The following is a 55,097-nucleotide window of genomic DNA, read 5'->3' as shown; positions in this document are numbered from 1 at the left end:
ACAGCAAGGTGGGCCCCAAGACCCGCATTGAAGTGGTCACCGAAGGCATCCTCACCCGCCGCTTGCAGGACGACCCGGCGCTGGAGGGCGTGGGGCTGCTGATTTTTGATGAGTTCCACGAACGCAGTCTCGACGCCGACCTGGCCCTGGCCTTGAGTCTCAATGGCCGCGAGCTGTTTCGCGACGACCAGCCGCTGAAAATCCTGCTGATGTCCGCGACGCTGGAAGGCGAGCGCCTGGCCGGGTTGTTGGACGACGCGCCGATCCTGCGCAGTGAGGGGCGCATGTTCCCGGTGACGGTGCGCTGGGGCCGGCCGTTCCAGCCCGGCGAGTTCATCGAGCCGCGCCTGGTGCAGACCGTGCTGGAAGCGCTGCACGATGAAACCGGCAGCGTACTGGTGTTCTTGCCCGGGCAAGCGGAGATCCGCCGGGTTCATCAGCAACTGGCCGATGCCTTGGGTGAAGGCGGCAATGTGCTGCTCTGTCCGTTGCATGGCGAGCTGGACCTCGCCGCCCAACGCGCGGCCATAGACCCGGCGCCGCCCGGCCAGCGCAAAGTGGTGCTGGCCACCAACATCGCCGAAACCAGCCTGACCATCAATGGCGTGCGGGTGGTGATCGATGCCGGATTGGCGCGAGTGCCGCGTTTCGATCCGGGCAGCGGTATGACTCGCCTCGACACCCAGCGGATTTCCCGGGCCAGCGCCACTCAGCGGGCCGGGCGGGCCGGGCGTCTGGAACCGGGGGTGTGCTATCGGTTGTGGTCCGAAGACCAGCACGAACAACTGGCCGCTTATGGCAGCGCAGAGATTCTTTCGGCGGACCTGGCCGGGCTGGCTTTGCAATTGGGGCGTTGGGGCGTGACGCCGCAGCAATTGGTCTGGCTCGACATCCCGCCCACCGCCGCTTATGCCCAGGCGCAGGAGCTGCTGCAACGCCTGGGCGCGCTGGACGGCGAGCAACTGACCCGTCATGGCCAAGCCATGGCCGAACTGCCGGCTCACCCGCGCATCGCGCATTTGCTGCTGCGCGGGCAGTCGCTGGGGCTGGCGGACATGGCGTGCAACGTCGCGGCGCTGTTGGGTGAGCGAGACATTCTGCGCGGCGCCGGGGCGGACCTGCACACGCGCCTGGCGTTGCTGTCCGGTGAAGAGCGGGCGGCCCGTGGCGCCCAGGGCGGGGTGCAGCGGGCGCGGCAACTGGCCCGGCAATATCGCGGTTACCTGCGGGGCAAGGCCGAAGACGCCGTCGCCGACCCCGAACATCCGCGCTGGCTGGGCGCTTTACTGGCGTTGGCCTACCCGGATCGCGTCGCTCAACAGCGGCGGCCCGGCGGGGCGGAGTATCGCCTGGCCAACGGCCGTGCAGCGTTGTTTGCCGAAGCGGACAGCCTGATGAAACAGCCGTGGCTGGTGATCGCCGACCTGGGCAGCCGTCAGGGGCAGCGGGAAGAACGGATCTACCTGGCGACGGACTTCGAGCCGGCGCTGTTTGATTCGGTGCTGGCCGAACAGGTGCGCACGGTGGATCAACTGGATTGGGACGAGCGTGAAGGCGTGCTGCGGGCCGAGCGCCAGCGCAAGGTCGGCGAACTGGTGCTCAGCCGTGAGCCACTGACCGGCCTGGATGAGTCGGCGCGCAGCCAGGCGCTGGTGAATCTGGTACGGCGCAAGGGTCTGGAGTTGTTGCCCTGGACGCCGGAGCTGCGGCAATGGCAGGCGCGGGTGGCACTGTTGCGCCGGCTCGATCTGGAGGCCAAGAGCGAGAGTGATTGGCCAGATGTCAGCGACGGGGCGCTACTGAACACGCTTGAGCAATGGTTGATGCCGTACCTGGGGCGCGTGTCACGCCTCAGCCATTTCGCCAACCTGGACCTGTCGAGTATCGTCCACAACCTGCTGCCCTGGCCCTTGCCGCAACGGCTGGATGAATGGGCGCCCCATCATCTGAGCGTGCCCTCGGGCTCGTCGATTCGCCTGGACTACAGCGAACACCCGCCGATTCTCGCGGTACGCTTGCAGGAACTGTTCGGCCTGGCCGACACCCCACGCATTGCCGGCGGCCGACAGGTCGTCAAACTGCACCTGTTGTCACCGGCGCGGCGACCGGTGCAGGTGACCCAGGATCTGGCGAATTTCTGGCGCAGCACCTATGCCGAAGTGAAGAAAGACCTCAAGGGACGTTATCCCAAGCATTACTGGCCGGACGATCCGCTGGTGGCCGAAGCCACGGCCCGGATCAAACCCCGCAAGTGATAAACCGCCGGTTTGGCCCGCCAGCACGGGGGCGCAAATGGTAGATTCACTGACCCATCAACTGCTTTATACGCAGTCCCGGTTACTTGGCTTCAGATTCGGAACAGTTCATGGCAAAGAAACCAGCAGCGCCCACCTCCCAGGCACCGATGACCTTGACCACCAGGGGTTCGAGCCTGACGTTGATCGATGTGGCAAAGATTGCAGGCGTCTCGCCAATGACCGTTTCCAGGGCTTTGCATCGCCCGGAACTGGTGAGCGAGAACACGCGGGAGAAGGTCCGCGAAGCGGTGCGCCAATCGGGCTATGTGCCGAACATGCTGGCGGGTAGCCTGGCGAGCAACAAAAGTCGTCTGGTGGCGATTTTCCTTCCAACCATCGCTAACTCCATTTTTGCAGACACCGTGCAATCGCTGATGGACCGCCTGACCCAAGCGGGCTATCAAACCCTGCTCGGTCTGACCGGCTACAGCGCGGAGCAGGAAGAGAAACTGCTTGAAGCCGTACTCGGTCGTCGTCCGGACGGCATCGTATTGACCGGTACGCTTCATACCGAATCAAGCCGCTTGCGCCTCGCCCAGGCGGGAATTCCCGTGGTCGAGGCCTGGGATCTGAGTGAAGACCCTTTGGACATGCTGGTTGGCTTCTCCCATGAAAAAGTCGGGCAAGAGACCGCGCGACATTTGCTTGAAAAGGGTTACCAGCGCTTTTCCGTGGTGACCATCAGCGACCCGCGTGGCCTGCGTCGCTGCAACAGTCTTATCGCTGAGCTGCAGCGCCGGGGCATTGAGGAGGTGCCGATGGAAGTCCTGGCGCCCCCCGCCACGCTGGAGGTGGGGCGCGAGGGGCTGCGGCGGCTGCTGGATCTGCCGGTGCGCCCCGACATCGTGGTGTGCAGCTCCGATACCGTGGCTCAAGGTGTGTTGGCGCAAGCCGCCAGCCTTGGCTTGAAGGTGCCCGCTGAGCTGGCCGTCATGGGCTTCGGGGATCTCAGCAGCGCGGCGCAGGTTTACCCGGCGCTGTCGACCGTCAGCGTCGACGGCGGCAGGATTGGCCTGCAAGTGGCTGAAGCACTGCTTGAACGATTCGACAATCCCGGCGCCCATCTCAAACCCGTGCGGATTGACACCGGCTTCACGTTCATCGACCGCGCCAGTACCTGAGCCTGGCAGTGGATTTTCCGGGGATTTACGGGATTGAATGATTGCGCAATCAGTGTAGTATCGAGACAAGAGACCTTCTGAAGCATCGACGAAGGTCTTTTTTATGTCTCGTGATGATTGCGCAATCATCGTCGCCTTCAGAGCCTGTCCAAGGAGAGCCCCATGCTCGTACAACAATCGCTCAAGTCCTCCGATGACGACCGAATCGCCTGGGTTCGTGTCGCTTCGGTCATCCTGCCGCTGGCCAATCCCATCAGTGATGCCAAGGTCCTTACCGGACGGCAAAAGCCGATGACTGAAATCGCCATCCTGTTTGCCGAAATCGAGACCGTCGATGGGCATCAGGGCCTGGGTTTCAGTTACTCCAAGCGTGCCGGCGGGCCGGGACAATTCGCTCATGCCAAGGAAATCGCCCCGGCGCTGATCGGGGAAAACCCCAGTGACATTGCCAAACTCTGGACCAAGCTGTGTTGGGCTGGCGCGTCGGTGGGCCGCAGCGGTATGTCGACCCAGGCCATCGGGGCGTTCGACGTGGCGTTGTGGGATCTGAAGGCCAAGCGCGCCAACCTGTCGCTGGCGCGCTTGCTCGGTGCTCAACGTGACTCGGTGCGTTGCTACAACACTTCCGGTGGCTTCCTTCACACCCCGCTTGATCAGTTGATGAAGAACACTGACCTCTCGCGAGAAAAGGGAATTGGCGGCATCAAGTTGAAGGTCGGGCAACCGGATTGCGCCATCGACATTGAACGGGTCAGTGCGGTGCGCAAGCACTTGGGTGACAACTTCCCGTTGATGGTGGATGCCAACCAGCAATGGGATCGCCCGACGGCCCAGCGCATGTGTCGGCAGTTTGAAGCGTACAACCTGATCTGGATTGAAGAGCCGCTGGACTGCTATGACGCTGAAGGCCATGCCGCGTTGGCGCAGCAGTTCGATACACCGATTGCCACGGGTGAAATGCTCACCAGCGTTGCTGAACACGCCGAGTTCATCAAACAGCGCGGCGCTGATTTCCTGATGCCCGACGCGCCACGAGTAGGCGGCATCACCCCTTACCTGAAGGTCGCATCAATGGCCGAGCAGGCGGGCCTGATGCTGGCTCCCCATTTCGCCATGGAACTGCACGTTCACCTGGCAGCCGCTTATCCGACCGAGCCCTGGGTCGAGCATTTCGAATGGCTTGAGCCGCTGTTCAACGAGCGCCTGGAAACCCGCGACGGTCGGATGCTGGTGCCCACTCGCCCCGGTTTGGGACTGACGCTGAGCGAACAAGTCAAACCCTGGACGGTTCAGGAAGCCGAGACAGGTACTCGACCCTGATCAAGCGTGGGTTACGCGGACCAGCGCCACACTCGTCTGACGGCGAATGTGGCTTGGCATCACGGCGTGGCCGGCAACAGGAATCGGGCAATCACCGGCAAATGATCGGAGATACGCAAGGTATCGTCTTGCCGCACCCGAGCCTCGACCCGCTTGATCCGAGGGCTGTAGAACAGGTAGTCGACAGTGCGGTCAGGGCCGTTGAGGCCGGGGTCGTTCGGGTAGTGGGTCAGCCAGTGGCTGCGATCGATGCCGCTAGCTTCGTTGTTGGTGGGGATCATCGGGTATTTGTCCCACAGCAGGTGCAGAGGGCTGTCGGCGGAGTAGGGCGTGCGCTGCGCGGCTGGCAGGCGCCGGTATTGGCCCAGGGGTAGCAGATTGAAGTCGCCACCGATCAGCCAGGGTTTGCCTCGCGATTCAAGTTTGTCCAGTACCTTGCTCACGGCCTTGACCTGGTTCGGCAGGGTTTCATCCGGCTGCGTGGCCCGTTCCAGGTGGGTGTTGAGCACGACCAGGTGGCCACCACTGCTCAGCGGCAGGTGACTGACCAACAAAGCGTTTTTCGGCTGGAACTGACGGCTGATGAAATTGGCCCCGGCCACCGGCAACTGCACCCGTTCCGCTTGATCAATGCGGTAACGGCTCAACGTCGCCAACTGCCGGCCGACGCTGCCGAAGATATGCGGGTCGGGGATGAAATCGGCTTTCCAGTCAAAGGCGCTGGTGCTGCACGGATACAGGTCGGTCAATCGTTCCTGCAACAACTTGAGCTGGTTCTGGTAGTCGCTGGCCTTGGCGCCGTCGTCCAGTTCCTGGAGCAACACGACGTCCGGTTGCTCGTCGCGAATGACCCTTGCCACTTCGTCGAGGCTGAAGGCCATGTCTTCGAGGGTCGGGCTTTCATCGTCACCTTGGGCCAGGTCGTGCCAGAACACGTAGCGCTTGCCGGCCAGGAACTGGACGTTCCAGGTCATCACCTTCAAGGCCTGGCCAGGCACGAGCGTTGCGGTGTTGGCGGGGCAACTGACCGGCAGTGCTTCCCGGGATTGTGGGCGCCAGGTCAGGCTATAGATCGACAGGGCGGCCAGGCCGAGAATCAACAACAGGCCCAGCAAGGTGTAGCGCAATAGACGGGTCATGGCTCGACTTAAATGGGCAATACGCAAAAGTGATCCTGAGCATAACCGAGAGCAGTTGCCGAGCCCAAGCCCGTAACCTGCGCAGCAGTCGTCAACGGCTGTCAGGTTTTTCCGCGACCAGCATGAACATCCGGAACAGCACCACGGTGGTGAACAGCTGCAGGAAACTGTGAACGCTGTCGATCAGCAAGGTGATCAACGGGTTCTGGGGCGGCGGGTACACCGACAGGCTGGCGCCCTTGAGCAGCCAGAGCGGGACCATCACGCAAAGAATGCACAACAGGATGCGCCAGAAACTGCCGCGGCTCAGGCGCAGGCTTTCCTTCATTGCTGCCAGCGGAGTCAGGCCGCGCAGCACCAGCAGGTATTCGCCAAAGGCCAGGACCACCATCAGCCAAAGGCCCGGCAGGAAGTACAACGAAATGCCCACCAGAATCAGCAACGTATTGAGTGCGGTCAGCAGGGCAAAGCGTGGCCACAGGGTCAGGGCCGTCGCGAGAAGGTCACGGGGACGGGGCGATTCACCGCGACTGCGAGCGTCGAGAAACAGAATCAGCGCGGCGGTGTAGAGCGGGTATATCAGCAGCCCGACGATCAGGCTGTAGCCGGAAAAACCTTCGGGGCCCACGACGCTGTCCACGCCTTGTTGCAGCACGGCCTCGAGGATCACCAGCGGCAGGCACAGCTGGGCGATCCGGCCAAGATGGCGTTTGAAGAAATACAAAGAGTCGCGCAGCACGTCAAACGGATTCATGAGTCGGTATCGCAGGTCAAAAAGCGGTCCGACACTTTAACCGATCAGGCGCCTGCACAAGCAAACGTAAACATCAGGTAAAGACCATTGAAACCTCTGTGCCCAGCCCCATTACTGGCTGGCACCGGTCCTGTAGGGCCGGCATGGTTTTTCTACCCGGCAATCTGATGAGGTCGCCATGAACAGCGAAGAACAAACCCTGATCGATGGACTGTTTTCACGGCTGCAACAGGCCGAAAAGGATGCAGCCCCGCGCGATGTCCAGGCCGAGGCGCGGATCAAGGAACATATGACCCGCCAGCCCGCGGCGGGCTATTTCATGACCCAGGCGATTCTGGTGCAAGAGACGGCGCTCAAAAGCCTCGACGAGCAGAACAGGCAACTGACCCAGCAGATCGAGCAGTTGCAAGCGGACCTGCAACAGGCCCGGCAACAGCCTCCAGCGCCCAGCGGTGGTGGTTTTCTCTCGAGTATTTTCGGTGGCAGCTCGCGCGACCCACGGCCAACGTCCGCTCCAGGCGCTTCGCCCGCCAGCGGTGGCGGCTGGCGCGAACCGGCGCGACCTGGCTTCAATGCGCCACCCCAGCAGAACTACGCCGCGCCGCCCGCTAACTACGGCGCCGCGCAACAGCAGGCTCCAGGGGCCGGCAGCTTCATGAGCGGCGCGCTGAAAACCGCGGCTGGTGTGGCCGGGGGCGTGATGCTCGCCCAGGGCATCAGCAGTCTGTTCCACGGTGCCCAGCAGCCTCAGGAAGTCGTCGAGGTCATCGAGCCAGAGCCGGCCCAACCGGTCAACGACACGGCAAGCAGTGACAGCGGCTGGGGCAATGACTCAAACGTCGCTGGTAACGATGCCTATGGCAACGACCAGGGCGGTTTCGCCGACGCCGACTACAGCGACGATTCATCCTTCTTCGGCGATGACGACTCCTTCGTCTGACCTGCCATTCGTCCGGGGCGCCCAGGTGCCTCGGACCGATTATTCGCGGAACATTCCTCTGGGCTGGCATACTGGGCAACTTTTCGGGCCCGCTCTGCCGGCTTGTGCATTCAAGAGGAAACGCGGTGAAAAAAATCGCAGTGTTCGCCGATGTCCAGAACCTCTACTACACCGTGCGCCAGGCTTATGGTTGCCATTTCAACTACGCGGCCTTGTGGGCCGATGTCAGCAAGCAGGGGCAGATCGTCGAGGCCTACGCGTATGCGATCGATCGCGGCGACAGCAAGCAGCAGCAATTCCAGCAGATCCTGCGCAACCTGGGGTTTGTCGTGAAGCTCAAGCCTTACATCCAGCGCAGCGACGGCTCGGCCAAGGGTGACTGGGACGTGGGCATCACCCTGGACATCATGGACGCCGCTGATCACGTTGACGAAGTGGTGTTGGCCTCCGGTGATGGCGATTTCGACATGCTGCTCGAACGCATCATCAGCAAACACGGGGTCCAGGCGGTGGCTTATGGCGTACCGGGGCTGACGGCCAACTCGCTGATTCGCGCCGCCAGCCGCTACGTGCCGATCGAAGGCGCGTTGCTGCTCAAGAATTGATTTTTACGGAGTTCAGACAGGTTTGGAACGCATCGCAGTCATCGACTTTGAAACCACCGGCATCACGCCGAGCAGCAGTTGCCGGGCCACCGAAATCGCCGTGGTGATTCTCGAACAGGGCCGGATTGTGGATCGCTATCAGAGCCTGATGAACGCCGGTGTGCGCGTGCCTGCGTTCATCGAGCAACTGACCGGCATCAGCAACGCCATGCTGCGCAGCGCCCCGCCGGCGGAAAAGGTGATGAACGAGGTCAACGAGTTCGTCGGCATCACGCCGCTGCTGGCCCACAACGCCGCATTCGACCAGAAGTTCTGGGATTTCGAGCTAGGCCGGATCAAACGCACCCGCTTGCAGAATTTTGCCTGTTCACTGCTGCTGGCCCGGCGCCTGATGCCGACGGCGCCGAACCACAAGCTCGGCACGCTCAACACCTTCGCCGGCCTGCCCCACACCGGCCAGGCTCACCGGGCCATGGCCGACGCCGAAATGGCCGCCAACCTCACCGCGCACCTGGCGACGCAACTGCGGCAACAGCACGGGCTGCGGGAGTTGTCCCACGATTTGCTGTGCAGTTTGCAGAAAGTGCCGGCGGCGAAGATCAACGAGCACCTCAAGCGGCATCGCGGGTTCTGAAAACACCCCCCAACAAGCCACTGTGGGAGCGAGCCTGCTCGCGATAGCGTCGGTTCAGTCGGCAACTAAGTTGACTGATACACCGCCATCGCGAGCAGGCTCGCTCCCACCGTTCTGATGTGTGTTGGCGCGATTACTTCCCGTTACCTTCCAACTGCCCCAACGGCACCCGCTTTTCAATCGCGCTGGACAGCACGATCGAGGTCTTGCTGAAACCGAACTTGGCGATGCGGTTGATCAGCTCTTCCAGTTCCGGCATCGAGCCGACCGCCGCCTGCATGATCACGCACGGGTCGCCCGTCACCCGGTGGCATTCGGTCAGTTGCGGGATCCTGCACAGTTCATCGTAAGTCTTCTGGTTGCCGTGCTGGTTCATGCGCAGTTCGATGACGCACTGCACCGGCAAGCCGATTTTCGCCATGTCGACTTTCGCCTGGTAGCCAGTGATCACGCCGCTGGTTTCCAGCTTGCTGACCCGCTCGGCCACGGCCGGGGCCGACAGGTTCACTTTGCGGGCCAGTTCGGCATAGGACGCACGACCGTTTTCCAACAGGGCGCTGAGCAGCATGCGGTCGTATTTATCCACGGTTCGGGCTCCCAAGGGGCTGACTTTCGAAAGTACGGTTTATAACGCTGATCTCCGTGTTTTTAAAAGTGTACGGTTCGGATAAACAGGTTTTGTAACTTATTTTCCGCCTGTCGCCTTTCTAGAATAGCGTCTTTCATTGTCCTGACTTCGAGCTGACCATGTCTGGCCCACGCCGTTTCCCCTTGCCATTGATCGCTGCATTTTTTGCCTTGTACGTCATCTGGGGGTCGACCTACCTGGTGATTCGCATCGGTGTGGAGCATTGGCCGCCGCTGCTGCTGGCCGGGATTCGCTTCGTGATCGCCGGCTCGCTGATGTACGGTTTCCTGCGCTGGCGCGGGGCGCCGGCACCGACTTGGGCGCAGTGGAAGGCGGGGGCTGTCATCGGCGTGTTGTTGCTCAGTTTCGGCAATGGCGCGGTCAGTGTCGCCGAACACACGGGTGTGGCGTCCGGGGTGGCGGCGCTGGCCGTGGCGACGGTGCCGTTGTTTACCTTGCTCTGCGGATATTTCTGGGGCGCCCGTAATACCCGTCTGGAGTGGGCGGGGATTGTGCTGGGGTTGATCGGCATTGCCATGCTCAACCTCGGTTCCAACCTGCAATCGAGTCCACTGGGCGCGACCTTGCTGCTGTTCGCGGCGGCGTCCTGGGCCTTCGGTTCGGTGCTGAGCAAACACTTGCCAGTGCCGGCGGGGGCGATGGCCAGTGCCGTGGAAATGCTGGTGGGCGGTGTGGTGCTATTGATCGGCAGCGTGGCCAGCGGCGAACACCTGGACAGCATGCCGCCGCTGGAAGGCTGGATCGCACTGGCTTACCTGACCTGCTTCGGTTCGATCATTGCCTTCAACGCCTACATGTACCTGCTCAAGCACGTACGTCCGGCGGCGGCCACCAGCTATGCCTACGTCAACCCGGCGGTGGCGGTGTTGCTGGGCATTGTGTTCGCCGGTGAAACCATCGGGATCGAAGAGGCCCTGGCGATGTTGGTGATCATCAGTGCCGTGGTGTTGATCGGATTGCCCCAGTGGCGCAAACCCAAGCCTGCGCCGGCCGAATCCTGATTTAGGGTAAACTGCCGCGCATTGCACACCTTGCGCTGATTTTCCTACGGTACTTCCATGACTTTCGCCACCCTTGGCCTGATCGAACCCTTGCTGCGCGCCCTCGAGACGCTCGGCTACCAGACCCCAACCCCGGTGCAGGCCCAAGCCATGCCGGCGGTGTTGGCCGGTCGCGACCTGATGGCCGCGGCCCAGACCGGCACCGGCAAGACCGCCGGTTTCGCCGTGCCGCTGTTGCAGTTGCTGACCACCGAGGGGCCGAAGGTCAGCGCCAACTCGGTACGGGCGCTGATTCTGGTGCCGACCCGTGAACTGGCCGAGCAGGTCCACGAAAGCGTGCGCCAATACGCGCAGAACCTGCCATTGAGCACCTATGCGGTGTACGGCGGTGTCAGCATCAACCCGCAGATGATGAAGCTGCGCAAAGGGGTTGATCTGCTGGTCGCCACGCCGGGACGCTTGCTCGACCTGTTCCGCCAGAACGCGCTGAAGTTCAATCAGCTGCAGACCCTGGTGCTGGACGAAGCCGACCGCATGCTCGACCTGGGCTTCTCCGAGGAACTGGCGAATATCTACAAAGCGCTGCCGAAGAAGCGCCAGACGCTGCTGTTCTCGGCAACCTTCTCCGACGCGATCCGCTTGCTGGCCGGGCAAATGCTCAACGACCCGTTGAGCATCGAAGTGAGCCCGCGCAACGTGGCCGCCAACACCGTCAAGCAATGGGTGGTGACGGTGGACAAGAAGCGCAAGCCAGAGTTGTTTGTGCACCTGATGCGCAAGAACAAGTGGAAACAGGTGCTGGTATTTGCCAAGACCCGCAACGGTGTCGATGCGCTGGTGGAAAAACTCCAGGGCATGAGTGTCAATGCCGACGGCATCCACGGCGATAAACCCCAGGCCACCCGCCAGCGCGCGCTGGACCGTTTCAAGGCCAGTGAGATCCAGATCCTGGTGGCCACCGACGTCGCCGCTCGTGGGCTGGATATCGAAGACTTGCCGCTGGTGGTGAATTTCGATTTGCCGATTGTCGCCGAGGATTACATCCACCGTATCGGTCGTACTGGCCGGGCGGGTTCCACCGGGGAAGCGATTTCCCTGGTCTGCGCCGATGAAGTGAATCTGCTGTCAGCCATCGAAACCCTGACCCGTCAGACGTTGCCACGGCAGATGGAACAGGACTTCGAGCCTGAACATCGGGTGCCGGAGACCGATGCCAGCGGCCAGGTTATCAAGAAGCCGAAAAAACCGAAGAAACCGAAAGCCTCGGGCGGTGGCGGCAAGCGCAACCTGGGCAAGTGGGTCGACAGCGGCGACGCCTCGCCCGTGGAGCCCTCGGTCAAGCCAGTGCGTAAAGTGCCGGTGTTCAATACCGGGCCGCGCAAGCGTAAGCCTTGATGACCCGCAGCGTTTGACAGGCCGCCATCGCGAGCAGGCTCGCTCCCACATTGACGGTGTACACAAATCAAATGTGGGAGCGAGCCTGCTCGCGATGGCCGCGCCTGGGTTTTCAAACCTTGCGCTGTAACCACTCCAACATTCCCAGCCCAGCCGCCCGGCCGCTGGCAAAGCAGGCCGTGAGCAGATAGCCGCCGGTCGGTGCTTCCCAGTCGAGCATTTCCCCGGCGCAGAACACGCCAGGCATCTGCTTGAGCATCAGGCGTTCGTCCAGGGCTTCGAAGGTCACGCCACCGGCACTGCTGATGGCTTCGTCCAGCGGGCGGGGTTTCACCAGGGTGATGGGCAAGGCCTTGATTGCCTGGGCCAGCCGCGCCGGGTCGGCGAAACAATCGGCAGGCGTTTGCTCGCGCAGCAACGCAGCCTTGACCCCGTCGATACCCAATTGACTGTGCAGATGCTTGGCCATTGAGCGTGAACCGCGTGGCTTGCTCAGGGCTTGCTGGATTTTATCCACAGGCCGGCCCGGCAGCAGGTCCAGATGGATCGTCGCGCTACCGTGCTGGTTGATGGCTTCGCGAATCGGCGCCGACAGGGCATAGATCAGGCTGCCTTCGATGCCGGTGGCGGTGATCACGCATTCACCGAGGCGCGGTACATCGTCATTCAGGCCGATGGCGATATTTTTCAGCGGGGCGCCGGCGAATTTGCTGACCATCAGATCGCTCCAGGCCGGCACTTCGAATCCGCAATTGCTCGGCTGCAAGGGCGCAAGGCCTACACCGCGCTGTTCCAGTGGCAGCATCCAGGCACCATCGGAGCCCAGGCGTGACCAACTGCCACCGCCCAGCGCCAGCAATGTCGCAGTGGGGCGCAGTGTTTTTTCGCCGTCCGCAGCGGCGACTAGCAAGCTGCCGTCGGGGTTCCAGCCCAGCCAGCGATGGCGGGTATGGATCATCACGCCGGCATCGCGCAGGCGTTTGAGCCAGGCGCGCAGCAGCGGGGCGGCTTTCATGTCGGTAGGAAATACCCGCCCGGAACTGCCGACAAAGGTCTCGATGCCCAATCCGTGAATCCATTGGCATAACTCGTTGGCGCCGAATGCCCGCAGCAGCGGGGCGATATTGGGCGCGCGCTCGCCGTAGCGGGACAGGAACGGCGTGAAGTCTTCCGAGTGGGTGATGTTCATGCCACCGACACCGGCCAGCAGGAATTTCCTGCCCACCGAAGGCATGCCGTCGTACAGGTCGACCTGTATCCCGGCCTGGCTCAACACCTCGGCCGCCATCAGGCCGGCAGGGCCGCCGCCGATGATGGCGACATTTGGGATATGGGGGCAGACGGTTGGGGTCATGGCGTGAGCTGCGGAGGACGGGAATAAGCGGGGCATTCTATCAGCACAGATCCCTGTGGGAGCGAGCTTGCTCGCGATAGCGATCTGTCAGCCAACATCCATGCAGGCTGGTCAGCCGCCATCGCGAGCAAGCTCGCTCCCACAGGGGATGCGGTGATTCTTAGAGCGCTAATGTGTAACTGACGATCAGGCGGGTTTCATCCAGGTCATTGCTGAAGTTCGAACGAACCGTAGCGTTTCTGAGTTTGACCCCGAGGTTTTTCAGCGAACCGCTTTGGACCACGTAACCGATATCCGTATCGCGCTCCCACTCTTTGCCCGTATTACTGCCCCCGACCAACGCGTTGTCACCCTGGACATAACGACTCATGAACGTCAGCCCGGGAATGCCCAGCGCGGCGAAGTTGTAGTCATAACGCAGCTGCCAGGAGCGCTCTTGGGTGTTGGCAAAGTCATTGATCTGGACGAAGTTGACCAAGTATGGGTCGCTATTGGCAATGTACGGGAAGGGATCGTCACCGCTCATGCGTTGATAGGCGGCGGTGAACACGTTGGCGCCCAGAGTGTAGGCAACCAGTCCGTTCGCGGCGCGGTTATCGAGGGGGCGGAAGTTACCGTCATCGGTACTTTTCGAATAACGTAGATCGAACTTCAGCGACTGTTGCGCGGCAAGAGGTATTTCATAGACGACGCCGCCAAATAACTGTCGATAGACATTTTCTAGATTGCCGTAGAACAGACTTGTGCTAAGGGCTTTGTTGAAACTGTAAGTACCGCCGGCAAAGCGGAAGTCATCACTGACACCGCCGATGCGGTTACCCGTGAAGTCCTGATAGTTCGAGGAACTGTTGAACTTGATTTGCTCCAGCTTGCCGCCTTGCAGGACCAACTGATCAATGTCTTTGGAGGTCAGTAGCGCGCCTTCGAAGGTGGAGGGCAACAGGCGTGTGTCATTGCTCGATACCACGGGCGTACGGAAGGCGAGTGAGCCAACCTTTAGAGCGGTTTCCGACACCTTCGCCTTGGCCGTCAACTCAAGTTTGGAATATTCGTCCTGTGAGCCGCGGCCGTTTTTCGAACTAAGGTCAGCCGGCAACAGGCCCGTGCCACCGGAACCATCACCGCCGTCAAGCTTGAGGCCGAGCATGCCAACCGCGTCGATGCCCAGGCCCACGGTGCCGGCGGTATAACCTGACTCGAATCGCAACATGGCGCCCTGGGCCCATTCTTTTGCCGAGTCCCGCTGGGTCGTGGGAGGACCGTTGCGAAAGTCACGATTGAAGTAGAAGTTACGCAGTTCCACACTGGCCTTACTGTCGGCAATAAAATCTGCAGATGCCGTAAAAGGGAAAATCAACGCGCAAGTACCCGCAATAGCCAAAGTCTTATTGATTGACATGCTCTTTATGCTCCAGATAACAGCAGATTTATGTGTTGGGTTTTATCGTTATTTTGATTGCAAAGTTACATCTACAGTTTTCTGCGGGCAGCACGCGGCAACCGGGTTATTACCCCGTTGCGCGTACTGACTGCGAAAAGAAAAGTTTTAAATCAGAGAGCTGTTTTGATGCGGCCAATGACGGAGCCGGCTTCAAAATAGTCGCCGGCCTGTTTGGCGATCTGCACCTGGCCTTCACAAGGTGCGAGGACCGAGGTTTCCATTTTCATGGCTTCTACAACCGCGATCACTTGCCCGGTGCTCACCGACTCGCCGTCTTCGACGACCCAGGTATGCAGATTACCCGCCACGGGCGTCAGTACCGCCTGCGGATCAGTGACCTCGGAGGGGGCCGTGCTTTCGCTGGCGGTACCCGCTGCGTTCAGGCTGACGCCTCGCAGCAGCGCAGCCGGAAGGCCCAGTTCGTGGCGCTTGCCGTCGATCTCGACAAACGTGCGCAGGATGCCTGGGTCGGCCGATACCGCGGTACGTGGGGCGAGCGTGATCTGTTCGGCGAAATCGGTTTCGATCCAGCGCGTGTGCACGGCGAATTTATCGGCACCGGTGAAGTCGTCATGGTCCATCACGGCCCGGTGGAACGGCAGCACCGAGGCAATGCCTTCAATGTTGAATTCCGCCAAGGCGCGTCGGGCGCGGACAATAGCCTGTTCGCGGGTGGCGCCGGTGACGATCAGTTTGGCCATCATCGAGTCGAAGGTGCTGGGCACTCGCGAGCCGCTTATCACGCCGCTGTCCAGGCGCACACCCGGGCCAGACGGTGGCAGGAAATCGGTGATCTGACCGGGGGTGGGCAGGAAGCCCTTGCCTGGGTCTTCCGCATTGATGCGAAATTCGAAGCTATGGCCACGTGGGGTCGGCGTCTCACTGAAGGACAACGGCAAACCGTCGGCGATCCGCAGTTGTTCGATCACCAGATCCACCCCAGTGGTCTCTTCGGTCACCGGGTGCTCGACCTGCAAGCGGGTATTGACCTCAAGGAACGACAGGGTGCCATCCTGGCTGAGCAGGAACTCCACCGTGCCGGCACCGACGTAGCCGGCTTTGGCGCAGATATCCTGAGCGGATTGATGAATACGCTGGCGCTGTTCGTCGCTGATAAAGGGCGCTGGCGCTTCCTCCACCAGCTTCTGATTGCGCCGCTGCAAGGAGCAGTCACGCGTGCCGATGACGACGACCTTGCCGTGTTTGTCGGCGAGGATCTGCGCTTCGATGTGCCGAGGGCGGTCGAGGAACTGCTCGACATAGCACTCGCCACGACCAAAGGCCGCTTGCGCTTCGCGCACGGCGGAGGCGAACAATTCAGCCACTTCATCCATGCGCCAGGCGACTTTCATGCCGCGTCCACCGCCGCCAAAGGCAGCCTTGATGGCAATTGGCAGGCCGTGCTGTTCGGCAAAGGCCAATACTTCGGCGGCGCTTTCGACCGGGCCAGGCGTACCGGCTACCAGAGGCGCCCCGACCAGTTGGGCAATTTTTCGCGCCTCGACCTTGTCGCCGAGCACGTCGATGGTCTGCGGGTTGGGACCGATCCAGGTCAACCCTGCGTCGATTACCGCCCGGGCGAAGTCGGCCCGTTCAGACAGAAAACCATAGCCGGGGTGCACGGCATCGGCGCCGCTGCGTTTGGCCACGGCAATCAGTTTGCCGATATCCAGGTAGGTTTCGGCCGGGCGCTGGCCATTCAGTGAGTAGGCTTCGTCGGCCTGGCGCACGTGCAGGGCGTCGATGTCCGCGTCGGCATAGACCGCGACAGACTGCACGCCGTAGTCGCGGCAGGCGCGGGCGATGCGGACGGCAATTTCACCACGGTTGGCAATCAGTAATTTTTTCATGGAATTTTTTTCACATCGGCAGTTGAAGAAGCTTGCGTAACGGGTTGAATCTCTTTGAAGCCGTCCACAGGGTTGAAGCGAATCTGCGCATTGATAGGGATCTGGCCAGCCAGGTCGAGATGGTAGCTGGCGACTGCGGCGATCACTGGATAGCCACCGGTCAACGGGTGATCGGCGAGAAACAGAACCGGTTGGCCGCTGGCCGGGACCTGAATGGCGCCCACGGAGGTGCCTTCGCTGGGCAACTCATGGTGGTTGCTGCGCGCTAGCGGTATTTCACCGGCCAGACGAATACCGACGCGGTTGGACTGTGAGGTGACGCGCCAGAGCTGGCTGCTCAGACGCTGGATGGCGTCTTCGGTAAACCAGTCGGTCCGCGGTCCCATGACCACGTCAAGGGTGACGATGTTGGCAGCAGTAGGCAGCTCAAAGGCTGGGGCTTCGTTCAGCGATACGCTGGTTCCCGTTGTCAGTGTCGTAAAGCCCAATAGGTCGCCGGCGGCGAGCGCCGGGGGGCCGACCTGGGCCAGGGTGTCTGTGGACAGGCTGCCCAGCACCGGAGTGACGTCAAAGCCGCCGCGAATCGCCAGGTAGCTGCGCAGTCCCGCGAGGGGGGAACCCAGGCTGACGCGGTCACCCGCGTCCAGCTCGATGGGCTGGTAGTGACTTGCCTGCCATTGCAGGCCACTGGCGTTGGTGATTGTGACCGGGGTTTGCGCACCGGTGACGGCGATCACGGCACGGCCATGGCAAACGAAGCTCAGGCCGCCGAGTACCGATTCCACACAGGCCATGTCCGAGCGGTTGCCGACCGCGCGGTTGGCTGCCCGCAGCGCGCCCAGGTCCAGCGCGCCGGAACGGGATACGCCTTGGCCGGTCTGGCCTGGACGGCCCATATCCTGCAGTACGCTGTGCAAACCGGGGGTGATGATTTCCAGATAGGCGCCGCTGGGCGCGGCGGCACTTGCCGGTGCTGTGGGGGCGGGCAGGCCACCCGCCGGGAGCGGGCCTGCATCGGTGAAGCGCACTTTATAGCCCGGACGCAGCAAGGCCGATTCAGCGCGGTTCAGGTCCCACATCTGCAAAGGCGTGACGCCGATGATCTGCCATCCGCCGGGGCTGGCTTGCGGATAAACACCGCTGAATTCCCCCGCCAGGGCAACCGCACCCGCGGGTATGCGGGTACGTGGAGTTTGTCGGCGAGGCACCTGGAAACCCGCACCGCCGGTGAGGTAGGCGAAGCCCGGCGCGAATCCGCAGAAGGCCACGCTGTAGTCATGGGCGGTGTGGCGTTGGACCACCTCGGCGCGGCTGATCCCCAGCAGCGTGGCGACCTCGTCGAGGTCTTCGCCATTGTAATGGACGGGAATTTCCACCCGGCGATGCTCGATCGCGCGGCGCTGGCTCAGGTCTTGGCTAGCGATACGATTGACGAGCGCCTGCTGCGCAATGGCGCTGGGGCGAAATTGGATCAGCAGCGTTCGTGCGGCAGGAATGATCTCCTCCACGCCAGCAATCGGCTCGGCCATCAGGGCGTCGAACAACGCCAGTGTCTCGTCGAGGTCTTTCAATTCGACGAGCAGGGCGTCCAGGTTGACCGGTAGAAAACGCACGGGAGACTCCTAGACGTGGTAGATGCTGTCAGGCACATCGGTGATGAACATATGGCCCGGCGAATGGGTGATGGCGAAGGGCACGCCCGAGGCCATGACCGCGGCCTGGGGAGTGACGCCGCAGGCCCAGAACACCGGGATCTCGCCGGGTTCGATGCGTACGGCATCGCCGAAATCGGGGCGCCCCAGGTCCTGGATGCCGAGCAGCGCGGGTTCGCCGATGTGCACCGGGGCGCCATGGACTGAGGGATAGCGTCCGGAAATAGTGCTCGCCTCAGCCACGCGATCGGCGGGGATCGGTCGCATCGATACCACCATTTCACCCTGTAGACGTCCGGCCGGGCGGCAGGCACGGTTGGTCCGGTACATCGGTACGTTGCAACCATCGGTGATATGCCGCACTTCGATGCCGGCCTCTTGCAGGGCGGTTTCAAAGGTGAAGCTGCAGCCGATCAAAAAGGCCACCATGTCGTCGTGTTCAGCCCAGGCCTGAGTGGCATCGCTGACTTCCTCGGCCAGCTTTCCATCACGCCAGATGCGGTACAGCGGGATGTCAGTGCGCAGGTCCGCCCCTTCAGCCAGCAGCGTACTCGGGCTGCCGGCGTCGCTGACGTCAAGGATCGGACAGGCTTTGGGATTGCGCTGGGCATACAGCAGGAAGTCGTACGCCCAGGCGCGCGGCAGGGCGATCAGGTTGGCCTGGGTCATGCCCGGCGCGATACCCGCCGTGGGGGCGACCCGGCCGTTACGGTAAGTGCTGCGTGCATCCCGGGCAGCGGCGATGGCCGCCTGGCGGGCGAGATCAAGGGCGTTCATGGGCGTCCTCCGGCAAAGGGCAGCAAGGACATGTTGGCCTGTTCCAGCACGCGGCGCAGCTCGCGGGCCATTTCCACCGCTGCGGGGCTGTCGCCATGGACACAGATCGAGTCGGCCTGGATTTTGGTCAGGCTGCCATCGATGGCTTCGAGGCAGCCGTCTTCAACGAGGCGCAGCATACGTTGGGCGACGAGCTTGGGATCGTGCAGCACCGCACCTGGTTCGCGGCGAGAGACGAGGGTGCCCTGTGGCGTATAGGCACGGTCAGCGAAGGCTTCGGCGACACACTGCAAACCCTCGTTACGGGCCAGTTCAATCAGGCTTGAGCCTGCCAGGGCAACCAATATGAGGTTGGAGTCGATCGCGCGGATGGCTTCGATCACGGCCAGCGCCTGACGGCGATCGTGAGCAATGGTGTTGTACAAGGCGCCGTGGGGTTTTACGTAGCGCACCGACGTGCCGGCGGCTTTGGCCAGGCCTTGCAGCGCGCCGATCTGGTAGATCACGTCGGCCGTCAGCTCATCGCTGGCCACGTCCATGTTTCGGCGGCCAAAGCCCACTTTGTCCGGGTAAGCGACATGGGCACCAATGGTGACATTTTTGGCCGCCGCCGCTTTCAGTGTCCGCAGGATGCCGGCCGGGTCACCGGCGTGGAAACCGCAGGCGACATTGGCGCTGGTCACGACATCGAGCATCGCGGCATCGTCGCCCATGTGCCAGGCGCCAAAGCTTTCGCCCAGGTCACTGTTGATATCTATGGTTGGCATTCACGTGACTCCTTGTTCGTTATCGGGCTCAGGCAACGTTGAGGAAGGCGAAGATCGGCCCAACGGATTTGATTGCCATGTACCAGGTCAGCAGGCAGGTCAGGGCGCCCAGCACCAACAGCCAGCGTGGGTAATGGTAACCGCCCATGAGGTCGGACCGGCGCCAGCCGACGTAGATAAAGATGCTCAGGCCGATTGGCAGTATCAGGCCATTGAAACCGCCCGCGAAGAGCAGCAGTGCGGCGGGAGCCGTTCCCATCAGGGCAAAGATCAGCAGCGACAGAGCGATGAACACGGTGGTGGCGCGGTTGCGCCCCTGCTCAGTGATGTCCGGCTTGAACACGGTGATAAAGGAAATGGAGGTGTAAGCGGCGCCGATCACGCTGGTGATACTGGCGGCCCAGAGGATGAGACCGAAGACGCGCAGGCCGAACTGCCCGGCTGCTGCCTGGAAGGCTTGTGCGGCCGGATTGGCGCCCTGGCCCGAGGTGTCGATGACTACGCCGCTGGCAACAACGCCGAGGATGGCGAGAAACAGGATGTAGCGCATGAGGCCGGTGACCATGATGCCGCCCAAGGCTGCCTTGGTCACTGCCTGGAGGTTTTCTACCCCGGTAGTCCCGCGGTCCAGCAGTTTGTGAGCCCCCGCATAAGTGATGTAACCGCCGACCGTGCCGCCGACAATGGTGGTAATGGTGGCGAAGTTGATCTGGTCCGGAAGGACGGTTTGATAGAGGGCTTCGCCCAGTGGCGGGTTGGAAGCGAAGGCCACGAACAGGGTCAGGGCGATCATCACCAGTCCCAGCACGACGATCAGTCGGTCGACGGCCACTCCGGCGCGATGGGAAAGGAAGATGCCGATAGCCAGCAAGGCGCTGAGACCGCCGCCCCATTTTGCATCAAGCCCCATCAACGCGTTCAGGCCCAGCCCGGCCCCGGCGATGTTGCCGACGTTGAACACCAGCCCGCCGAAAATCACCAGCACCGCCAGCAGGTAACCACTGCCTGGAATCGCGTTGTTGGCCACGTCTGCGGCACGCATTCGGGTCAGGGTGACGATACGCCAGACGTTAAGTTGAACCACGAAGTCGATCAGAATCGACGCCAGGATACCGAACGCAAATGCCGCACCCATTTTGGCCGTGAACGTGGCGGTCTGGGTGATGAAGCCAGGGCCGATGGCGGACGTTGCCATCATGAAAATTGCTGCGATCAGGGAAGCGCGTCGCGTCTTTGTAAAATCTTGAGCGGTCTGTGTCACGGCTGTCTGTGTCACGGCATCAATTCCTACGGTGGGAGATATTTTTTATTGAGCAACGAGCGTGCCAGGACTCAAACATCGACCTAGAAGTGTTGATCTATAGCTTCTGAATTGTTCAACAATCAGTTTAGTGTAAGGCTACAATTCGCACCAAATTGTAACCTTGTCACTCGTGGGTGTTACTTAATGATGCAGGCGACACCCTTGCTCCTTGCCATGGGCGGGGCTCTCATGGAACATCAAAGTGACTTCTCTTATTCTTATTCTGGATTGCACATGAACGACGTTTCACCTTCCCTTCCTCGCTCGCTGGGAGAATCCATTACCCAGGAGGTCCGCAGAATGCTGGTCGAAGGTGAACTGGTTCCGGGCCAACGATTGTCCGAAGCGGCCCTGGCCGAAAGCCTGCAGATTTCCCGCAACACATTGAGGGAAGCGTTCAGGGTCCTGACCCGCGAGGGGTTGCTCAAACATGAGCCCAATCGCGGGGTGAGCGTGGCGGTGCCCGATATGGCGTCGATCATCGACATCTATCGTGTCCGTCGCTTTATCGAATGCAAGGCCATTGCCCAGGGTTACCCGCTGCATCCGGGAACGCTGCATATGCGTGAGGCGGTGGAGGCGGGCATGCGAGCGCGTGAAGTCAAGGACTGGAAGGCTGTCGGCACCGCCAACATGATGTTCCACAAGGCTATCGTCGAACTCGCCGACAGCCCGCGATTGGTGGTGTTCTACGGTCAGATATCAGCCGAGCTGCGGCTGGCATTCGGCCTGCTCAAAGATCCGGAGTTCCTGCATATGCCCTATGTCGATATGAACGTTTCAATCCTGCGTTGTATCGAAGAAGGACGATCAGAGGAGGCAACCCGGCTGCTTGAAGCCTATCTGGTGCAGTCGGAGCGCACCGTTCTGGCCGCTTACGAACGCAGTCTGAACCGGTAGCACCCTACGAGCGCGACGAACTCCTCGCCAGCCAAGCCAAGCCTGTCGATAATTGATACCTGGCGCAGCCGCGTGGCTCACTCGATCAAGCTGGGCACGGCGCCTGCGTCTCCCACCTTGATCCCGGCAGCGGCCGTGGGCCGTTTATTTGGGCGTGGCGATTTCGCTTGAGTAGGCGTTGGGGCATGGAGAGGAAGCAAATGGAGCCGATACTGGAACTGCAAAGCGCGCGGTTGATACTGCGCCAGTGGCGCGACGCGGACTTGCCGGAGTTTGCCGCCATGTCTGCCGATGCGCAGGTGATGCGTTATTTTCCGGCGCCCCTGAGCCGCCTGGAAAGCGCCGCACTGATCGGGCGCGTGCGGGGGCATTTTGCCGAGCATGGCTTTGGTTTGTGGGCCCTGCAGCGCAAGGACACCGGGGCCTTTATCGGCTTTACCGGCCTGGGCGTGGTCGGATTCGACGCGCACTTCACTCCGGCGATCGAGATCGGCTGGCGTCTGGCCCGGGAGCATTGGGGCCTGGGTTATGCCAGCGAAGCCGCATGGACGGCCTTGCGGTGTGCGTTCGATCGCCTGGGGCTGGATGAGGTGGTGGCGTTCGCCGCCGTCGATAACCTGCCATCGCAGAAAGTCATGCAAGCCATCGGCATGCATCATGACCCGGCCGATGACTTTGAACACCCAAAGCTCGCCGTCGGTCATCCATTGCGTCAACATGTGCTCTATCGTATCAACCGTGAACAGTGGCTACAGACCCTGCACGGTTAGCCGACACGGACGTTTACAATGCCCGCCACAATGGCCCGGGCCAACAATCGATCCACCGTCGCAGCACCGACTGCGCGGTTGAGCTGTGTGAGGAAAGTCTGAATGAGCCACGTGTTGGAAGATCTGGTCGACCTGCTGACCCTGGAACCCATCGAAGAGAACCTGTTTCGCGGTCGCAGCCAGGACCTGGGGTTTCGCCAGTTGTTCGGCGGCCAGGTGCTGGGCCAGTCACTGTCGGCGGCTAGCCAGACCGTGGAAGAGGCCCGTCATGTGCATTCGATGCACGGCTACTTCCTGCGTCCGGGCGATGCGGCCTTGCCGGTGGTCTACCAGGTGGACCGGGTGCGTGACGGCGGCAGTTTCAGCACCCGCCGGGTCACGGCGATCCAGAAGGGCAACCCGATTTTCACGTGCAGCGCTTCGTTTCAATACGACGAGCAGGGTTTTGAGCACCAGAACTCCATGCCCCAGGTGGTCGGGCCGGAGAACCTGCCTTCGGAGCTGGAACTGACCCAGCAGCGGGCGCACCTGCTGCCCGAGCACATGCGGGAAAAACTGCTGTGTCCCAAACCGATCGAGGTGCGCCCGGTCACCGAGAAAGATCCCTACAATCCGCAGCCGGCCGATCCGGTCAAGTACGTGTGGTTCCGGGCCGATGGTGCCCTGGCGGACTCGCCGGCCCTGCATAAGTACCTGCTGGCCTACGCCTCGGATTTCGGTCTGCTGACCACCTCGATGTTGCCCCACGGCAAATCGGTTTGGCAAAAGGACATGCAGGTCGCCAGCCTCGACCACGCCTTGTGGTTCCACGCCGACCTGCGTGCCGATGACTGGTTGCTCTATGCGATGGACAGCCCGTGGGCCGGCAACTCCCGTGGGTTCTCTCGTGGCAGCGTGTTCAATCGCGCCGGACAACTGGTGGCGTCGGTGACCCAGGAAGGCCTGATTCGCCACCGCAAGGACTGGGCATGAGTCTGGCCGATGTGCGGCACTGGGTGTTCGACATGGACGGTACGCTGACCATCGCCGTGCATGATTTTGCGGCGATTCGCGTGGCCCTGGCGATCCCGGCCGAAGACGACATTCTGACCCACCTGGCGGCATTGCCGGCCGACGAAGCCGCAGCCAAGCATGCCTGGTTGCTGGAGCACGAGCGGGACCTGGCGCTGGGCTCCCGGCCTGCGCCGGGAGCGGTCGAGCTGGTACGCGAGCTGGCGCAGCGGGGTTACCGCCTGGGGATCCTGACGCGCAACGCTCGCGAACTGGCCCACGTGACCCTGCAAGCTATCGGTCTGGCGGACTGTTTCGCCGTGGAAGATGTGCTGGGCCGCGACGAAGCGCCGCCCAAGCCTCATCCCGGCGGCCTGTTGAAACTGGCCGAGGCCTGGAGTGTGGCGCCTGAGGCGATGGTGATGGTGGGTGACTACCGTTTCGACCTGGACTGCGGCCGTGCGGCGGGGGCGCGGACGGTGCTGGTGAACCTGCCGGACAATCCTTGGCCGGAGCTGGCGGACTGGCATGCGCGTGATTGCGGGGAGTTGCGGCGGATGCTGTCGGCTTGAAAGAGGGGTTGGCTGATAGATAGCTATCGCGAGCAGGCTCGCTCCCACAAGGGGATCTGAGTCGATCAAAAAGTGTGTGTCCACCGCAGATCTACTGTGGGAGCGAGCTTGCTCGCGATGAGGCCCTGTCTACCACTACACCACTCACTGACCAAACAGCGCCTTCTGCCCCTCAGCCGAATTGAACATCCCATCCCCGTTATGCCCCACCCCCGGCACTTCGATCAGCCGCTGGTTCAGCCCCTCGGGATGACGCCGGGTCAGGTAGTCGAAAAAGAACTGCCCGCGCAGTAACCGATACGGCCCTTGGGTCTGCGCTTCACAGCCTTTATCCAGCGCAGGGTGCTCAGGGTCGATGTCCTGTTGCCCAAGCAGATAAACGATGTCGCGTTTGATGTAGTTGTCTTCCAGTTGAGTGGGGGGTTGCCCGGCGGCATAGGCGGGCAGGTTCTGCAGGCCGTACTTCCAATGGTTGAAGCCGGGACAACCGGCCGGGTCGAAGGCCATGGGGCGCTGCGCATCGAAATAGGCATAGGAGGACGGGTTGGCGATGACGAATCTGGGTGCGATCCGGGTTTGACCGCGAGCGAGCAAGGCGTAGCGCTGCGCGACCTGCGCGCCGCCGGAATGGCCCGCGATGATGATCTCTTTCACCTCGGGAAACTGCTGCCGGTCACTGACCCGGGCGACGATGTCGTCGATGACCTGAAAGGAACTGACCGCCTTGGGCCCCGTGGATAAGCCGCCGGCCATCCAGTCGTTGCCTTGCCAGCGCAACAGGTCATTGGGCAACTGATGGCGGGCAACGTCATGTTCGTTGAGAAACTGCGGGGCGATGATCAGGGTCGTGGTCAGTTGACCGGCGTGTGCGGCGGCCTTTTCGGCGCTGTGCAGATAGGTCTGGGCGTTGCGCAGCCGGCCATGGAGGATGATCAACACGCGCTGGATAGACGCCGGGGGGGGACTCACGCCGACGACCATGGCGCCGCCCTTGAGCTGCAGTCGCCCTTGAGCGACCACGCCCACGCCCTGTTCGTCTGCCTGGGTAAAAGTGCAGCACAGCAGCAGGCTGAGGAGGGCGCCCCACTTCATTACAGATTTTTTGCCGCGAAGGTGTCGCATTGGCTGACCTGACCCTGGGCAAACCCGGTCTTGAACCAGCGAACCCGTTGCGCCGAGGTGCCGTGGGTGAAGGAGTCCGGCACTACCCGGCCCTGGCCCTGCTGCTGAAGGCGGTCATCACCGATGGCGTTGGCGGCGGTCAAGGCCTCTTCAATGTCCCCCGGCTCCAGCCAGTTCAGGCGCTTCTGTGCATGGTTGGCCCAGACGCCCGCCAGGCAGTCGGCCTGTAATTCCTGACGGACCAGCAGACCACCATCGCCTTCCATCTGGCGGCCCTGACGGCGAGCCTCCTGGATTTTTGCCGACACCCCGAGCAGGGTCTGGACGTGATGCCCGACCTCATGGGCGATGACGTAGGCCTGGGCGAAATCCCCAGCGGCGGAGAACCGTTGGGACATTTCCTGGAAGAAACTCATGTCCAGGTAGACCTGTTTATCGGCCGGGCAATAGAACGGGCCGGTGGCTGATGAGGCGAGGCCGCAAGCCGAGTTGACCCGACCGCTGAACAGCACCAGTTTGGGTTGTTGGTACTGGCGCCCGGCCTGCTGGAAGACCTGGCCCCAGGTGTCTTCGGTATCACCCAGGATTGAGCGCACGAACTCGGCCTGTTCATCGTTCGCGGGCGGCGCCTGCCGGGTTTGGGAGGAGGCGGGGGCCGAGGTCTGGTCCATCTGCCCGGCCAGTTGCCCGAGAATCTGCATGGGGTCCTGGCCGGTGATCCAGCCGATACCGACGATCAGGACAATGGCCGTCAGGCTCAGCCCCTTGCCGCCACCGAAACGCATCCCACCACCGCCGCCACCGTCACCGCGGGCGTCCACCACGTTGTCACTGCGGCGACCTTTTTTCCATAACATGTGGGAAATCCTCTGATTGACCGTATGAAGAGTGTTGCCGCTGAGTGGGGTTGCCGCCAGTTCACGGACAGACATTCGCAGTGAGTCTAGCGTTTGAAGGCGCAGGCTGTACGCCTGAGCTCTCAGGCAATCGCCACGGGTTTTGGTTCATCCGTCAACAATGAATGTCTGGTTCCAGAATTTGCATTACACTTCGCATATTTTGGAATCAGCCTCTCTCCTCTGGATTTTTCATGGCCGGCAGTCAAATCGAACGGGTTTTCAATGTGCTGGAAAGTCTCGCCAGCGATCCCCACGGCTGGGCTCTGCAAGGGTTGGCCGAACAATTACAGATTCCCAAGAGCGCCACGCACCGCCTGCTTGCTGAACTGACGCGCCTGGGTTACGTGCGCCAGAATCCCGAGAACCTGCGTTATCACTTGTCGACCCGCCTGGTCGCCCTGGGCTTTCGCTACCTGTCGCGCAGTGGTGCCGACATCGTGCAGCCGGTGCTCGATCGTCTGGCTCGGGAAAGCGGTGAACTGGTGCGCCTGGGTGTGATCGAGGGTGATCGCCAGACCTGGATTGCCAAGTCCCAGGGCGCTCGCTCCGGGTTGCGCTACGACCCTGACATGGGCCGCGAGACGCCATTGGTCTATACCGCGTCGGGCCATGCCTGGCTGGCGTGCATGAGCGATGCCGAGGCGCTGTCGCTGGTGGACCGCCAGGCCCTGAAAATGCCGGCGGACGTGGGCCCCAACGCGCCGCGTGACAGCGTTGAACTGCTTCAATACCTGCGTCAGGCCCGGGAGCAGGGCTATGCCTGTGTCGAGGAAAGTTCGGCGGTCGGCACCTCTGCCATTGCAGCCGTGGTGCGTCATCCGCTGGATGGTCGGGTCTTGGGCGTGCTCAGCATCGCCGGCCCCACCGCCCGGATGACGCGATCGAGGCTGCATGAGCTGGCGCCGACCTTGCTTGCGTTTACCGAGGAATTGTCACACGCCAGCCAGGCATCGGAGTTGTTCAGCTGAATCGCCGTCGCAGACCTCGGCTCCCTACATCAAGCAACACAGGATTCCTACATGACCGTCAGCACTCCGCTTTCCGGCGTCAATCAGGCCTTCAAGGGCATCCTGTTGATACTCTGCGCGACGTTCCTGTTCTCCAGCCATGACGCCTTGTCCAAATACCTTTCAGGGTTCTATCCGATCATCATGGTGGTGTGGGCGCGTTATGTCGTGCACACGCTGTTGATGGCAGGGATTTTCCTGCCGCGTTCGGGGCTGCGAGTGCTGCGTACCAAGCGTCCGTTATGGCAGTTGGCGCGTGCGTTGTGTCTGTTGGGCACCAGCCTGTTCTTCACCACGGCGCTGCTATACATCCCTTTGGCGGAAGCGACCGCGGTCAACTTCCTGGCGCCCGTGCTGGTCACTGCATTGTCGGTGCCTTTGCTGGGCGAACACGTGACGCGCGGCCAATGGGTCGCGGTGATCTTCGGCTTTATCGGGGTGTTGATCATTGTCCATCCGGGCGGTGACCTGTTCACGCCAGCGGTGTTATTGCCGTTCTGTTCGGCGCTGTTTTTCTGTTTCTATCAATTGCTCACTCGCAAGCTCAGTGAGATTGATAGCCCGACCACCAGCAACTTCTTCGCCGGCTTGTGCAATACGTTGGTGATGAGCGCCCTGGTGCCGTTCTTCTGGCAGGTGCCAAGCCTGGTGCATGGGGCAATGATGCTTGCGTTGGGAGCGTGTGGGATGACGGCGCACCTGATGCTGACCCAGGCCTTCCGCTTCGCCGCCCCGGCGCTGTTGGCACCGTTCGGGTATTGCCAGATCGTATTTGCCGGCCTGCTGGGCTGGTTGCTGTTCAGCCATACGCCGACGTTGACCACGGTGTTCGGCATCGTGCTGATCTGCCTCAGCGGGCTGGCGGCGGCGTGGCAACAGCGGCGGAGCTAACGCGCACCGTGGTGGGATCGATTGTGGGAGCAAGGCTTGCCCGCGATGAAGACGATACGGTCCTGAGTGAACCGAGGTGCCTGCATCGGGGGTAAGCCGTGCTCCCACATGGGGATGAATCCCGGGCTGACTGGTATCAGCTTTCCAGCGTCGGCACCTTGCGCGGTGCCATGAAGTACAACCAGATCAGGGCAATGAAGTACATCGCCGGGATCAGGGTGAACAGTACGGTGTAGTTGTTGTGGGTCACCGTGAGGATGTGGCCCACCAACTGGGTCATGAACATCCCGCCGACGGCGGCGCACATGCCGCCAAAGCCGAACACCGTGCTCATCATGTGCTTGGGCGTGTAGTCCATCACGAGGCTCCAGATGTTGGCGGTCCAGGCCTGGTGCGCGCCGATGGCCAGGGAGATGGCAAACACCGCCATCCACAGGCTGCTGGAACCGGCGGCCAGGATCACGCCGATGATGCAGCAGGCGAACAGCAACATGGAAATCAGCCGCGCCTTGATCGGGTTCAGACCGCGACCGATCAGGAATGAAGACAGAATCCCGCCGCCCACGCTGCCGAAATCGGCGGTGAGGTAAATGATGATCAGCGGGATGCCCATCTGGGTCACGTTGATGCCCAGGTTGTATTGCTGGTTCAGGAACGGCGGCAACCAGTAGAGGTAGAACCAGAACACCGGTGCGGTGATCGAGTAGGCCAGGGCGAACGCCCAGGTGCCGCGCATGCGCAGGATACGGGAGAAGGGCACGCGGACCTGATCGGGTTCGTCCTGGGCCTGGATGTAGTCCAGTTCCGCCTGTTTGACGCTGGGATGATCCTCCGGGTTGAAGTATTTCAGGCCCCAGAACACCAGCCAGATCCCGCCCAGCGCGGCCATGCACAGGAACGCAGCCTGCCAGCCCCACACCTGCAGGACCAGCGGCAGCAGCATTGGCGTGAACATCGCGCCAACGTTGGTTCCGGCGTTGAAAATACCGGTCGCCACGGCCCGTTCACCGGCCGGGAACCATAGCCGTGTGGTCTTCACGCAGGCCGGGTAGTTGGCGGCTTCGGTCAGGCCCAGGATGAATCGGCAGACCATGAAGCCCACCGCCGACGTGGCCAGGCCATGGGCGCCGGTCGCCAGACTCCAGAGCAGTACGGCGCAAAAGAACACGCGCTTGACGCCGATCCGGTCGATCAGTCGGCCTTGCAGCACGAAACCGATGGCATAACCAACCTGGAACCAGAAGTTGATGTTGGCGTAATCCATCGCCGTCCAGCTCATTTCCTTGGCGAGAATGGGCTGCATCACGCCCAGTGCGGCGCGGTCGATGTAGTTCAGGGTGGTGGCGAAAAACACCAGGGCGAGCATGCCCCAACGGGTTTTGCCCACGGCCAGGGCGCCGCGGATCTTGTTACCGACGCCAGCGGTTGTGGCACCCAGGACGGGGGGCAGGCGGGAGCTTTGGGAGGGAATCATAGCGTGTACCCGTTTTTGAAATTCTTATGGTGTGGTCTGGGTCTGTTCAAAGGTGCCGACGATCAGGGCGGCCTCAATGAGGGGCCGATGGTGCGCAGTGAGCAAAAAACCGTCAATTCGTTGATCGGGCATTGTGTTCGATAATCGCCCAAAAAACTAACCGGATGGTACATATTAAATTGCTGAAACAAACCTCCAGCTCAATAATCGGCTCACTCTTTCAAAAGCGGCACACCTGTGTGTAGCCGATGCCTGTCCCGGGAGCCGAAGTCATGCAGCGTTCCATTGCCACCGTGTCCTTGAGCGGTACCCTGCCGGAGAAACTTGAAGCCATTGCCGCCGCCGGTTTCGACGGCGTGGAGATCTTCGAGAACGACCTTCTCTATTACGATGGCAGCCCTCGGGAAATCAGGCAGATGTGCGCCGACCTGGGCATCGCCATCACGCTTTTCCAACCGTTTCGGGATTTTGAAGGTTGCCGTCGCGAACGCCTTGCGCGCAATCTGGAGCGGGCCGAGCGCAAGTTCGACCTGATGCAGGAGCTGGGCACCGACCTGGTGCTGGTGTGCAGTAATGCCGCGGCCGACAGCCTGGGTGATGAGCAGATTTTGGTGGATGACCTGCGATTGCTGGCCGAACGAGCCGGGGCGCGAGGCTTGCGCATCGGTTACGAGGCGCTGGCCTGGGGCCGGCACGTCAATACTTATCAACAGGTCTGGAACATCGTGCGCCAGGCCGACCACCCCAGTCTGGGGGTGTTGCTCGACAGCTTCCATACCTTGTCCCTCAAGGGTGATCCGAGTGCGATTGCCCAGATCCCCGGTGACAAGATTTTCTTCGTGCAAATGGCCGATGCGCCGATCCTGGCGATGGATGTCCTGGAATGGAGCCGGCATTTCCGTTGCTTCCCAGGCCAGGGCGAGTTCGATCTGCCGGGCTTCCTGGCACCGATCATCAAGAGTGGCTACACCGGGCCATTGTCGCTGGAGATTTTCAACGACGGTTTCCGCGCCGCGCCACCACGGGCCAATGCCGCCGACGGCCTGCGTTCGTTGCTGTACCTGGAGGAGAAGACCCGCCAGCGGCTGGCCGAAGAGGCCGAACCGGCAAGCCATGCTGACATCCTGTTCGCCACACCACCGGCCAGCGAATACAACGGTATCGAATTCCTTGAGTTTGCCGTGGACGACAGTCTTGGCGCGAAGCTGTCCCATTGGCTGGAACGGTTGGGGTTCGTCAAGGCCGGCCAGCATCGCTCCAAGAACGTGAGCCTGCTGCGCCAGGGCGACATCAACCTGATCCTCAATTGCGAACCCTATTCGTTTGCCCACAGCTTTTTCGAAGCTCACGGGCCATCGCTGTGCGCCACCGCCGTGCGGGTCAAAAACAGCGCCAGCGCCCTGGAGCGGGCCGTGGCCTACAAGGGCCAGCCTTATCGCGGCCTGGTGGGGCCCAACGAGTTGGAGTTGGCGGCGGTGCGTGCACCGGACGGCAGCCTGATTTACCTGGTGGATCAGGACGCCGACGTCTACGGCACCGATTTCAACCTGCAACCGGGCGCTGTCATCGGTGCCGGACTCAAGCGCATCGACCACATGGCAATGGCGCTGCCGGCCGATAGCCTCGACAGCTGGGTGCTGTTCTACAAGAGCCTGCTGGATTTCGAAGCCGACGACGAAGTGGTGCTGCCCGACCCGTATGGCCTGGTAAAGAGTCGCGCCCTGCGTAGCCGTTGCAGTTCGATCCGCTTGCCGCTCAATATTTCCGAGAACCGTAACACCGCGATCTCCCATGCGCTGTCCAGTTATCGCGGCTCCGGCGTGCACCACATCGCCTTCGACTGCGATGACATCTTTGCCCAGGTCAGCCGCGCCAAAGAGGCCGGCGTGCCGCTGCTGGACATTCCGCTCAACTATTACGATGACCTCGCGGCGCGTTTCGATTTCGATGATGAGTTTCTCAGCGAGCTGGCTTATTTCAACGTGTTGTACGACCGAGATGCCCAGGGCGGTGAATTGTTTCACGTCTACACCGAGCCGTTCGAAGGGCGCTTCTTCTTTGAAATCATCCAGCGCAAGAGCGGCTATGCCGGCTACGGCGCCGCCAATGTCGCGGTAAGGCTGGCAGCCATGGCCAAGTCCCGCAGCGGTGGCTTGCGGCACGCCAAGTTGTAGGCAAATCGTAAACGCGGCGGTAAAGGGCAACCCCGTGGCTTGGCTTGACTGCGCGGTGCGGCCCATAATCGCCAACCTGTGCAGTGATGGCCGTGAGCCCCGCAATGACTACGAATTCAGAGCTTTCCGCAGACCTCGACGAACCTGTCGTCGAGCCGCGCAAGAGTCGCAAGAACAACCCGGAGAAAACCCGGGAAAACATTCTTCAGGAAGCCATCGTCGAGTTCGTCCAGCAGGGCCTGTCCGGCGCTCGGGTCGACGCCATTGCTGAGCGCATCCACACCTCCAAGCGCATGATCTACTACTACTTCGGCAGCAAGGAGCAGTTGTACGTCGAGGTGCTGGAAAAACTCTACGGCGATATCCGCAACACTGAGAGCCGCCTGCACTTGGCGGAACTGGCCCCGGTCGATGCGATCCGGCGCCTGGTGGAATTCACCTTCGACCACCATGACCGCAATGTGGATTTCGTGCGCATCGTCTGCATCGAAAACATTCACAACGCCGAGTACGTCAAGCAATCGGGCGCCATCAAGGCAATGACCAATACCATCCTTGATTCCCTGGGCGTGATCCTGCGCCGAGGTGCCGAAGAGGGGGTGTTCCGCGCCGGCCTGGAACCGCTGGATGTGCATCTGCTGATCAGTTCGTTCTGCTTTTACCGCGTGTCCAACCGCCACACATTCGGTGAGATTTTTCAGATCGATTTGCCGGACGAAGCGATCAAGCAGCGTCATCGCCAGATGATTTGTGAGTCGGTGTTGCGGTATCTGCAGGCCTGACCTTGAAACCTTTGTGGGAGCGAGCCTGCTCGCGATAGCGGTATGTCAGTCACATCAACACTGACTGATTCACCGCTATCGCGAGCAGGCTCGCTCCCACAAGGGTGGTTTCAGTGATTCATGCTCTGGAAATGCTCCAGCATCCGCTGCGCATCCGGCGCGACGCCGCTGAACAGCTCGAACGCCTTCACCGCCTGGAACACGGCCATGTTGCCGCCATCCAGCGTGCGGCAACCCAGGGCGCGGGCGTTGCGCAGCAGTTCGGTTTCCAGGGGGAAGTAGACAATTTCCGCGACCCACAATTGGCCCCGCAGCAGCTCCACCGGCACCGGCATGCCCGGCAGTTTCGCCATGCCCATGGGCGTGGTATTCACCAGGCCGTCCGCCTCGGCCATCGCTGTAGGCAAATCATGCCCGGCCCGGGCGCGGCCAGGACCGAAGTGTTGATTCAGGTTGTTTGCCAGTGCTTCGGCACGGCTGACTTCAACATCAAAAATGCTCAGCGTCTGTATGCCTTCTGCCAACAGCGCGTGGGCCACCGCCGCGCCTGCGCCGCCAGCACCCATCTGGACCACGTGCTTGCGCGCCACTTCACCCAGGCCGCGGCGAAACCCTTCGGCGAACCCCAGGCAGTCGGTGTTGTGGCCGATGCGTTTGCCCTCCTTGAACACCACGGTATTCACCGCGCCAATGCCCCTGGCCTCGGGCGACAGCTCGTCGAGCAACGGGATGATCGCCTGTTTGCAGGGAAAGGTGATGTTCAGGCCGGTGAAGTTCATGCGCTCGGCGGCCTTGAGCAAATCGGGCAGGGCGCCGCTGTCGAGTCCCAGGGCGTCCAGGTCGATCAGTCGATAGAGGTAACGCATGCCCTGGGCATCGCCCTCGCGCTCATGGAGCGCAGGGGTGCGCGACGCCTGGATGCCCGCACCAATCAGGCCGGCAAGCACGGTGATATTCGACATGCTCATCAACCCTTCAACCGCTGACTGAAATGCTCCAGCGCCAGGCGATAACCATGGCTGCCAAACCCGCACATCACACCGATGGCGACCGATGAAACAAAGGAGTGATGACGGAACGTTTCGCGGGCGTGAACGTTGGACAGGTGCACCTCGATCACCGGGACTTCGCTGGCGACCAGCGCATCACGGATCGCTACCGAGGTGTGGGTCCAGGCTGCCGGGTTGATGACGATGCCGGCACAGCGACCGCGGGCGCCATGCACCCAGTCGAGCAATTCGCCTTCCTGATTGGTCTGGCGAAACTCCACCGCCAGGCCGAATTCTTCAGCGGCGCGGCCGCACAGTGCGGAGATGTCCGCCAGGGTTTCGTGGCCATAAGTCGCCGGCTCGCGGGTGCCGAGCAGGTTCAGGTTCGGGCCGTTGAGCACCAGAACGATCGGAGGCATCGCAATTTCTCCACAATTTTTATTGTTGGTGTCGGCGGATTTCAGCCGGTGGAGATAAATTGTACTAGATGGTTAATTTGGTCAAACAAAGCCGATGGCATCGGGCAATAAGTGTTCGATGATCGAACATGATCTTGGTCGGGAGGTGAGGGAGGGCAATGGTGGCGAGGGGATTTATCTGTGGGAGCAAGGCTTGCCCGCGATACAGGCGGCTCAAATTCTGAACGACCGCATTGCCTGTATCGCGGGCAAGCCTTGCTCCCACATAGCTTTGCCCTGTCCAGCCCCGCAGCGTTTAGCGCCGCGTCAACAACACCCCGGATTCCATGTGATGGGTCCAAGGGAATTGATCGAACATCGCGCAGCGCGTGATGCGGTGGGTGTCGTGCAGTTGCGCGATGTTGGCGGCGAGGGTTTCCGGGTTGCACGAGATGTAGAGGATGTTCTCGAAACGCCGGGTCAGTTCGCAGGTGTCCGGGTCCATGCCGGCGCGGGGCGGGTCGACGAAGACGCTGCCGAATGCGTAGCTTTTGAGGTCGATGCCGTGCAAGCGACGGAACGGGCGGACTTCGTTCAGGGCTTCGGTCAGTTCTTCAGCGGACAGGCGCACCAGAGTCACGTTATCCACAGCGTTTTCGCTGAGGTTGCTCAGCGCGGCGTTCACCGACGTCTTGCTGATTTCGGTCGCCAGCACTTTGCGCACGCGGGTGGCCAAAGGCAGGGTGAAGTTGCCGTTGCCGCAGTACAACTCCAGCAGATCGTCGCTGCGCTCACCCAATGCATCGTAGGCCCAGTTGAGCATCTTCTGGTTCACGGTGCCGTTGGGCTGGGTGAAGGCGCCTTCAGGTTGGCGATAGCTGAAAGTGCGGCCACCGACGTCGAGTTTCTCCACCACGTAATCATGGCCGATCACTTCCCGTTTGCCTTTGGAGCGACCGATGATGCTCACACCGAGGTCGCTCGCCAGTTTCGTGGCCGCTGCGTGCCAGTGCTCATCCAGAGGGCGGTGGTAACACAGGGTGATCATCGCATCGCCGGTCAGGGTGGTCAGGAACTCCACCTGGAACAGCTTGTGACTCAGCGGCGCGCTGGCTTGCCAGGCCGCCTTGAGTTGCGGCATCAACTGGTTGATGCGCAGGCTGGCGATGGGAAACTGCTCGATGAGGACCGGCGTGCGCTTGTCGTCCTGGGAGAACATCGCGTAATGCCGTTCGCCGGCCTCGCGCCACAGGCGGAATTCGGCCCGCAGGCGGAAGTGCTCCAGCGGTGAATCGAACACCGCTGGCTCCGGCGCATCGAACGGGGCCAGCAGGTCACGCAAGCGGCTGACCTTGTCCTGGAGCTGAGTGGCGTAGGCCTGGGAATCAAAAGTCATGCGTTGAACCAACCCAACTTGATCACGAACAGAATCGACAGGATGACCAGCGCCGGGTTCAGCTCACGGCCACGGCCAGACACCAGTTTGATGGCGGTCCAGGCGATGAAGCCGAAGGCAATGCCGTTGGCGATGGAATAGGTGAACGGCATCGCCAGCGCGGTAATCACCACGGGAGCGGCCACGGTGATGTCGTCCCAGTCGATTTCCGCCAGGCCTGAGGTCATCAGCACGGCGACGAACAACAGCGCCGGTGCGGTGGCGAAGGCCGGGACACTGGAGGCCAGTGGCGAAAAGAACAGCGCCAGCAGAAACAGGATCGCCACGACGATGGCGGTCAGGCCGGTGCGGCCGCCGGCGCTGACGCCCGCCGCCGACTCGATGTAGCTGGTGGTGGTGGAGGTGCCCAGCAGCGAACCGGCCATGGCGGCGGTGCTGTCGGCGATCAGTGCCCGCCCCATCTTCGGCATGTGGCCGTCCTTGCCCATCAGTCCGGCGCGCTTGGCGACGCCGATCAGGGTGCCGGAATTGTCGAACAGGTCGACGAACAGGAAGGCGAAAATCACGCTCACCAGACCGATGTCCAGGGCGCCCTTGATGTCCAGTTGCAGGAAGGTCGGGGCCAGGGATGGCGGCATCGACATCACGCCGCCGAACGGGGTGAAGCCCATCAGGATCGAAACGACGGTGACCGCCAGGATGCCGATGAGCACTGCACCGCGCACTTTCAGCGCTTCGAGGGCGACGATCAGGACGAAGCCGAGGGTAGCGAGGATCGGCGCGGGTTGTTTCAAATCACCGAGGCCGACCATGGTTGCCGGGTTTTTCACCACGATGCCGGCGTTATTCAGGGCGATCAGCGCCAGGAACAGGCCGATACCGGCGGCGATGGCCGAGCGCAGGGGCAGCGGGATGCTGTTGATGATCCACTCGCGGATACGAAAGATCGACAGCAGGAAGAACAACACGGCGGAAATGAACACCGCACCCAGCGCCACTTGCCAGGTATGGCCCATGTGCAGGACCACGGTGTAGGTGAAAAACGCATTCAGGCCCATGCCCGGCGCGAGGGCGATCGGGTAGTTGGCGATCAGGCCCATGGTGGTGGAGCCGATGGCCGCCGCCAGGCAGGTGGCGACGAACAACGCACCTTTGTCCATACCGGTTTCGCCGAGGATGCTCGGGTTGACGAACAGAATGTAGGCCATGGCCAGGAAGGTGGTGACGCCCGCCAGAATCTCGGTCCGCACGTTGGTGTTGTGTGCCTTGAGTTGAAACAGCCTTTCCAGCATGTCTGCTCCCCGTGGCGCGCCGGGCGCCGTGAATGTATCGACCTCAACAGCAAAGCACAGACCGCCAGGGGCGCTCGGGAATTTTCTGTGGGTCGGAAAAAGCCGCGCATCATACCAGCAGCGTGGCGCTGTGGCTGCGATCGTCGTCGATGTTTTGCCCAAGCGCCAAGTCGGCCATACTGCGCGCGGTTCCGGGAGGTCTTTATGCATCGTATGAAAAAACACCTATTGGTCGCATGGGGGTGTGCGCTGGGCCTGGGGTTACCCGGGCAGGCCGTCAATGCCGCTTCGGCGCCGCCCCTGAGCGAGGTCAAGGTGCTCAAGGTCGAGTCGCCCGCCTGCGGTTTCGAGGACATCGCCCAAGGGCAAGAGCAGACCCGTTGCAATCACAGCGGCCCGAGTATCAAGGTCTATGTGCTGGAGGTGGGGTATGGCCGTCAGCCTCACGTCACGCTGGACGGTTTTGAAGTCGATGGCACCCGCTCGCCGGTCTGTGCGTTCAGCAATGGCAACCTGAATGATTGTTCCGTGCGGAGCAAAACGGTTGGCTATTTGTATGTCTTCGATCTGAAGGGCAAGCAGGAAGGCACCTTCAGCTTCAGCAACCAGTCGATCAACGCACCAGGCAACCGGATGTCGACCCAGCTGTACATCAAATGACCTTCCAGCCTGACAAGCCGCACGCGGCCCGGCAAACCTGACTAGGCTTCATAAACCACCCAGCGGAGAACACCGATGATGCCTGGAACCAAGATCCCCCGAGCCCTGATAGCCGTCGCCGAAGGTGTCGACGACTTGCAGACCGTTACGCTGATCGACGTGCTGCGTCGAGCTCAGGTCGAAGTGGTGGTGGCAAGTATCGAAGGGCGGCGGATGCTCACCTGTGCCCGCGGCACGCGCCTGACCGCCGACGGTATGCTGGTGGACTTGTTGGCGCAGGACTTTGATCTGATCGTCCTGCCCGGCGGCATCATCGGCGCCCAACACCTGGCGGCCCATCAGCTACTGCGACAACTGATCAAGGACCAGGCCGCCACTGGACGTTTCTTCGCCGCCATCGCCGAAGCCCCGGCCCTTGCCTTGCAGGCGTTCGGCGTACTGCGCCAGCGCCGCATGACCTGCCTGCCCGCCGTGAGCCAGCAACTGTCCGGTTGCAATTTTGTCGATCAGCCGGTGGTGGTGGACGGCAACTGCATCACCGCCCAAGGCTCGGCTGCCGCGCTGGCGTTTGCCTTGACGCTGGTGGAACAGCTCTGTGGCAAGGGCGTGAGGGGCGTGGTGGCGGCGGAGTTGCTGGCCTGACAGGCATCAGGCGTGGTGAGGTAAGCGTTCGATCAAAGGTTGTTCACGCTGCTCGGCTTGCCACAGATCATAGTCCGTCTGAACACCCAGCCAGACCCTGGCCTTGCCGATCCCGGCCCGTTCCAGGCGCACCGCCAGATCGGGGCTGACGGGGGCATGGCCGTGCAATACCCGAGAGAGATGCGGTCGGGCGAAGCCCAAATGCCGCGCCAGCTCGGTGACTGTGATGCCCAGTTCGGGCAACACATCCATCAGTAGCGTTTCGCCAGGGTGTGGCGGATTGTGCATGGGCATGTTCCAGCCTCCTGTCAGTGGTAGTCCAGATAATCGACCAGTTCGATATCCGATCCGCTAAAACGAAAAATAATCCGCCAGTTTCCCGAAACACTCAGCGACCAGTATTCAACCAGCTCACCTCTTAGTGGATGCAGTCGCCATCCGGGGATATCCACGTCGTCAGGCGACTGCGCCCGGTCCATGAACTGGAGCATGCGAGCCAGGCGGTTTCCATGGTCAGCCCGGATTCCACGGGTCGAACCCGTTTCATAGAAGATCCTGAGGCCTTTGTGTCGGAAGGATTTAATCATGGAATCGAGTGTAAGGCGATACATTACACTCGGTGCGGTACATATATACCGCACATGCCAGGCAAATCTGTGTGTCCTGCGATGGCCAAGGCTTTTTCGGCGCGTCGAAATTGCCTTGAACGCTCACCCCACCCCGAAGTCGTACCCCTTATGACGGCGGTTTGCGAAAACGCCGCGAGTGTACGACCAACCGTGAGGTGTTTATGAGCGCGACCCTGTCCGAAGCGACACCGGCGTCCTTCGTCCGCCATCCGATCCGCCTGACGCTCAATGGTCAGGCGCGCGAACTGCACGTGCTGCCCTGGACCACGCTGCTGGACCTGCTGCGTGAGCAACTGGATCTGGTGGGCAGCAAGAAAGGTTGCGACCACGGTCAATGTGGTGCCTGTACGGTGCTGCGCGATGGCAAGCGGATCAACGCCTGCCTGACCCTGGCGGTGATGTGCGACGGCGCTGAGCTGACCACCATCGAGGGGTTGGCCAACGGTGATCAGTTGCATCCCATGCAGCAGGCTTTCATCAAGCACGACGCCTTCCAGTGCGGTTACTGCACGCCTGGGCAGATCTGTTCCGCGGTGGGATTGGCCAATGAAGGCCGGGCACAGACTGGGGCGCAGATCAGCGAACTGATGAGCGGCAATCTCTGCCGGTGCGGCGCCTACAACAACATTCGTGACGCTATCGAAGAGGCATTGCCGCTCTGTCAGCAGGGAGGTGATCAATGAACCCTTTCCAATACAGCAAGCCCGACACCGTGCAGGCCGCCGTCGACTTGTCGAGCCCGGTTTCACGCTTCATTGCCGGTGGCACCAACCTGCTGGACCTGATGAAAGAAAACCTCACCCGCCCCGAGCACCTGATCGACATTACCGGGCTGCCCCTGGCGGACCTCAGCGAAACCCCTTCCGGTGGGGTGATGATCGGCGCGTTGGTGAGCAATGCCGATCTGGCTTGGCATCCCTGGATCCAGCGCCGCTATCCGCTGCTTTCCCAGGCAATCCTGGCGGGCGCCTCGCCGCAGTTGCGCAACATGGCCAGCACCGGCGGTAACCTCCTGCAACGCACCCGCTGTTATTACTTCTATGACGCCAACGTGCCGTGCAACAAGCGACGGCCAGGCAGCGGCTGTCCGGCTCGGGACGGCTTGAACCGTATGCACGCGATATTCGGCGCCAGTGATCAATGTGTCGCCACGCACCCTTCCGACATGTGCGTGGCACTGGCTGCCTTGGAGGCCGTGGTGCATGTTATCGGTCGGGGCGGGGCACGGACCATCGAGTTCGCTGACTTTCACCGTCTGCCCGGCGATGCCCCGGAACGGGACAACCAACTGGCCGATGATGAACTGATCACCGCCATTGAGTTGCCTGCCGCCGGTTTCGCTGAACACAGCCATTACTTGAAAATTCGGGACCGGGCCTCCTACGCCTTTGCGCTGGTTTCGGTAGCGGCGGCGCTCGAGCTGGACGGGCCGGTGATCCGCCAGGCGCGCCTGGCCCTCGGCGGCGTGGCCCACAAACCCTGGCGCGACCGGGCCGTGGAGAGCTGGCTGACCGGTCAGACCGTCAGCCGCGAAACCTTCACTGCTGCCGCTGACGCGCTGTTGCAAAACGCCGAGCCGCTGGAACATAACGGCTTCAAGGTCAGACTGGCGCGCCGGGCGGTGGTCCGCGCCTTGAGCGATGCCGCACTGGTGGGAGGACAAGCCTGATGAATGCTTCGAGCAAATCCATAGGGCAACCACTTGACCGGGTCGATGGCCTGCTCAAGGTCACCGGCCAGGCCCGATATGCCGGCGAATACCCCGAGGACGGTTTGCTGCACGGCAGCGTCGTCTCCGGCAGCATCGCTCGTGGCCGCGTGCTGCGCATCGATGCCACCCGAGCGTTGGCGTTGCCCGGGGTGGTCACGGTGATCGACCACACCAACCGCCCCAGGATCGCCAGCTACGACGAGCCTTACGAGGACGCCGATGCGGCAGAGGGTTCGCCGTTCCGACCGCTGTACAACGATCAGGTACTCTACAGCGGCCAGCCGTTGGCCTTGGTAGTCGCTGAAAACCTCGAGCTGGCCCGCTACGCCGGTTCGCTTATTGAAATCGAATATGAAGCCCAGGACCATCAGACCGATCTGGCAATCCTGCAAAACGAAGCCCATCCGGCACCGGCAGAATTGCCCAAGCCCCGTGGGAATTTTCAGGGCGAGTACGCCAGTTCGGCCCTCAGTGTGGACGTGTCCTACAGCACACCGATCGAACACCACAACCCGATGGAGCCTCATGCCTCCACCGTGCTGTATCAGCCTGACGGCAGCCTGCACATCCACGACAAGACCCAAGGCACGCAAAACTGCCAGGCCTATGTGCAAAAGGTCTTCGGGCTTGAGAAAGAGCAGGTGCGAGTGTTTGCCGCCTATGTGGGCGGCGCCTTCGGTTCCGGGCTGCGGCCACAGTACCAACTGCCCCTGGCGGTGATGGCAGCGCTGACGCTCAAACGCTCGGTGCGGGTCAGTCTGACGCGCCAGCAGATGTTTACCTTTGGCTATCGACCACGGACCTTTCAGCGCCTGCAACTGGGGGCCGCGGCCAACGGGCGACTGTTGGCGGTGGCGCATACCGCCATCGGCCAGACCTCGCGCTTTGAAGATTTCACCGAGCATGTGGTGGAGTGGAGCGGGATGCTCTATCACTGCGACAACGTCGAATTGACCTACAAACTGGTGCCGTTGGACGTCTATACGCCGCTGGACATGCGCGCTCCCGGCGCTGCCCTGGGACTGATCGGCCTGGAGTGCGCCATGGATGAACTGGCCTGTGCCCTGGCGATCGACCCGATCCAGCTGCGGCTGCTCAACTATACCGAGCGTAACGAGAATGAAGGCAAACCATATTCCAGCAAAGAGTTGCGTGAATGCTATGCCCAAGGTGCCCGTCGTTTCGGCTGGGACAAGCGCAACCCGGAACCGCGCAGCATGCGTGAAGGTCGGCAGTTGGTCGGTTGGGGCATGGCGGGCGGTGTGTGGGAGGCCATGCAGCAGAAGGCCAGCGCTCGGGCCTCGCTGGATGCCAACGGTCAGTTGACCGTCAGCAGTGCCACCACTGACATCGGTACTGGCACCTACACAGTCATGACCCAGATCGCCGCCCAAGCGTCAGGCGTTTCCCTGGAAAACGTCACCTTTATCCTCGGTGATTCGTCGCTGCCGACTGCGCCGCTGCAGGGCGGCTCGTTCACCGTCTCGTCGGTGGGCACCGCTGTGCAGCAGGCCTGTGAAGCCCTGAAGGAAAAACTCCTGGCTGTGGCGCGGCAGAGCTGTCCGGCCTTTGCTGGCGCGACCCTTGAGCAAGTGACGTTTGCCGACGGTCAGCTACGGTTGGGCGAGGCCTGTGTCTCGTTGGCAGAGTTGGCGCAAAAAAGCGGCGAGACGCCCTTGCAGGTTCAGGTTACTGCCGAGCCGGAGGAAAAACGCCAAGCCTACGCTACGGCCACGCATTCGGCGGTGTTTGTCGAAGTGCTGGTGGATGAGGACTTGGGCACGGTGAAGGTCAATCGGGTGGTCAGCGCCATCGCCGCCGGACGGGTGATCAACCCGAAAACCGCGCGCAGCCAGATCCTCGGCGGCGTGGTCTGGGGCGTCGGCATGGCCTTGCACGAAGAAACCTTGACTGACCATGCGTTGGGCCGGCACATGAATCACAGCCTGGCGGAATACCATGTGCCGGTGAACGCCGACATCGGGGACATTGACGTGGTTTTTGTCGACGAGCACGACGAGATCGTCAATGCCCTCGGCTCCAAGGGCGTCGGTGAGATTGGCATCGTTGGTGTGGCGGCGGCCGTGGCCAATGCGATTTATCACGCCACCGGCAAACGGGTCCGGGACTTTCCCATCACGCTGGATAAATTGCTTTAGGTTTTCGCAGCGTCCACCGGTTCGTGCATCCGGTCACGGTTGGCCAGGGTCGGGAACAGTTTGATCCAGACCCCGGTCACCAGCAGTGTGCCGACACCGCCCATGACCACCGCCGGCACGGTGCCGAACCAGTGGGCGGTCAGGCCGGACTCGAACTCGCCCAACTGGTTCGAGGCGCCGATGAACAGCCCGTTCACGGCGCTGACCCGGCCGCGCATTTCGTCTGGCGTTTCCAACTGCACGAAGGAGGCGCGGATCACCATGCTGATCATGTCCGCCGCGCCTAGCACCACCAGCACCGCCAGGGAAAACCAGAACGAAGTGGAGAGGCCGAAGGCAATGGTGGCGACGCCGAACACGCCCACGGCCGTGAACATCACCCGACCGACCTTGCGCTCCACGGCAAACCGCGCCAGCCATAGCGACATCAGCAAGGCCCCCACCGCCGGAGCCGAGCGCAACAGGCCCAGGCCCCAGGGACCGGTAAGCAGAATATCCTTGGCGAACACCGGCAAGAGCGCGGTCGCGCCGCCCAGCAGTACCGCAAACAGGTCCAGGGAAATCGCCCCGAGAATGTCTGGGCGGCTGCGGATGAAGCGAATCCCGGCCAGCAACGAATCCATGGTTGCCTTGCCTTTGTTCAACGGCGTCTGGCGGGCGGGCAGGTTGAGCATCAGGCAGCAGGCGATGACGTAGAGCAACACGGTCGGCCCATAGACCCAGACGCTGCCGAAGGCATAGAGCAGACCGCCCAGTGCCGGGGCGACGATGGTCGCGGACTGCTGGGCCGACTGCGCGGCGGCCACGGCGCGGGGAAACAGCGCGGCCGGCACGATGCTCGGCAGCAGCGCTTGGGTGGTCGGCATCTCAAAGGAGCGGGCGGCGCCCAGCAGGAAGGCGAGGATGAAGATCATCTCCCGGGTGACGTTATCGGTGGCGCTGCCGATGACCAGCGCCAGGGCAATCATCGCCTGCAACGACTGGCAGATCGCCGCGACCTTGCGGCGATCATAGCGGTCGGCCACATGCCCGGTGTGCAGCATGAACAGCACACGCGGAGCAAACTCCACCAACCCTACAAGACCCAGGTCCAATACGTTGCCGGTCAGTTGATAGAGGTTCCAGCCGATGGCCACGGTGAGCATCTGGAAGCCACTGGCGGTGAAAATCCGGGCCAGCCAGAAGGCGATGAAGGGGCGGTGGTGGCGGAGCAGCAATGGCGCTTGGCTGGGCATCTATGACGGGTCCGGTGATGAGGGCATCGAGATTATCACCGAGTTGTAACTGGAGGTTGCGGTTGCTGGAAAAATAGTTAGCCAAGCATCTACTTTTCACATAGCACGCTTTTTTTGTGGCGAGGGGATTTATCCCCGCTGGGGTGCGAAGCGGCCCCAAGCTTTTGCGAGCGCTGCGCACTCGAGCGGGGATATCCCCTCGCCACAACAGTGCACTCCTCAAGATTCAAGAAATCTTGGCTTAGAGCAGGATTGCAGCACTGAGACAACCTGTCACGCGACAAAAGACCACGCCGTCCGGCGGCCATAATGCGACTACTCTTTGAGCATTGCTTGATCCAGGTCAATACCCTCCGGGGGCTTGGGCTGGCGGCCATCCGGCCACGTTCCTGCGTTGTGACGGTTTAAAAAAAGAACGATTTGAAAAGCATCGCACTCCATATCCCTGGAGGTTGCGATGCAAGCCCCGCCCGCAGCCGGTTTTACCTGACAGAGGAAGACTTATGTTCGGTTTGGAGGCGCTCGATCTCGCCCGAATCCAGTTCGCGTTCACCATCTCGTTCCATATCCTGTTCCCGGCCATCACCATCGGCCTGGCGAGTTACCTGGCGGTACTCGAGGGCTTGTGGCTCAAGACCCGCGACGACACCTACCGCGACCTGTACCACTTCTGGTCGAAGATCTTTGCCGTCAACTTCGGCATGGGTGTGGTATCCGGTTTGGTCATGGCCTATCAGTTCGGCACCAACTGGAGCCGTTTCTCTGACTTTGCCGGCGCGGTCACCGGGCCGCTGCTGACTTACGAGGTGCTCACGGCGTTCTTCCTCGAAGCCGGGTTCCTGGGGGTGATGCTGTTCGGTTGGAACCGCGTCGGGCGCGGTCTGCATTTCTTTTCCACAATCATGGTAGCGATCGGCACGCTGATTTCGACGTTCTGGATCCTGTCCTCCAACAGCTGGATGCAGACTCCCCAGGGCTACGAAATCATCGATGGCCGGGTCATCCCGGTGGACTGGCTGGCGGTGGTGTTCAACCCCTCGTTCCCCTATCGCCTGTTGCACATGTCCACGGCAGCGTTTGTCGCCACGGCGTTTTTCGTCGGTTCGTCGGCGGCCTGGCACTTGTTGCGCGGTCGGGATACCCCGGCCATTCGCCGCATGCTCTCGATGGCGATGTGGATGGCGTTGCTGGTGGCGCCGATCCAGGCCGTCATTGGCGACTTCCATGGCCTCAACACCCTCAAGCATCAACCGGCCAAGATCGCGGCCATCGAAGGTCACTGGGAAAATGTCGGCAATGAGCCTACCCCGCTGATCCTGTTTGGCTGGCCGGACATGCAGGCGGAAAAGACCCGGTTCGCCGTGGAAATCCCCTACCTGGGCAGCCTGATCCTGACCCACAGCCTGGACAAACAGGTGCCGGCCCTCAAGGAGTTCCCGCCTGAAGACCGACCGAATTCGACCATTGTGTTCTGGTCGTTCCGGATCATGGTAGGCCTGGGGCTGCTGATGATCTTCACCGGTCTGTGCAGTCTCTGGTTGCGCCGCAACGACCGGCTCTACCAGTCTCGACCGTTCCTTCATATGGTCTTGTGGATGGGGCCGTCCGGCCTGATCGCGATCCTGGCAGGCTGGTTCACCACCGAAATCGGTCGCCAGCCCTGGGTGGTCTACGGCCTGATGCGCACGGCCGATGCTTCGTCCGGCCACAGCTTTGCGCAGATGAGCATCACGCTTGTGCTGTTCGTCGTGGTGTATTTCGCGCTGTTCGGTGCGGGGCTGAGCTACATGATGCGCCTGGTGCGCAAAGGGCCGGAAGTCCATGAAGATGAGCCGGCCGACGGTGGCCCGGGTCAGAAACGTACCCCGGCCCGTCCATTGTCGGCCGCCGATGATGGCGACGACGAAGTGGACCATAACGACAGCTCGCACAAGGGGAATTGAGTCATGGGTATTGATCTTCCGCTGATCTGGGCCGTGGTCATCATCTTCGGCATCATGATGTACGTGATCATGGATGGCTTTGACCTGGGGATCGGCATTCTTTTCCCCTTCATCAAGGCTGAGCGTGATCGTGACGTGATGATGAACACCGTAGCGCCGGTCTGGGACGGTAACGAAACCTGGCTGGTGCTGGGCGGCGCGGGCCTGTTCGGGGCGTTTCCGCTGGCTTATTCGGTGGTGCTTTCGGCGCTGTACCTGCCGCTGATCCTGATGCTCATCGGGCTGATTTTCCGCGGCGTGGCCTTTGAGTTTCGCTTCAAGGCCAAGGCTCACAAGCGCCATCTGTGGGACAAGGCGTTCATCGGCGGTTCCCTGACGGCCACCTTCTTCCAGGGGGTGGCGTTGGGGGCGTTCATTGATGGATTCGAAGTGGTCGATCGCCAGTTCGCCGGCGGCTCCCTGGACTGGTTCACACCGTTCACCGTCTTCTGTGGCCTGGCCTTGATCGTCGCCTACGCCTTGCTCGGCTGCACTTGGCTGATCATGAAAACCGAAGGCAAGTTGCAGGAGCAGATGCATAACCTGGCCAGGCCGCTGGCGTTCGGGGTGCTGGCGGTGATCGGTATCGTCAGTATCTGGACTCCGCTGGCTCACGCCGATATCGCGGCGCGCTGGTTTACCCTGCCGAATCTGTTCTGGTTCCTGCCGGTACCGATCCTGGTGCTGGTGACCATGTACGGGTTGTTTCGCGCCGTTGCCCGCAACGCCAACTACACGCCGTTCATTCTGACGCTGGCGCTGATCTTCCTCGGTTACAGCGGTCTGGGCATCAGCTTGTGGCCGAACATCGTGCCGCCATCCATCTCCATCTGGGACGCGGCGTCACCGCCACAGAGCCAGGGGTTCATGCTGGTCGGGACGCTGTTCATCATTCCTTTGATTCTGGTGTACACCTTCTGGAGCTACTACGTGTTCCGGGGAAAGGTGACCCATGACGACGGCTACCATTGATTGACCTGCGAGGCATTGAAAATGGCCAAGCCTGATCTGAAAGACATCGAAGCGGCTGAAAAGAAGCCGCTCTGGCAGCGACTTGGCTGGCTGGCGCTGATCTGGGCCGGCAGTGTGCTGGCCCTGTTTATCGTCGCCAGCCTGATGCGGATGTTCATGAACGCCGCAGGGCTGACCACCCACTGACGCTCCCGGGCAGGGTCAAATTATTTGCGGGCCTTGAGGATGACGAATTTCGGGGTTGCGGCCACTTGTTCGACCCCCCGGAACAACCGCGCCAGTTTGCTGTGGTAGCCCAGGTGCCGATTGCCGACGATGTACAGCGCGCCGCCGACCACCAGTGCTTCGCGCGCCTGCTGAAACATCCGCCAGGCGAGGAAGTCGCCCACCACCTGCTGTTGGTGGAAAGGCGGATTACACAGCACTACATCCAATGACTGCGCCTCTTGCCCGGCCAGACCGTCCCCAGCTCGTATGGTCACCTCACGCTCGCCCAGGGCGGCGCGCCAGTTCTCGGCGGCCGACTGCACGGCCATGTACGATTCATCCACCAGGGTGTAGTGGGCCTCGGGATTCTGCAGGGCGCTGGCGATTGCCAGTACACCGTTGCCGCACCCCAGGTCCGCGACGCGGGCGGTGCCCAGGTTCTTTGGCAGATGCGGCAGAAATGCCCGGGTGCCGATGTCCAGGCCTTCGCGACAGAACACGTTGGCGTGGTTGAGCAATTCGATCTTCGGCTCTTCCAGCCAATAGCGCGTGGGGTAGGGGGATGCGGCCGGCACTCGGGTTTCTGGCCGGAGCGCTTCTGGCGTGGCGATCAACAAGCGAGCTTTTTTCACTGCCAGCGAGGCCTGCACCGGGCCAACGTAACGTTCCAGCAGGTCACCGGCGGCCCGTGGCAGATGCTTGACCATCGCAGCAGCAATCACCTGGGCACCGGGGGCCAATTGGCCTTGCAGGCGAATCAACTGTTCTTCCAGCAGGGCCAGGGTTTTTGGCACTTTGATCAGGACGCGGTCGAAAGGTCCGGTCAACGGTTCGCTGGCCGGCAACGTCGGCACTGCATCAAAGGGCAGGCCGTTGCGCACCAGGTTTTTCTCCAGCGCCTGCAAGGCCAGGTACGAGTCGCTGCTGCTGATGACTTCAACCTTGCCGGCAAGGCTCGCCGCCAGGGCACCAAAGCTGTCATTGAGGACCAGGACCCGGGTATCGGCGAGCGGCTGTTGCTCGGCCAGATACGCGAGCAGGTATTCGTCGGCTGCGTCAAAGGCTTGCAGCGGTTCGTTCTGCTGTTCGGGTTGGCGGATCAGGTCAAGTTGGGCGAAGGGACTGTCGAGCAAGGGCATGGCTGGGACTCTGGAGATCAACGAATGTCCCGCTGCCCCGGGGCAGGTGTCTCAGCGGGACCGCCTGAATGAACTTCGTCGCGTACTGGGCGCGTCATCATTCAAGTGGAGCCGTAAATGGTACGTTTTTTTTCCAGGCATTACTCGCGGGTTTTTGTCAGGTTGGTAAGTGCGCCGCACGGTTCAGATCACATGGATGTGGGCCGCCTTGGCTACCGCTGAGATTTTGTTGTTGACGTTCAGCTTTCGCATGCAACTGCACACATGGAAGTTCACGGTGCGCTCGGAGAGGCAGAGGATTCTGCCCACTTCCGAAGCCGTCTTGCCTTCGGCCGACCACCTCAATACTTCGATCTCTCTGGGTGATAAATGACATTTTTGTGGAGTCGCGGCAGCGTCAGCCAGTTTTTTGCTGGCCAGCGCATGCAGTCTTTGACTGGCGAAAATGGCATAGCCCAGATTTGCGTAATGCTCGTCGATATCGATGGGGCAATGAGTCCGAGCCAGGCTGAAAAGGCTGCAGTGTGCCCCCTGTTCATCATGAACGGCCTGGGTCCAGCCATACTTGAGTCCCTGACGATTAAGTTCTCGCCACAACTTGGGGGCCTGAGCAAAAACAGTCTCATCCCACAAGATTGGAAGCGGTGATTGATTGCAATGTGCTACTAGTGGGTCGTTCGATGCATAGCCGTTCTGTTCATATAGTCTGTCCCATCCATAAGGGTAGTTATTCAGGTTTACCTTGTTGGTATGCTTGTCCGGGCTTCCGAGATAGGCTGAGAATGCACAATATTCAAATCCCTGATTGTTAAAGAAATTCAGGACTAGACGATAGGCCGTCTGTAAGTCCTTTTCACAGGATAACTTCCTCAACAGCAAGTCCTTCCACTTGTCCATCGCTCTCTCCTGGGTTGAGTTCGTCCATGCGGATCCAATCCATGATGCGAATTTTTAGTGTAGGACTATTCTTAAATTGCAGTGAGCTTTTTTTTATTTGCTTACAGTTTGAAATGTTTAAGAAATAAACTTTTTGAGTATGATTTTACAGTTGGGATAGTTTTGTATAAGTCTGGTAGAAGATATGCTCGGTGACGGAGGCATTAGTAGCTAAAGTGCCACTACTCGTTGTCAGTGGTGAAGGGGCTCACTTTGCGGGACACTGTAAGTCTTGTCTCGTTGGAGTGGCTCATGATCGACAGCTCAGAGAAGTTCACCCGTCAAACCTTGCTCGATGTGCAGCCCGTGGCACCTCATTTGTTTACGTTGCGTACCACACGGGATCGCGGTTTTCGTTTTCGGGCGGGGCAGTTCGCCCGGCTCGGGGTCGCTAAAGCGGATGGCACCATCGTTTGGCGGGCATATTCCATGGTGTCTTCGCCGTTCGATGAATTCCTCGAGTTTTTTTCCATCGTGGTACCGGACGGCGAGTTCACCAGCGAACTGAGTCGGCTGCAGCCAGGCGACAGCCTGCTGGTTGATCGCCAGGCCTTTGGCTACCTGACGCTTGATCGTTTCGTTGACGGGCGCGATTTGTGGCTGCTGTCCACGGGAACGGGCGTCGCACCGTTCCTCTCGATTCTCCAGGATTTCGAAGCATGGGAAAAATTCGAGACGATCGTCCTGGTGTACAGCGTCCGCGAGGCACGGGAGCTGGCATATCAGGAGCTGATCAAAGGGTTGACCCAGCGCGACTACCTGGCCGGCTACGCCCACAAGTTTCGTTTCATCGCGACCGTCACCCGTGAACAGCATCCCGGTGCGCTCAGCGGACGAATCACGACACTGATCGAAAATGGCGAGTTGGAAAGGGCGGCTGACATCGAGCTGACGCCGGAACACTCGCGGGTGATGTTGTGCGGCAATCCGCAGATGATCGATGACACGCGCAAGTTGCTCAAGGCCAGGGGCCTGCAACTGAGTCTCAGCCGTCGGCCGGGTCAGGTGGCCGTGGAAAACTATTGGTAGCAAAGGCGCCTGTGGCGAGGAGATAAAAACCCACGCCACAGGCGGCGAAGCGTGAGTCAGGGCCTCTCGTTCTGGGCCTTGAGCAGGTCGCGAATTTCGCTCAGCAACAGTTCTTCCTTGGTCGGAACCGGTGGCGCGCTGGGAGCAACGGCTTCTTCGCGCTTGAGACGGTTGATGGCCTTGACGCCCATGAAAATGGCGAACGCCACAATGATGAAATCAATGGTGCTTTGAATGAATTTGCCATAGGCCAATACCACCGCCGGCGCATCGCCTTGTGCCGCCTTGAGTGTGATGGCCAGGTCGCTGAAGTCCACCCCGCCAATCAAAAGGCCGATCGGAGGCATGATGACGTCGCCAACGAAGGACGAAACGATTTTGCCGAAAGCAGCACCGATAATGATCCCGACGGCCATGTCGACGACATTGCCTTTGACCGCGAAGGCCTTGAACTCGTTAATCACGCCCATGAGTTGTTCCTTGTGACAGATGAAGTGGATGGTGGCAGTGTAAATCAGCCAAACGCGTCCTGCTCGAAACGCCTGCTTACAAAGCTTCAGTTATCGACTCGGGACAGGGGGAAAAGTTTACAAAGTGCCATCAATCGCGCGTGATACGCGGTCCCGAGCCGATTCCCTATAAGGATTTTTCTATCGGATCGGTGCGGCATTTCTATTTAGGTTTTTCTTTTTAGAGCACTAGCCTCTGCAAGGCGCACATGGATGCGCTCTATAACATCAGAGGAAACGCCTATGAACATTTCCCTTGGCGGCGGGACTTTCACCCCTCGCCGTGCTTTATTTGTGCTCACCGCCAGCCTGTTGTCCTTGTCCGTCAACGCGGCCACCCTGACCCGCGATAACGGTGCGGCTGTGGGCGACAACCAGAACTCGCAAACAGCCGGTCCTAACGGGCCGACCTTGTTGCAAGACGTGCAACTGATCCAGAAACTCCAGCGCTTCGACCGCGAGCGCATCCCCGAGCGCGTGGTGCATGCACGAGGAACCGGTGCCCATGGCACATTTACAGTCACCGACGACCTCAGTGATCTGACCAAGGCCAAAGTCTTCGCCGCTGGCCAGGCCACGCCGGTGTTCGTGCGTTTTTCTGCTGTAGTGCATGGCAACCATTCGCCGGAAACCCTGCGTGACCCCCGTGGCTTCGCCACCAAGTTCTACACGGCCGAGGGTAACTGGGATCTGGTGGGTAACAACTTCCCGACCTTCTTCATTCGCGATGCCATCAAGTTTCCAGACATGGTCCATGCTTTCAAACCCGACCCTCGGACAAACTTGGATGATGACGCCCGCCGTTTCGATTTCTTTTCTCACGTGCCCGAAGCAACGCGCACGCTGACCGAGTTGTATTCCAATTCCGGCACGCCGGCCAGTTATCGTGAAATGGACGGTAACGGTGTGCATGCCTACAAGTTGGTGAATGCAAAGGGTGAAGTTCACTACGTAAAGTTTCATTGGAAAAGTTTGCAGGGCCTGAAAAATCTCGATCCGAAAGAAGTTGTGAAAGTTCAGGGGCAAGATTACAGCCATATGACTAACGATCTGGTGAGTCATATTAATAAGGGCGACTTCCCGAAATGGGACTTGTACGTTCAGGTGCTGAACCCGCAGGACCTTTCCACGTTTGATTTCGATCCTCTTGATGCGACAAAAATCTGGCCGGGTGTGCCTGAACGCAAAGTCGGGCAAATGGTTTTGAACCGTAACCCGGCGAATGTTTTCCAGGAAACCGAGCAAGTGGCGATGGCGCCGGCCAATCTTGTTCCGGGCATCGAGCCGTCGGAAGATCGACTGTTGCAGGGGCGGGTGTTCTCCTATGCCGATACGCAAATGTATCGAGTAGGACCCAACGCGCTTCAGTTGCCCATCAATGCGCCGAAGGTGGCGGTCAACAATGGCAACCAGGACGGCGCGATGAATTCGGGCGCCACCAGCACCGGCGTGAATTATCAGCCTAGCCGCCTGATGCCTCGCCAGGAACAGCCAACGGCACGCTACAGCCAGACCGCGCTGACTGGCAGTACCCAGCAGGCGAAGATCCAGCGTGAGCAGAACTTCAAGCAAGCCGGTGACCTGTACCGCTCGTTCAACCAGAAAGAGCGCAATGACCTGATCGAAAGCTTCGGCGGATCGCTGGCGACCACCGATGAGGAGAGCAAGCACATCATCCTGTCGTTCCTCTACAAGGCTGATCCTGAATACGGCACCGGTGTAGCCCGTGTCGCCAAAGGCGATCTGACCCGGGTCAAGGCGCTGGCGGAAAAACTCAGCGACTGATCCACAGCCTGGCACGTGCATAACCCGTGGGAGCAAAGCTTGCTCGCGAAGCAGGCGCTGCGGTCTGAAGCCAGACCGAGTCGTCTGCGTTGCGGGCAAGCCATGCTCCCACAGCCCTGCATCTACAGCCTTGCGCCAAGGAGACGTCATGCTGCGTAACTTCCTGTTTTCGATGCTCGCAATCGGGTCGTTGAGCGTATGGGCCGATCAGCCCGTGCCCACCGATCCGGTGGTTGTACAAGAGCAGTTGCAAACTTATTACTTCGACGCCGCCCGGCGGGGCGACGTGCCGATGCTCGAGACCTTTATCGAGGCTGGTTACTCGCTCAACACCCAGGACGAAAAGGGCTACACCGCGCTGATCCTGGCCGCTTACCACGGCCATGGCGCGGCGGTGGAGCGGCTGCTGGCCGCTGGCGCCGATGCCTGCACCCAGGACAACCGGGGCAACACGGCGCTGATGGGCGCCATTTTCAAGGGCCAAGTGCAGATCGCGCGCCGTTTGTTGTCCACCGATTGCAACCCGGACCAGCGCAACGGCGCCGGACAGACCGCAGCGATGTACGCCGGCCTGTTCAAGCGCGTCGAGTTGCTCGACGCCTTGGCGGCCAAAGGGGCGGACCTGCAGGCCCAGGATCCGCTGGGCAATACCGCGGCGAACCTGGCCAACGGTGAAATCAGAATGCCGGCCCCGCGCTGACCCCCGCGTGGGCTATCATCGCGGTTTTTATCCCGGAGTTCAGATGGCCAAGGCAAAGCGCATGTATGGCTGCACCGAGTGCGGCTCGACCTTTCCCAAATGGGCCGGCCAGTGCAGTGAGTGCGGTGCCTGGAACACCTTGACCGAAACCATGGTGGAGAGTGGCGGTGCCGCAGCCCCCACCGGTCGCACGGGGTGGGCCGGTCAGCAGGCGCAAATCAAGACCCTCGCCGAAGTCAGCGTCGAGGAAATTCCACGGTTTTCCACCGCGTCCGGCGAGCTGGACCGCGTATTGGGCGGTGGCCTGGTGGACGGTTCGGTCGTGCTGATTGGCGGGGACCCGGGCATCGGCAAGTCCACCATCCTGTTGCAAACCTTGTGCAACCTGGCCACGCGCATGCCGGCGCTGTACGTCACTGGCGAGGAATCCCAGCAGCAAGTCGCCATGCGCGCCCGGCGTCTGGGGCTGCCCCAGGATCAACTGCGGGTCATGACCGAGACGTGCATCGAAACCATCATCGCCACGGCCCGCCTGGAAAAACCCAAGGTCATGGTGATCGACTCGATCCAGACGATTTTCACCGAACAACTGCAATCGGCGCCGGGCGGCGTGTCACAGGTGCGTGAAAGCGCGGCGTTGCTGGTGCGGTATGCCAAGCAGAGCGGTACGGCGATTTTCCTGGTGGGCCACGTCACCAAGGAAGGCGCGCTGGCAGGCCCGCGGGTGCTGGAGCACATGGTGGATACCGTGTTGTATTTCGAGGGCGAATCCGACGGTCGCCTGCGTTTGTTGCGGGCAGTGAAGAATCGCTTTGGCGCCGTCAATGAATTGGGTGTGTTCGGCATGACCGACAGAGGCTTGAAAGAAGTCTCGAATCCTTCGGCGATTTTTCTCACGCGCGCCCAGGAAGAAGTGCCGGGCAGTGTGGTCATGGCGACCTGGGAAGGCACCCGACCGATGCTGGTGGAGGTTCAGGCGCTGGTGGATGACAGCCATTTGGCGAACCCGCGTCGGGTCACCTTGGGGCTGGATCAGAATCGGCTCGCCATGTTGCTGGCGGTCCTGCATCGACACGGTGGCATTCCTACCCACGATCAGGATGTTTTCCTCAACGTGGTGGGCGGCGTCAAAGTATTGGAAACCGCGTCTGACCTGGCGTTGATGGCGGCGGTCATGTCCAGCTTGCGCAATCGGCCGCTGCCCCATGATCTGCTGGTGTTCGGTGAAGTGGGGCTGTCGGGGGAAGTCCGGCCGGTGCCCAGCGGACAGGAGCGGCTCAAGGAGGCGGCCAAGCACGGTTTCAAACGCGCCATCGTGCCCAAGGGCAACGCGCCGAAGGAAGCGCCTGCCGGGTTGCAGATCATTGCCGTGACCCGCCTGGAACAGGCGCTGGATGCGTTGTTCGAATAACTCCGAGGCCTGCTGTGTGGTGCAGGGTTATTCAGATCTGTACCAACGCCGCCAACTCCCGCTCCAGCTCAGCCTGATCGGCGAGGTTCAACTCCACCAGCCGGCGCAGATGGGCGATGGAGTCCAGGTCGATATGCTCGCAGACAAAGCCCAGATGGCCATGGTCGTCGTGGGTCAACCGAACCTCCATCTGCACTTCCACGTCGTTGCTCAAGTGAATGTCGGCTACGAAAGTCTTCTCGGGATTGCCAAGCCAGGGCTCGGGCTTTTTGATCAGCAGGCCCTTGAGAGACAGGTCCAGCAGTTCGACCGGCCAAGTCAGTTTGTCCTCGTCCTTGCCCTGACTCAGCTCGGTTCGGGCATGGAACTCGATTCGTACGAAGCGGCGGCGTTCGCTCATTACGTATTCCTTTCTGAAGATTGATTGACTATAGACCCAACTGGCGCGCCGTCGTCACCGTTGGGCTGCTGGCAGACAAATGTCGGGGGTGGCCTTTGTTCTCGTTAGCGCTAAACTCCGATGGCTGTCTTTCTTGTCCACCCTGGCCGGAATATAAAAATGACAAATAATAATAGCCTGCTGCGCCACATACCCTGGCTACTGCTGGCCGTCTTGGGAGCGAGCGCCCTGGGCGTCGTGGCATTGCGTCGGGGAGAGGCGATCAACGCCCTCTGGATCGTCGTCGCAGCCGTGGCCATCTACCTGGTCGCCTACCGCTACTACAGCCTGTTCATC

General features: G+C 61.2%; 52 protein-coding genes and 1 pseudogene (1 of these 53 running past the window's edge). 29 read left to right on the top strand and 24 right to left on the bottom strand.

The genetic code is table 11. The annotated features are described in order from the left end of the window. The 3 genes from hrpB to T3A99_RS00265 all read left to right on the top strand — a co-directional run. Nucleotides 1–2,255, top strand: partial view of an ATP-dependent helicase HrpB gene (gene hrpB / locus T3A99_RS00275; RefSeq protein ID WP_047229537.1) — the 3' portion only. 262 nt of this gene lie to the left of the window's left edge; only the last 2,255 of its 2,517 coding nucleotides appear in the window; the start codon falls outside the window, past its left edge; it ends in the stop codon at nucleotides 2,253–2,255. A 110-nt stretch (nucleotides 2,256–2,365) separates the two neighbouring features. Beyond that, nucleotides 2,366–3,418 carry a LacI family DNA-binding transcriptional regulator gene (locus T3A99_RS00270; protein ID WP_274091367.1) on the top strand — a complete coding sequence of 351 codons (1,053 nt, stop codon included), beginning with the start codon at nucleotides 2,366–2,368 and terminating at the stop codon, nucleotides 3,416–3,418. A gap of 162 nt (nucleotides 3,419–3,580) precedes the next feature. Next, a complete protein-coding gene (locus T3A99_RS00265) occupies nucleotides 3,581–4,738 on the top strand; it encodes an L-talarate/galactarate dehydratase (protein WP_173407412.1) in 1,158 nt (385 codons plus the stop codon). 59 nt (nucleotides 4,739–4,797) lie between these two features. On the opposite strand, the gene T3A99_RS00260 is transcribed toward T3A99_RS00265, so the two are convergent. Both T3A99_RS00260 and T3A99_RS00255 read right to left on the bottom strand, forming a co-directional pair. Beyond that, nucleotides 4,798–5,877, bottom strand: coding sequence for an endonuclease/exonuclease/phosphatase family protein (locus T3A99_RS00260; protein WP_047229540.1), 1,080 nt, complete (start codon nucleotides 5,875–5,877; stop codon nucleotides 4,798–4,800). 91 nt (nucleotides 5,878–5,968) lie between these two features. Then, on the bottom strand, nucleotides 5,969–6,631 hold the full coding sequence (locus T3A99_RS00255) for a membrane protein (protein ID WP_047229541.1): 663 nt from the start codon (nucleotides 6,629–6,631) through the stop codon (nucleotides 5,969–5,971). A 178-nt stretch (nucleotides 6,632–6,809) separates the two neighbouring features. Between T3A99_RS00255 and T3A99_RS00250 the strand changes: the two genes are divergently transcribed. The 3 genes from T3A99_RS00250 to T3A99_RS00240 all read left to right on the top strand — a co-directional run bounded on the left by T3A99_RS00250 (nucleotide 6,810) and on the right by T3A99_RS00240 (nucleotide 8,810). After that, complete coding sequence (locus T3A99_RS00250; RefSeq protein WP_076386442.1) at nucleotides 6,810–7,571, top strand: DUF2076 domain-containing protein; 762 nt, start codon at nucleotides 6,810–6,812, stop codon at nucleotides 7,569–7,571. A 125-nt stretch (nucleotides 7,572–7,696) separates the two neighbouring features. Continuing rightward, nucleotides 7,697–8,176: an NYN domain-containing protein gene (locus T3A99_RS00245; protein ID WP_003185707.1), complete on the top strand. Its 480-nt coding sequence runs from the start codon at nucleotides 7,697–7,699 to the stop codon at nucleotides 8,174–8,176. A 22-nt stretch (nucleotides 8,177–8,198) separates the two neighbouring features. After that, on the top strand, nucleotides 8,199–8,810 hold the full coding sequence (locus T3A99_RS00240; protein ID WP_047229543.1) for a PolC-type DNA polymerase III: 612 nt from the start codon (nucleotides 8,199–8,201) through the stop codon (nucleotides 8,808–8,810). 133 nt (nucleotides 8,811–8,943) lie between these two features. Here the strand turns inward: T3A99_RS00240 and T3A99_RS00235 are convergent, their stop codons facing one another. Further along, a complete protein-coding gene (locus tag T3A99_RS00235; protein WP_047229544.1) occupies nucleotides 8,944–9,396 on the bottom strand; it encodes an Lrp/AsnC family transcriptional regulator in 453 nt (150 codons plus the stop codon). 161 nt (nucleotides 9,397–9,557) lie between these two features. Between T3A99_RS00235 and yedA the strand changes: the two genes are divergently transcribed. Together yedA and T3A99_RS00225 are read left to right on the top strand one after the other, a co-directional pair. Further along, nucleotides 9,558–10,460, top strand: coding sequence for a drug/metabolite exporter YedA (gene yedA, locus T3A99_RS00230; protein ID WP_274091366.1), 903 nt, complete (start codon nucleotides 9,558–9,560; stop codon nucleotides 10,458–10,460). Nucleotides 10,461–10,517: 57 nt separating this feature from the next. Then, entirely contained in the window at nucleotides 10,518–11,855 is a 1,338-nt protein-coding gene (locus T3A99_RS00225; RefSeq protein WP_047229546.1) for a DEAD/DEAH box helicase, read from the top strand. A gap of 112 nt (nucleotides 11,856–11,967) precedes the next feature. On the opposite strand, the gene T3A99_RS00220 is transcribed toward T3A99_RS00225, so the two are convergent. The 7 genes from T3A99_RS00220 to T3A99_RS00190 all read right to left on the bottom strand — a co-directional run bounded on the left by T3A99_RS00220 (nucleotide 11,968) and on the right by T3A99_RS00190 (nucleotide 20,957). Continuing rightward, nucleotides 11,968–13,209 carry a TIGR03862 family flavoprotein gene (locus T3A99_RS00220; protein ID WP_274091365.1) on the bottom strand — a complete coding sequence of 414 codons (1,242 nt, stop codon included), beginning with the start codon at nucleotides 13,207–13,209 and terminating at the stop codon, nucleotides 11,968–11,970. A gap of 160 nt (nucleotides 13,210–13,369) precedes the next feature. After that, nucleotides 13,370–14,608, bottom strand: coding sequence for an OprD family porin (locus tag T3A99_RS00215; RefSeq protein ID WP_274091364.1), 1,239 nt, complete (start codon nucleotides 14,606–14,608; stop codon nucleotides 13,370–13,372). A gap of 152 nt (nucleotides 14,609–14,760) precedes the next feature. After that, nucleotides 14,761–16,500 (bottom strand): acetyl/propionyl/methylcrotonyl-CoA carboxylase subunit alpha, encoded by a 1,740-nt coding sequence (locus T3A99_RS00210; protein ID WP_274091363.1) that lies wholly within the window; start codon nucleotides 16,498–16,500, stop codon nucleotides 14,761–14,763. Further along, the gene (locus tag T3A99_RS00205; protein ID WP_274091362.1) at nucleotides 16,497–18,113 is read right to left on the bottom strand and encodes a 5-oxoprolinase/urea amidolyase family protein; all 1,617 of its coding nucleotides are present in this window, start codon (nucleotides 18,111–18,113) and stop codon (nucleotides 16,497–16,499) included. The genes T3A99_RS00210 and T3A99_RS00205 overlap by 4 nt, the downstream gene beginning before the upstream one ends. Before the next feature lie 9 nt (nucleotides 18,114–18,122). Beyond that, nucleotides 18,123–18,929, bottom strand: a complete 807-nt coding sequence (locus T3A99_RS00200; protein ID WP_274091361.1) for a putative hydro-lyase — start codon at nucleotides 18,927–18,929, stop codon at nucleotides 18,123–18,125. Next, nucleotides 18,926–19,696, bottom strand: a complete 771-nt coding sequence (locus T3A99_RS00195) for a LamB/YcsF family protein (RefSeq protein WP_274091360.1) — start codon at nucleotides 19,694–19,696, stop codon at nucleotides 18,926–18,928. Before T3A99_RS00195 ends, T3A99_RS00200 begins: the two co-directional genes overlap by 4 nt. 28 nt (nucleotides 19,697–19,724) lie before the next feature. Continuing rightward, nucleotides 19,725–20,957, bottom strand: coding sequence for an NRAMP family divalent metal transporter (locus tag T3A99_RS00190; RefSeq protein ID WP_076386749.1), 1,233 nt, complete (start codon nucleotides 20,955–20,957; stop codon nucleotides 19,725–19,727). A 276-nt stretch (nucleotides 20,958–21,233) separates the two neighbouring features. Here T3A99_RS00190 and T3A99_RS00185 point away from each other — a divergent pair, with 276 nt between their 5' ends. From T3A99_RS00185 to T3A99_RS00170, 4 genes are all read left to right on the top strand, one after another. Continuing rightward, entirely contained in the window at nucleotides 21,234–21,899 is a 666-nt protein-coding gene (locus tag T3A99_RS00185; protein ID WP_076386424.1) for a GntR family transcriptional regulator, read from the top strand. 200 nt (nucleotides 21,900–22,099) lie between these two features. Then, nucleotides 22,100–22,669 carry a GNAT family N-acetyltransferase gene (locus T3A99_RS00180; RefSeq protein WP_047229555.1) on the top strand — a complete coding sequence of 190 codons (570 nt, stop codon included), beginning with the start codon at nucleotides 22,100–22,102 and terminating at the stop codon, nucleotides 22,667–22,669. A 102-nt stretch (nucleotides 22,670–22,771) separates the two neighbouring features. Beyond that, a complete protein-coding gene (gene tesB / locus T3A99_RS00175) occupies nucleotides 22,772–23,641 on the top strand; it encodes an acyl-CoA thioesterase II (protein WP_047229556.1) in 870 nt (289 codons plus the stop codon). Further along, nucleotides 23,638–24,231 (top strand): HAD family hydrolase, encoded by a 594-nt coding sequence (locus T3A99_RS00170; protein WP_047229557.1) that lies wholly within the window; start codon nucleotides 23,638–23,640, stop codon nucleotides 24,229–24,231. The genes tesB and T3A99_RS00170 overlap by 4 nt, the downstream gene beginning before the upstream one ends. A gap of 144 nt (nucleotides 24,232–24,375) precedes the next feature. Here the strand turns inward: T3A99_RS00170 and T3A99_RS00165 are convergent, their stop codons facing one another. Then, a complete protein-coding gene (locus T3A99_RS00165) occupies nucleotides 24,376–25,323 on the bottom strand; it encodes an alpha/beta hydrolase (RefSeq protein WP_322833846.1) in 948 nt (315 codons plus the stop codon). Continuing rightward, complete coding sequence (locus tag T3A99_RS00160; protein ID WP_047229559.1) at nucleotides 25,323–26,210, bottom strand: neutral zinc metallopeptidase; 888 nt, start codon at nucleotides 26,208–26,210, stop codon at nucleotides 25,323–25,325. Before T3A99_RS00160 ends, T3A99_RS00165 begins: the two co-directional genes overlap by 1 nt. Nucleotides 26,211–26,443: 233 nt before the next feature. Between T3A99_RS00160 and T3A99_RS00155 the strand changes: the two genes are divergently transcribed. Further along, nucleotides 26,444–27,220 carry an IclR family transcriptional regulator gene (locus T3A99_RS00155; protein ID WP_047229560.1) on the top strand — a complete coding sequence of 259 codons (777 nt, stop codon included), beginning with the start codon at nucleotides 26,444–26,446 and terminating at the stop codon, nucleotides 27,218–27,220. A gap of 51 nt (nucleotides 27,221–27,271) precedes the next feature. After that, nucleotides 27,272–28,150, top strand: a complete 879-nt coding sequence (locus tag T3A99_RS00150) for a DMT family transporter (protein ID WP_107322970.1) — start codon at nucleotides 27,272–27,274, stop codon at nucleotides 28,148–28,150. 136 nt (nucleotides 28,151–28,286) lie between these two features. Here the strand turns inward: T3A99_RS00150 and T3A99_RS00145 are convergent, their stop codons facing one another. Further along, on the bottom strand, nucleotides 28,287–29,624 hold the full coding sequence (locus T3A99_RS00145; RefSeq protein WP_047229562.1) for an MFS transporter: 1,338 nt from the start codon (nucleotides 29,622–29,624) through the stop codon (nucleotides 28,287–28,289). 272 nt (nucleotides 29,625–29,896) lie between these two features. Here T3A99_RS00145 and quiC point away from each other — a divergent pair, with 272 nt between their 5' ends. Together quiC and T3A99_RS00135 are read left to right on the top strand one after the other, a co-directional pair. Further along, on the top strand, nucleotides 29,897–31,798 hold the full coding sequence (quiC, locus tag T3A99_RS00140; RefSeq protein WP_322833845.1) for a 3-dehydroshikimate dehydratase QuiC: 1,902 nt from the start codon (nucleotides 29,897–29,899) through the stop codon (nucleotides 31,796–31,798). Between the two features lie 104 nt (nucleotides 31,799–31,902). Continuing rightward, nucleotides 31,903–32,580, top strand: coding sequence for a TetR/AcrR family transcriptional regulator (locus tag T3A99_RS00135; RefSeq protein WP_047229564.1), 678 nt, complete (start codon nucleotides 31,903–31,905; stop codon nucleotides 32,578–32,580). Nucleotides 32,581–32,690: 110 nt separating this feature from the next. Here the strand turns inward: T3A99_RS00135 and T3A99_RS00130 are convergent, their stop codons facing one another. The 4 genes from T3A99_RS00130 to T3A99_RS00115 all read right to left on the bottom strand — a co-directional run bounded on the left by T3A99_RS00130 (nucleotide 32,691) and on the right by T3A99_RS00115 (nucleotide 36,655). Beyond that, nucleotides 32,691–33,542 carry a shikimate dehydrogenase gene (locus T3A99_RS00130; protein ID WP_370695173.1) on the bottom strand — a complete coding sequence of 284 codons (852 nt, stop codon included), beginning with the start codon at nucleotides 33,540–33,542 and terminating at the stop codon, nucleotides 32,691–32,693. Between the two features lie 5 nt (nucleotides 33,543–33,547). Next, the gene (aroQ, locus tag T3A99_RS00125) at nucleotides 33,548–33,988 is read right to left on the bottom strand and encodes a type II 3-dehydroquinate dehydratase (RefSeq protein ID WP_014340320.1); all 441 of its coding nucleotides are present in this window, start codon (nucleotides 33,986–33,988) and stop codon (nucleotides 33,548–33,550) included. A gap of 295 nt (nucleotides 33,989–34,283) precedes the next feature. Continuing rightward, on the bottom strand, nucleotides 34,284–35,363 hold the full coding sequence (trmA, locus tag T3A99_RS00120) for a tRNA (uridine(54)-C5)-methyltransferase TrmA (protein ID WP_322833844.1): 1,080 nt from the start codon (nucleotides 35,361–35,363) through the stop codon (nucleotides 34,284–34,286). Next, the gene (locus T3A99_RS00115; RefSeq protein ID WP_047229568.1) at nucleotides 35,360–36,655 is read right to left on the bottom strand and encodes an NCS2 family permease; all 1,296 of its coding nucleotides are present in this window, start codon (nucleotides 36,653–36,655) and stop codon (nucleotides 35,360–35,362) included. Before T3A99_RS00115 ends, trmA begins: the two co-directional genes overlap by 4 nt. A gap of 204 nt (nucleotides 36,656–36,859) precedes the next feature. On the opposite strand from T3A99_RS00115, the gene T3A99_RS00110 reads away from it, so the two are divergent. Next, nucleotides 36,860–37,315, top strand: coding sequence for a DUF4879 domain-containing protein (locus tag T3A99_RS00110; RefSeq protein ID WP_076386416.1), 456 nt, complete (start codon nucleotides 36,860–36,862; stop codon nucleotides 37,313–37,315). Between the two features lie 75 nt (nucleotides 37,316–37,390). Next, nucleotides 37,391–37,957, top strand: a complete 567-nt coding sequence (locus T3A99_RS00105) for a DJ-1 family glyoxalase III (RefSeq protein ID WP_322833843.1) — start codon at nucleotides 37,391–37,393, stop codon at nucleotides 37,955–37,957. 6 nt (nucleotides 37,958–37,963) lie between these two features. Here T3A99_RS00105 and T3A99_RS00100 read toward each other — a convergent pair whose 3' ends face one another. Further along, on the bottom strand, nucleotides 37,964–38,251 hold the full coding sequence (locus tag T3A99_RS00100) for a HigA family addiction module antitoxin (RefSeq protein ID WP_139051201.1): 288 nt from the start codon (nucleotides 38,249–38,251) through the stop codon (nucleotides 37,964–37,966). A 14-nt stretch (nucleotides 38,252–38,265) separates the two neighbouring features. Then, nucleotides 38,266–38,544: a type II toxin-antitoxin system RelE/ParE family toxin gene (locus T3A99_RS00095; protein ID WP_139051229.1), complete on the bottom strand. Its 279-nt coding sequence runs from the start codon at nucleotides 38,542–38,544 to the stop codon at nucleotides 38,266–38,268. A gap of 203 nt (nucleotides 38,545–38,747) precedes the next feature. On the opposite strand from T3A99_RS00095, the gene T3A99_RS00090 reads away from it, so the two are divergent. Genes T3A99_RS00090 through T3A99_RS00080 form a run of 3 tightly spaced genes read left to right on the top strand, consistent with a single transcriptional unit; the run spans nucleotide 38,748 to nucleotide 42,456 of the window. Beyond that, nucleotides 38,748–39,269 (top strand): (2Fe-2S)-binding protein, encoded by a 522-nt coding sequence (locus tag T3A99_RS00090; protein ID WP_047229571.1) that lies wholly within the window; start codon nucleotides 38,748–38,750, stop codon nucleotides 39,267–39,269. Further along, a complete protein-coding gene (locus T3A99_RS00085) occupies nucleotides 39,266–40,255 on the top strand; it encodes an FAD binding domain-containing protein (protein WP_047229572.1) in 990 nt (329 codons plus the stop codon). Before T3A99_RS00090 ends, T3A99_RS00085 begins: the two co-directional genes overlap by 4 nt. After that, complete coding sequence (locus tag T3A99_RS00080; protein WP_322833842.1) at nucleotides 40,255–42,456, top strand: xanthine dehydrogenase family protein molybdopterin-binding subunit; 2,202 nt, start codon at nucleotides 40,255–40,257, stop codon at nucleotides 42,454–42,456. Before T3A99_RS00085 ends, T3A99_RS00080 begins: the two co-directional genes overlap by 1 nt. Here T3A99_RS00080 and T3A99_RS00075 read toward each other — a convergent pair. Continuing rightward, complete coding sequence (locus T3A99_RS00075; protein ID WP_047229574.1) at nucleotides 42,453–43,691, bottom strand: MFS transporter; 1,239 nt, start codon at nucleotides 43,689–43,691, stop codon at nucleotides 42,453–42,455. The genes T3A99_RS00080 and T3A99_RS00075 overlap by 4 nt on opposite strands. 503 nt (nucleotides 43,692–44,194) lie before the next feature. Between T3A99_RS00075 and T3A99_RS00070 the strand changes: the two genes are divergently transcribed. The 3 genes from T3A99_RS00070 to T3A99_RS00060 are packed head-to-tail and all read left to right on the top strand — an operon-like array spanning nucleotide 44,195 to nucleotide 46,831. Beyond that, entirely contained in the window at nucleotides 44,195–45,634 is a 1,440-nt protein-coding gene (locus T3A99_RS00070) for a cytochrome ubiquinol oxidase subunit I (protein ID WP_322833841.1), read from the top strand. Nucleotides 45,635–45,637: 3 nt separating this feature from the next. Further along, nucleotides 45,638–46,645, top strand: a complete 1,008-nt coding sequence (cydB, locus tag T3A99_RS00065) for a cytochrome d ubiquinol oxidase subunit II (protein WP_047229576.1) — start codon at nucleotides 45,638–45,640, stop codon at nucleotides 46,643–46,645. A 21-nt stretch (nucleotides 46,646–46,666) separates the two neighbouring features. Next, nucleotides 46,667–46,831: a DUF2474 domain-containing protein gene (locus tag T3A99_RS00060; protein WP_076386412.1), complete on the top strand. Its 165-nt coding sequence runs from the start codon at nucleotides 46,667–46,669 to the stop codon at nucleotides 46,829–46,831. 20 nt (nucleotides 46,832–46,851) lie between these two features. On the opposite strand, the gene T3A99_RS00055 is transcribed toward T3A99_RS00060, so the two are convergent. Continuing rightward, nucleotides 46,852–47,991 (bottom strand): class I SAM-dependent methyltransferase, encoded by a 1,140-nt coding sequence (locus T3A99_RS00055; protein WP_322833840.1) that lies wholly within the window; start codon nucleotides 47,989–47,991, stop codon nucleotides 46,852–46,854. A gap of 183 nt (nucleotides 47,992–48,174) precedes the next feature. Continuing rightward, nucleotides 48,175–48,888: an autoinducer binding domain-containing protein gene (locus tag T3A99_RS00050; RefSeq protein ID WP_047229578.1), complete on the bottom strand. Its 714-nt coding sequence runs from the start codon at nucleotides 48,886–48,888 to the stop codon at nucleotides 48,175–48,177. A gap of 291 nt (nucleotides 48,889–49,179) precedes the next feature. On the opposite strand from T3A99_RS00050, the gene T3A99_RS00045 reads away from it, so the two are divergent. Continuing rightward, entirely contained in the window at nucleotides 49,180–49,956 is a 777-nt protein-coding gene (locus T3A99_RS00045; protein ID WP_076386408.1) for a ferredoxin--NADP reductase, read from the top strand. Between the two features lie 56 nt (nucleotides 49,957–50,012). Here the strand turns inward: T3A99_RS00045 and mscL are convergent, their stop codons facing one another. Next, on the bottom strand, nucleotides 50,013–50,426 hold the full coding sequence (mscL, locus tag T3A99_RS00040; RefSeq protein ID WP_047229580.1) for a large-conductance mechanosensitive channel protein MscL: 414 nt from the start codon (nucleotides 50,424–50,426) through the stop codon (nucleotides 50,013–50,015). Between the two features lie 282 nt (nucleotides 50,427–50,708). Between mscL and katB the strand changes: the two genes are divergently transcribed. The 3 genes from katB (at nucleotide 50,709) to radA (ending at nucleotide 54,361) form a co-directional block, all read left to right on the top strand. Then, the gene (gene katB, locus T3A99_RS00035) at nucleotides 50,709–52,250 is read left to right on the top strand and encodes a catalase KatB (RefSeq protein WP_322833839.1); all 1,542 of its coding nucleotides are present in this window, start codon (nucleotides 50,709–50,711) and stop codon (nucleotides 52,248–52,250) included. 148 nt (nucleotides 52,251–52,398) lie between these two features. Continuing rightward, the gene (locus T3A99_RS00030; protein ID WP_410479124.1) at nucleotides 52,399–52,950 is read left to right on the top strand and encodes an ankyrin repeat domain-containing protein; all 552 of its coding nucleotides are present in this window, start codon (nucleotides 52,399–52,401) and stop codon (nucleotides 52,948–52,950) included. A gap of 43 nt (nucleotides 52,951–52,993) precedes the next feature. After that, nucleotides 52,994–54,361, top strand: a complete 1,368-nt coding sequence (gene radA, locus T3A99_RS00025; RefSeq protein WP_030140305.1) for a DNA repair protein RadA — start codon at nucleotides 52,994–52,996, stop codon at nucleotides 54,359–54,361. A gap of 31 nt (nucleotides 54,362–54,392) precedes the next feature. Here the strand turns inward: radA and T3A99_RS00020 are convergent, their stop codons facing one another. After that, on the bottom strand, nucleotides 54,393–54,761 hold the full coding sequence (locus T3A99_RS00020) for a PilZ domain-containing protein (RefSeq protein ID WP_047229582.1): 369 nt from the start codon (nucleotides 54,759–54,761) through the stop codon (nucleotides 54,393–54,395). A 159-nt stretch (nucleotides 54,762–54,920) separates the two neighbouring features. Here T3A99_RS00020 and T3A99_RS00015 point away from each other — a divergent pair. Next, nucleotides 54,921–55,097: pseudogene (locus T3A99_RS00015) on the top strand (carbon starvation protein CstA); the annotation flags it as partial.

Origin of the sequence: Pseudomonas sp. N-137, from assembly GCF_034555295.1 — a bacterium.
GTDB lineage: Bacteria > Pseudomonadota > Gammaproteobacteria > Pseudomonadales > Pseudomonadaceae > Aquipseudomonas > Aquipseudomonas rhizophila.
Note: the sequence above shows the minus strand (reverse complement) of the source record. Positions and strands in the feature narration are given on the sequence as shown.

What these genes read in the sequence shown, in the direction of transcription:
- T3A99_RS00075 (WP_047229574.1), bottom strand. Translation starts at nt 43,691, where the DNA reads ATGCCCAGCCAAGCGCCATTGCTGCTCCGCCACCACCGCCCCTTCATC.
- T3A99_RS00020 (WP_047229582.1), bottom strand. Translation starts at nt 54,761, where the DNA reads ATGAGCGAACGCCGCCGCTTCGTACGAATCGAGTTCCATGCCCGAACC.
- T3A99_RS00130 (WP_370695173.1), bottom strand. Translation starts at nt 33,542, where the DNA reads ATGTCGAATATCACCGTGCTTGCCGGCCTGATTGGTGCGGGCATCCAG.
- T3A99_RS00185 (WP_076386424.1), top strand. Translation starts at nt 21,234, where the DNA reads ATGAACGACGTTTCACCTTCCCTTCCTCGCTCGCTGGGAGAATCCATT.
- T3A99_RS00085 (WP_047229572.1), top strand. Translation starts at nt 39,266, where the DNA reads ATGAACCCTTTCCAATACAGCAAGCCCGACACCGTGCAGGCCGCCGTC.
- T3A99_RS00115 (WP_047229568.1), bottom strand. Translation starts at nt 36,655, where the DNA reads ATGCTGGAAAGGCTGTTTCAACTCAAGGCACACAACACCAACGTGCGG.
- T3A99_RS00160 (WP_047229559.1), bottom strand. Translation starts at nt 26,210, where the DNA reads ATGTTATGGAAAAAAGGTCGCCGCAGTGACAACGTGGTGGACGCCCGC.
- T3A99_RS00210 (WP_274091363.1), bottom strand. Translation starts at nt 16,500, where the DNA reads ATGAAAAAATTACTGATTGCCAACCGTGGTGAAATTGCCGTCCGCATC.
- radA (WP_030140305.1), top strand. Translation starts at nt 52,994, where the DNA reads ATGGCCAAGGCAAAGCGCATGTATGGCTGCACCGAGTGCGGCTCGACC.
- tesB (WP_047229556.1), top strand. Translation starts at nt 22,772, where the DNA reads ATGAGCCACGTGTTGGAAGATCTGGTCGACCTGCTGACCCTGGAACCC.
- T3A99_RS00220 (WP_274091365.1), bottom strand. Translation starts at nt 13,209, where the DNA reads ATGACCCCAACCGTCTGCCCCCATATCCCAAATGTCGCCATCATCGGC.
- T3A99_RS00155 (WP_047229560.1), top strand. Translation starts at nt 26,444, where the DNA reads ATGGCCGGCAGTCAAATCGAACGGGTTTTCAATGTGCTGGAAAGTCTC.
- cydB (WP_047229576.1), top strand. Translation starts at nt 45,638, where the DNA reads ATGGGTATTGATCTTCCGCTGATCTGGGCCGTGGTCATCATCTTCGGC.
- T3A99_RS00090 (WP_047229571.1), top strand. Translation starts at nt 38,748, where the DNA reads ATGAGCGCGACCCTGTCCGAAGCGACACCGGCGTCCTTCGTCCGCCAT.
- T3A99_RS00255 (WP_047229541.1), bottom strand. Translation starts at nt 6,631, where the DNA reads ATGAATCCGTTTGACGTGCTGCGCGACTCTTTGTATTTCTTCAAACGC.
- T3A99_RS00250 (WP_076386442.1), top strand. Translation starts at nt 6,810, where the DNA reads ATGAACAGCGAAGAACAAACCCTGATCGATGGACTGTTTTCACGGCTG.
- katB (WP_322833839.1), top strand. Translation starts at nt 50,709, where the DNA reads ATGAACATTTCCCTTGGCGGCGGGACTTTCACCCCTCGCCGTGCTTTA.
- T3A99_RS00060 (WP_076386412.1), top strand. Translation starts at nt 46,667, where the DNA reads ATGGCCAAGCCTGATCTGAAAGACATCGAAGCGGCTGAAAAGAAGCCG.
- T3A99_RS00135 (WP_047229564.1), top strand. Translation starts at nt 31,903, where the DNA reads ATGACTACGAATTCAGAGCTTTCCGCAGACCTCGACGAACCTGTCGTC.
- T3A99_RS00050 (WP_047229578.1), bottom strand. Translation starts at nt 48,888, where the DNA reads ATGGACAAGTGGAAGGACTTGCTGTTGAGGAAGTTATCCTGTGAAAAG.
- T3A99_RS00195 (WP_274091360.1), bottom strand. Translation starts at nt 19,696, where the DNA reads ATGCCAACCATAGATATCAACAGTGACCTGGGCGAAAGCTTTGGCGCC.
- T3A99_RS00100 (WP_139051201.1), bottom strand. Translation starts at nt 38,251, where the DNA reads ATGCCCATGCACAATCCGCCACACCCTGGCGAAACGCTACTGATGGAT.
- T3A99_RS00070 (WP_322833841.1), top strand. Translation starts at nt 44,195, where the DNA reads ATGTTCGGTTTGGAGGCGCTCGATCTCGCCCGAATCCAGTTCGCGTTC.
- T3A99_RS00170 (WP_047229557.1), top strand. Translation starts at nt 23,638, where the DNA reads ATGAGTCTGGCCGATGTGCGGCACTGGGTGTTCGACATGGACGGTACG.
- T3A99_RS00080 (WP_322833842.1), top strand. Translation starts at nt 40,255, where the DNA reads ATGAATGCTTCGAGCAAATCCATAGGGCAACCACTTGACCGGGTCGAT.
- T3A99_RS00265 (WP_173407412.1), top strand. Translation starts at nt 3,581, where the DNA reads ATGCTCGTACAACAATCGCTCAAGTCCTCCGATGACGACCGAATCGCC.
- T3A99_RS00165 (WP_322833846.1), bottom strand. Translation starts at nt 25,323, where the DNA reads ATGAAGTGGGGCGCCCTCCTCAGCCTGCTGCTGTGCTGCACTTTTACC.
- T3A99_RS00270 (WP_274091367.1), top strand. Translation starts at nt 2,366, where the DNA reads ATGGCAAAGAAACCAGCAGCGCCCACCTCCCAGGCACCGATGACCTTG.
- T3A99_RS00260 (WP_047229540.1), bottom strand. Translation starts at nt 5,877, where the DNA reads ATGACCCGTCTATTGCGCTACACCTTGCTGGGCCTGTTGTTGATTCTC.
- trmA (WP_322833844.1), bottom strand. Translation starts at nt 35,363, where the DNA reads ATGACTTTTGATTCCCAGGCCTACGCCACTCAGCTCCAGGACAAGGTC.
- mscL (WP_047229580.1), bottom strand. Translation starts at nt 50,426, where the DNA reads ATGGGCGTGATTAACGAGTTCAAGGCCTTCGCGGTCAAAGGCAATGTC.
- aroQ (WP_014340320.1), bottom strand. Translation starts at nt 33,988, where the DNA reads ATGCCTCCGATCGTTCTGGTGCTCAACGGCCCGAACCTGAACCTGCTC.
- T3A99_RS00095 (WP_139051229.1), bottom strand. Translation starts at nt 38,544, where the DNA reads ATGATTAAATCCTTCCGACACAAAGGCCTCAGGATCTTCTATGAAACG.
- T3A99_RS00045 (WP_076386408.1), top strand. Translation starts at nt 49,180, where the DNA reads ATGATCGACAGCTCAGAGAAGTTCACCCGTCAAACCTTGCTCGATGTG.
- T3A99_RS00225 (WP_047229546.1), top strand. Translation starts at nt 10,518, where the DNA reads ATGACTTTCGCCACCCTTGGCCTGATCGAACCCTTGCTGCGCGCCCTC.
- T3A99_RS00215 (WP_274091364.1), bottom strand. Translation starts at nt 14,608, where the DNA reads ATGTCAATCAATAAGACTTTGGCTATTGCGGGTACTTGCGCGTTGATT.
- T3A99_RS00145 (WP_047229562.1), bottom strand. Translation starts at nt 29,624, where the DNA reads ATGATTCCCTCCCAAAGCTCCCGCCTGCCCCCCGTCCTGGGTGCCACA.
- T3A99_RS00030 (WP_410479124.1), top strand. Translation starts at nt 52,399, where the DNA reads ATGCTGCGTAACTTCCTGTTTTCGATGCTCGCAATCGGGTCGTTGAGC.
- T3A99_RS00200 (WP_274091361.1), bottom strand. Translation starts at nt 18,929, where the DNA reads ATGAACGCCCTTGATCTCGCCCGCCAGGCGGCCATCGCCGCTGCCCGG.
- quiC (WP_322833845.1), top strand. Translation starts at nt 29,897, where the DNA reads ATGCAGCGTTCCATTGCCACCGTGTCCTTGAGCGGTACCCTGCCGGAG.
- T3A99_RS00110 (WP_076386416.1), top strand. Translation starts at nt 36,860, where the DNA reads ATGCATCGTATGAAAAAACACCTATTGGTCGCATGGGGGTGTGCGCTG.
- T3A99_RS00105 (WP_322833843.1), top strand. Translation starts at nt 37,391, where the DNA reads ATGATGCCTGGAACCAAGATCCCCCGAGCCCTGATAGCCGTCGCCGAA.
- yedA (WP_274091366.1), top strand. Translation starts at nt 9,558, where the DNA reads ATGTCTGGCCCACGCCGTTTCCCCTTGCCATTGATCGCTGCATTTTTT.
- T3A99_RS00150 (WP_107322970.1), top strand. Translation starts at nt 27,272, where the DNA reads ATGACCGTCAGCACTCCGCTTTCCGGCGTCAATCAGGCCTTCAAGGGC.
- T3A99_RS00055 (WP_322833840.1), bottom strand. Translation starts at nt 47,991, where the DNA reads ATGCCCTTGCTCGACAGTCCCTTCGCCCAACTTGACCTGATCCGCCAA.
- T3A99_RS00180 (WP_047229555.1), top strand. Translation starts at nt 22,100, where the DNA reads ATGGAGCCGATACTGGAACTGCAAAGCGCGCGGTTGATACTGCGCCAG.